The organism is Pseudochelatococcus lubricantis (genome assembly GCF_042432495.1).
Classification (GTDB): domain Bacteria; phylum Pseudomonadota; class Alphaproteobacteria; order Rhizobiales; family Beijerinckiaceae; genus Pseudochelatococcus; species Pseudochelatococcus lubricantis.
This window is the reverse complement of record NZ_JBHLXC010000002.1, coordinates 1,198,840-1,254,476: the sequence shown is the minus strand read 5'-3', so window position 1 is coordinate 1,254,476 and position 55,637 is coordinate 1,198,840. Positions and strand designations below refer to the sequence as shown.

The window sequence follows — 55,637 nt, the reverse complement described above, 5'->3', positions numbered from 1 at the left end:
TGCCGTCTGGCTCAGGGTCAAGGTCGCCGGCGACGGCGGCTGCTGCCACACCGGCCGCTGTTCCTGCTTCTATCGGCGCGTCCCGGTCGGCAAGGGCGTGTGCGAGCCGCTGGAGAAGGATGGCTCGGCGGTTACTTGAGCTTGCACTCGGCCTGTGCCGCTTCCGCCTTGGGACGGGCGGTGGCGTTGAAGACGCCCGCCCGGCGGAAGGCGTCGAACTCGTCCGCCGTCAGCGCCTGCGTGATCTTCCGCGCGAAGCACGCGCAGCGCTCGGCATAGCTGTCGGTGTTGTCCCTGGAAGTGCCCCACTCCCGAATCACGCAGCTATCGAGGATATGCGTGCGGACGGTCTCCGGGCTCGCGTCGCGCAGATCGACTGCACCGGCGACCGGCGCGGACTGCGGCGGCGTGGCGCCGGCGCGGGCGGGTTCAATGGCGAACGGACCAAGGCCCGCCACTCCTGCCAGAATAGCCCCCAACATCAGCACCCTGACAGGCCAGCCCCTGAACGCTTGCATCGCCATGCCCCTGCATCCATGTGCCGGAGCGTTCCGTCGTTTCACGGAAACGCTCCAGTTATTTGTTTTGGCGCATTTTCTTCACGCGAACCGGCACCCGCTTCGCTTGAAAACGCTATAACGATCCCGCGATATCCCATTTCATTGCTGAAGCGAAACGGTTTTCAGGAACGGACAAGAAAAAAGCGTGGCTGCGTCCTGCGCGCCACGCTTGCTTCGGAGGCCAGGGGCCGTACGGTCAGCCGACGATCTCGTTGCCCGCGAAGAACTGGGCGATCTCGACCTGTGCGGCCTCGGGCGAATCCGAGCCGTGGACGGAGTTTTCGCCGACCGACTTCGCGAACAGCTTGCGGATGGTGCCTTCCGCCGCGTTCTCGGGGTTGGTGGCGCCCATTACCTCACGGTACTTGGCGATAGCGTTCTCACCTTCGAGAACCTGCACGACGACGGGGGCGGAGATCATGAAGTCCACCAGTTCGCCGAAGAACGGGCGCGCGCTATGCACGGCGTAGAACGTCTCCGCCTGCGTGCGGGTGAGCTGGATGCGCTTCTGCGCGACGACGCGCAGGCCCGCAGCCTCGATAACAGCGTTGATGGAACCGGTAAGATTGCGTTCCGTCGCGTCGGGCTTGATGATGGAGAAGGTGCGCTCTAAAGCCATGATGTACCGTCTGAAACCTTATGTTAGCGATAGTGCCGTGGCTTATAGCGGCATGAAACGTCAGCCACAAGACAAGCCGTTGCCTTCGCGCCGGGAAATCCGCCTGTCCGACGCATTTTTCTCATGTTTTCGGCGCATCCGCCGTCACCGCGAGGCCGCGCTGCACGGCAGGCCGGGCGAGAACCGTCTCCAGCCAGCGCCGGAAATGGGGAAACTCGCCGATATCCTGCCCTTGCCGCTCCCACATCTTGCTCCAGCCGACGCAGGCGATATCGGCGATGGAATAGTCGCCGGCGAGGAATTCCCGGTCGGCGAGACGGCGGTCGAGCACACCGTAGAGGCGCGCCACCTCCTTCGTATAGCGCGCGATACCGTAGGGGATCTTTTCCGGCGCGAAGATGCGGAAATGGTGCGCCTGCCCGGCCATCGGCCCGAGCCCGCCCACCTGCCAGAACAGCCATTCCTCCACTTCCACCCGCGCGCGCTCGTCGGCGGGATAGAGCTTGCCTGTCTTGCGGCCAAGATACTGGAGGATCGCCCCCGATTCGAACACTGAGACCGGTATGCCGCCCGGCCCGTCCGGATCGACGATGGCGGGAATGCGGTTGTTGGGTGAAATCGCGAGGAACTCTGGCCGGAACTGCTCGCCCTTGCCGATGTTGACCGGCCGCACCCGGTAAGGCAGGCCCACCTCCTCCAGCATGATGGCGATTTTCCATCCGTTGGGCGTCGGCCAGTAGTAGAGGTCGATCGGTTCCTGTGCGCTGCCTGCCATCGGCCCCTCCGCTTGCTGTCACGGGCCGCACCGGCGCCCCCCGGCCCGGACGACGATGCCATCATACCATGCTGCCCGCGCCGCATCGTGCGTAACGTCACGCCGCGGATCGCGGCGCGTCACAGCGGCCGTTTCGTCCAGCGCGACAGCACGCCGATGATGCCCTCCCGGAACAGCAGCACACAGACGACGAACACGATGCCCTGCACGATCGGCACCCACGCACCCAGAGTCGCGAGATAGTTCTGCATCGACACCACGACGATCGCGCCGACCGCGGGGCCGAAGATCGTGCCCATGCCGCCGACGAGCGTCATCAACACTACCTCGCCCGACATGCTCCAGTGCACGTCTGTGAGCGATGCGAGCTGGAAGACCAGCGCCTTCGTCGCACCCGCAATGCCTGCGATGCCGGCAGAAATGACGAAGGTCGCGAGCTTGTATTGCACCGTGCGGTAGCCGAGCGAGATGGCGCGCGGCTCGTTGTCCCGGATCGCGCGCAGCACCTGCCCGAACGGCGAATGGATGATGCGGAAAATCAGCAGGAAGCCGGCGAGGAAGATCGTCGCCACGACATAGTAAAGCGTCCGGTCGTCGGTGAGTGGCAGCACGCCGAACAGGACCCCGCGCGGAACCGACTGGATGCCGTCCTCGCCGCCGGTGAACTCGGATTGCAGCGAGACAAAGTAGATGAGCTGCGCCAACGCCAGCGTGATCATGGCGAAATAGATACCCTGCCGCCGGATCGCCAGCGCCCCGAACACCGCGCCGAGCACAGTCGCCGCCGCTGTGCCCGACAGGATCGCGAGTTCCGGCGGCAGCCCCCACACCTTGGCGGCATGCGCGCTGATATAGCTCGCGAAGCCGAAGAACGCCGCGTGCCCGAAGGACAGCAGCCCGCCGTAGCCGAGCAGCAGGTTCAGCGCCGAGGCGAAAAGCGCGAAGCACAGCACCTTCATCAGGAAAACGGGATAGAGGAAATATGGCGCGACGAGAATCACGCCGACGAGCACGGCCAGAAGCACGCCGTAAGTACGCCCCGACGGCCGCGCTCCGTCGCCCTCCACAGCGGCGGGAACCGCAACATCATGCGCGCTCATCAGGCAGTCCTCCCGAACAGGCCGGCGGGTTTCACCAGCAGCACAAGGATCATGATCACGAAAATGACGGTCGAGGACGCCTCCGGGTAGAACACCTTCGTCAACCCCTCCACGATGCCGAGCGCGAAACCGGTGACGATCGAACCCAGGATCGAGCCCATGCCGCCGATCACCACCACCGCGAACACGACGATGATCATGTCAGCGCCCATGTTGGGGTTCACGGAATAGATGGGCGCCGCCAGTACGCCGGCGAAGGCGGCGAGCGCCACGCCGAAGCCGTAGGTGAGCGTCACCAGCAGCGGCACGTTGATGCCAAACGCCTGCACCAGCGTGGGGTTCTCCGTCGCCGCCCGCAGGTAGGCGCCAAGGCGCGTTCGCTCGATGACGAACCACGTCGCGAGGCACAGCGTAAGCGAGGCCAGCACCACCCACGCCCGGTAGTTGGGCAGGAACATGAAGCCGAGGTTACGCCCGCCCGCAAGTTCCGGCGGAATGCCGTAGGGCAGGCCCGAAACGCCGTATTCGTTGCGGAAAATGCCCTGGATGATCAGCGCGAGGCCGAAGGTGAGCAGCAGGCCGTAGAGGTGGTCGGCGTTCCGCAGCCGCGCCAGCAGCAGCCGCTCGATGACGACGCCCGTGATCCCGACGACGACCGGCGCGGCCAGCAGCGCCCACCAGTAGCCGACGCCCGCATACTGCAGGAGCATCCACGCCACGAAGGCACCCATCATGTACTGCGCCCCGTGGGCGAAGTTGATGATGTTGAGCAGGCCGAAGATAATGGCGAGGCCGAGGCTCAGCACCGCATAGAACGAGCCGTTGATCAGCCCCAGCAGAAGCTGGCCGAACAGCACCTGAGAGGGAACGCCCAGAAGTTCAGACATCGACAGGCCTTTCAGCGGCGGCCCCGGATGCAGCCGGTGCCTCACGGGTCGCGCCGCAGATGAATTTCATGATTACTTCCATTCCGGCAATACGTTATATTTGAATATTCAGATTTTGCGTTATGCCTCGCGCAGCCCGCCTGCGGACACGCTCCGGCAGTCTCTGCGACTGCCGGAGGGCTTTCCCGCGTCTCAGCTCTTCTTGACGAGTTCGCAGCCGCCGGCGTCGAGCGGCCGGAAAGCTTCCGCCGCCGAGATGACCGAGAGCTGGTTGTAATAGTCCCACGGCCCCTTGGACTCGGACGGCTTCTTCACCTCGAACAGGTACATGTCATGCACGTGACGTCCGTCGACGCGAATCTCGCCCTTGCCGAACAGCGGATCTTCGGAGGGGTTGGCGCGCATCCACTCCAGCACGGCCTTCGTGTCCTTGCTCTTCAGCGCCTCGACGGCCTTCAGGTAATGCAGCGTGCCCGCATAGACGCCCGCGTGCACCATGGTCGGCTTGCTGCCGCCGTGGCGGGCCGCGAAGCGCTCGGACCACGCGCGGGTGCCGTCATTCTGGTCCCAGTAGAAGGCTTCCGTCAGTACCAGCCCCTGCGCCGCCTCAAGGCCGAGCGCATGCACGTCGGAAAGGAAGACGAGCAGGCCCGCGAGCGTCTGGCCACCGGCGACGATGCCGAATTCCGATGCCTGCTTTATGGCGTTGATGGTGTCGCCGCCCGCGTTGGCAAGGCCGATGACCTTGGCCTTGGACGCCTGCGCCTGCAGCAGGAACGACGAGAAGTCACTGCCCGGGAACGGATGGCGCACCTGCCCCAGCACCTTGCCACCAGCCTTCTTCACCACTTCCGCCGTATCGCGCTCCAGCGCGTGACCGAAGGCGTAGTCTGCCGTGAGGAAGAACCACGTATCCCCGCCGCGCTTCACCAGCGCCGTGCCGGTGCCGTAGCCGAGCGCGTAGGTGTCGTAGGTCCAGTGAATGGTGTTCGGCGAGCACTGCTTGCCGGTGAGGTCCGTCGCGCCCGCGCCCGAGTTGATCAGGATCCTGTTCTTCTCGCGCGTGATCTGCGACACCGCCAGCGCCACGGAGGAGGTCGGAACGTCGAGGATGACGTCAACGCCGTCCCGGTCGTACCACTGGCGGGCGATGTTGGAGCCGATGTCCGGCTTGTTCTGGTGGTCGGCGGAGATGATCGAGACGTCGATCCCCTTCTCCTTGGCCTTGAAATCCTCGACGGCGAGTTGCGCCGCAACGACCGACCCCTCACCCGAAAGATCCGCGTAGACGCCGGAGCGGTCGTTCAGCACGCCGAGCTTTACGGCAACCTGCGCCTCCGCCGCGCCCATCGCGCCGATCGCGAAAGTGGTAGCCAGCAACCATGTCCTGATGCCCATCGTTTTCCCCTGAATTGCGCCTCAACTGGCTGTGAAACACATCTGTCGTTATTATTGTCCGGCCCGCGCACGGGCCGGAAAGGCCGCACACCCGCTCATACGCCGAGATAGCCGTGGAGCTTGTCGATGTTGGCGTCGAGTTCGTCGTTGCGGATCATGTCGACCACCCGCCCCTGCTCGACCACATAATGCCTGTCGGCGACGGTGGCGGCGAAGCGGAAGTTCTGCTCCACCAGCACGATCGTGAAGCCGTCCTGCTTCAGGCGCGCGATGGTGCGGCCGATCTGCTCGACGATGACCGGCGCCAGCCCCTCCGTCGGCTCGTCGAGCAGCAGCAGGTTGGCGCCGGTGCGCAGGATGCGGCCGATGGCCAGCATCTGCTGCTCGCCGCCGGAAAGCTTCGTCCCCTGGCTGGAGAGCCGCTCCCGAAGGTTCGGAAAGAGCGTGAATATCTGCTCCGTGGTCATGCCGCCAGGCTTCACCTGCGGCGGCAGCACGAGGTTCTCCGCCACGGACAGGCTGGAGAAGATGCCGCGCTCCTCCGGCACGTAGCCGATGCCGAGCTGCGCGATGTGCCGCGAGGCCATGCGGATCGTCTCCCGGCCGTCGAAAACGATCGAGCCCGTGCGCTTGCGCAGGATGCCGATGATGGAGCGCAGGGTCGTGGTCTTGCCCGCGCCGTTACGCCCGAGCAGCGTCACGACCTCGCCCGGCGCGACATCGAAATCGATGCCGTGCAGAACGTGGGATTCGCCGTACCACGCCTGCAGATTTCTGACGGCGAGCAGCGGCGCCGTCGCGGGCGCGCCGCCCGCAACACGAACGGCGGCCTCAGGCATGCATTCCCCCCATGTAGGCTTCCACCACCCGCTCGTCGCTGGAGACCGTGGCGTAACTTCCCTCCGCCAGCACCTTGCCGCGCGCCAGCACCGTGATGCGGTCCGACAGCGAGGCGACGACCGACAGATTGTGCTCGACCATCAGGATCGTGCGGTTGGTCGAGACGTGGCGGATGAGCGCCGCCATGCGGTCGACATCCTCGTGCCCCATGCCGGCCAGCGGCTCGTCCAGCAGCAGCATGGCGGGGTCCAGCGCGAGCGTCGTCGCCACCTCCAGCGCCCGCTTGCGGCCATAGGGCAGCTCGCCCGCCCGCACCGAGGCGTAATCCGCGAGGCCCACCGCCTCCAGCAGCTCCCTCGCCTCCCGGTCGTAGCGGGTCAGCACGCGCTCCGAGCGCCAGAAATCGAACGAATCGCCCCTCCTGCGCTGCAGGGCGACGCGCACGTTCTCCAGCGCCGTGAACTGGGCGAAAACCGCCGAGATCTGAAATGAGCGCACGATGCCCAGCCGGGCAATCTCGGCCGGCTTCAAAGCCGTGATATCGCGGCCCTTGTAGAGAATCGTCCCTTTCGTGGGCGTCAGGAACTTCGTCAACAGGTTGAAGCAGGTCGTCTTACCCGCTCCGTTGGGGCCGATCAGCGCGTGGATCGTGCCCTGTTCGATGTTCAGATTAACGCCGTCGACAGCCTTGAAACCCTTGAATTCTATCGTCAGATCGCGTGTTGCGAGAATAGCCTCGGCCCGCATCCGGCGTTCTCCCTGAATATTGTTTTTACATTGTTATTTTTGTGACAACGATGACCGAATGTTTCTACACGGCAACCTGAAGCTACCCTCGGAAAATTATTGCGCGCGCAACCAAGCCATTCGCAAATCATGCATTAGATATGCACTGAGAGCATTACGCGGAAAGCAGCCGCTGTCAATCTCCCGATAGCGGGCGGCATGAAACTGCGCTGCATAATGTGGAAGGCGGGCCGGCGCGGCTCAGCGCCGCAACTGATCCAGCACGATGCGCGCTGCCTTGGCGCTCGGCGATTCGGCGTCGATCGCCATCGCCGCTTCAAGGCGCGAGAACGCCTCGATCTGCCGCTGCCGCTCAGGCGTTTCATCCAGCAGGGGCGGGAGTGTCTGCGTCAGCTTCTCCGGCGTGCAGTCCCACTGCAGCCGCTCGGGCACCGCGTGCTCCCCCAGAATGAGATTCGCGTAGGTCACCGTGGTGATAGTGAGGAAATGCCGCACCTGCGCCTCCAGCGGCGACACCTTGTAGATGACCACCATCGGCACGCCCGAGAGCGCCAGCTCCAGCGTCACGGTGCCGGACGCCGCGAGCGCCGCATGCGCCTGCCGGAACGCCGCGAACTTGGCTGCCTCGCCCTCCACGATCTCCGGTTGCACCGGCCATTGGGCCACGGCCTCCCGGATCAGGGGAGCGACATGGCTCACCGCCGGCAGAACGAATCGCAGCGGCCGTGTCGATGCGGCCGCCACACGCGCGAGCGTTTCCCCCAGCACGGGCAGCAGGCGCGTCACCTCGGACCGGCGGCTGCCGGGCAACACCAGCACGTTGAGGCGCTCCGCCTGCGCCAGCGGCGGCCGCTCGCCGGGCGCCGGCCGCAACTCGTCCCGCCTTTCGATCAAGGGGTGCCCGACATAGCTGCAGGGCGGCCCGCCCAGCCGCGCGTGCGCCTCGGGCTCGAAGGGCAGCAGCGCCAGCAGATGATCGACATAGGCCCGCATCTTGCGTGCCCGGCCCGGCCGCCACGCCCACACGCTCGGGCTGACGTAGTCCACGATCGGCAGGTCCGGCATCCGCTTGCGAACCCGTTTCGCCACCGCGTGGGTAAAATCCGGGCTGTCGATCACCACCAGCACGTCAGGACGCGCCGCCACCACCGCATCGACGGTCGCATGCACGCGCGCGACGATGGTGCGCAGGCGCGCGATCACCGCCACGAAGCCCATCACCGCGATGTCGGACAGCGAGAACAGGCTTTGCAGCCCCTCGCCTTCCATGGCCGCGCCGCCCACGCCGGAAAAGCGCACGTCGCCCGTCTCGTCCCGCAACGCGCGCATCAGCCCCGCGCCGAGATGATCGCCAGAGACCTCGCCGGCGACGAGGAATACATGCGGCGGCTTCCTCCCGGCCCGCTGCAGGCCGTCCGCCGGGTTATTCGCCACTCTGTCCGTCATGCGCCGCTCCCGCTTCATCCGGAGGAATGCCGATGACGAACAATCCGCGCCGGTCGGCCTCACGCAACATGTCCGCCTCGTTGATGACAAGCGTGCGTCCGGCGCCGTAGGCCACGCCGTCGAGGCCCGCCTTCGCCGCCAGCACCATCGTGCGCGGCCCGATGGCCGGCAGATCGACGCGGAAGTCCTGCCCTTCCTTCGTGGTCTTCACCAGCACGCCCCGGTTCTCCGCCTTCCACCGCCGCGTAAAGCGCATGAAGCGCACCCGCCGCAGCATGGCGTCGGTGCCCTCCGGCCCTTCCAGCGCGATGACGCGCCGCCCGCCGATCACCGCTGCCTGCCCGGCGTCGAAGCGCGAGACCGTGCGCAACAGATCCAGGCCGATACCAATGGAACGAAGGTTCGCCGCATCGGGCTGCACCCGGCTGCGCAGGCCCGCTGTGCCCAGCAGCTCCGGCGCCACGCTGTCGACGCCTTCGACACGATGGCCGTGCTCCTCCAGCAGCCTGACGACGCCCCCGAGCAGGCCGTCGTCGCCCAGCGCCATCAGCGCCGCGAGTTCGCGCCGGTTGCGATAGGCTGCCAACGCACTCAGCACGGCCGAGGGCTGCGGGCGATTCACCGGTCCCGCCAGCACCACGCAGGCGGGATGCCACGCCGCAAGCGTGGCGAGTGTCCTTTTCACGTCGAGCAGGTCCGTGGCGGCATCGGCGCGGCGCCGAAGGCTGCCGTCGACGAAACCGCGAAAGGCGAGGATGCGGATATCCTCACCGCGTTTGCCGAGCGCATCCGCCAGCGCGCCGGGCAATGCGCCGCCGCCCGCCAGAATGGCGATGGGCCGCGCGCTGCCCGTCATCCGCCGCGCTCCTCCCTCGGCACGCAGATCGAGCGCTTGCCGGAGGCGCGGATGAACGACAGCACCTCGCTGACCAGCGGCGCGTCGGGAAAGGCCGCAGCAACGTCCTCGACGCGCTCCAGCAGCGTGCCCTCGTCTGCGAACAGCGCCCGATACGCGCGCCGCAGCGTATGGATTTCCTCGCGCGAGAAGCCGCGGCGCTGCAGGCCGACGATGTTGAGCCCGCCGAGATAGGCGCGGTTGCCAAGGGCCATGCCGTAGGGAATGAGATCGTTCTCCAGCCCCGAAAGCCCGCCGATGAAGGCGTGCGCGCCGACGCGCGCGAACTGGATCACCGCCGCGCCGCCGCCGATGATCACATGGTCGCCCACCGTCACATGGCCGGCCAGCATGACGTTATTCGATAGCACGACGTTGCTGCCGACACGGCAGTCGTGTCCGACATGGGAATTGGCGAGGAAGGCGCAGCGGTCGCCGATCACCGTCTCCATGCCACCGCCTTCGGTGCCGGGATTGATGGTCACGCCTTCGCGGATCAGGCAGTCGCTCCCGATCGACAGCGTCGACGGTTCGCCGTGATACTTGAGATCCTGCGGCTGGTGGCCGATGGAGGCGAATGGAAACAGCCTCGTGCGCGCACCGATCCGCGTGCGCCCGGCGACCACCACGTGGCTGACAAGTTCGCACGCCTCGCCGAGTTCCACCTCGCGGCCGACGACGCAGAAGGGGCCGATACGCACGCCCTCGCCGATGCGCGCCCCCTCTTCCACAACCGCGTTCGGATGGATGATGGCAGTCGCCGCGCTGGTCATGATGGCTGTCCCGTTCACTCGATCACGAGCATGGCGGCGAGTTCCGCCTCGCACACCAGGGCGCCGTTCACCCTGGCCTCGCCGCGATACCACCACATGTTGCGCCGGTTCGCGAGCTTCTTCATATGATAGTGTACCACGTCCCCCGGCTCCACCGGCTTGCGGAACTTCACCTTGTCGATGGTCATGAAATAGACCTCCTTGGGGCGCGCCTTTTCGGCAAGCTTCGAGGCGACGCAAATCGCGCCGGCCGTCTGCGCCATGCCCTCGATCATGAACACGCCCGGGAACAGCGGCCGCGACGGGAAGTGTCCCTGGAACTGGGGCTCGTTGTAGGTGACGTTCTTGATGCCGATGCAGCTTTCGTCACCGTTCATCTCGATGATCCGGTCAATCAGCAGGAACGGATAACGGTGCGGCAGATAGCTCAGGATCTGCAGGATATCGGCGGTGTTCAGGTTCGACGGCACGTCGGTCATGTAGGTTACGCTCCCTGGATCCGGCTCCGCCGCGTGTCGGGACCGGATCGTCGTTCCAATATCACTCTGGCGGATGCTTCAGACCGGAGCGCCGCCGTCATCCTTTCCGTCCTGCCGGCCCTCTTGCCGGCGGTTCGCGTGGCGGCCTGCCACCATGCGCTTCAGCCACGCGACCTCACGCAGCCAGTCCTTGATCGGCCTCGCGGGCGCTCCGCCCCATACCGCGCCGGGGGGAATGTCCGTCGTGATGCCGGTACCCGCCGCCACCTGGGCGCCGCTGCCGATGTGGACATGGCCGACGGAGCCCGACTGTCCGCCCATCACGACGAAATCGCCGAGCGTCGTGCTGCCCGAAATGCCCACGTGGGCAACGATCACGCAATGGCGGCCGATGACGACGTTGTGCCCGATCTGCACGAGGTTATCGATCTTCGTGCCCTCGCCGATGATGGTATCGCGGCTCGCCCCCCGGTCGATGGTGGTATTGGCGCCGATCTCGACATCGTCCTGGATGATCACCCGTCCGACCTGCGGCACCTTGAGATGGCCGCGGGCGCTCATGGCGAAGCCGAAACCGTCCTGCCCGATGCTCGCGCCCGGGTGCACGATCACCCGGTTGCCCACGAGCGTGTGGGACAGCACCGCGCCCGCGCCGATGGCGCAGTCACGGCCGATGCGCACGCCCGTGCCGATCACCGCATTGGCGCCGATCAGCGTGCCGCTGCCGATTTCCGCCCCCGCCCCGATGACGGCGCCCGGGTCGACCGCCACGCCGCTTTCGAGCCGCGCATCGGGATGCACCACCGCCCCCGGCGAGACGCCGGTCGCGGAGAACAGCGCCTGCGGCCGCACCGCTGCGGGATAGAGCCGCGCCAGCACCTGCGCGAAGACCCGATAAGGCTCGCGCGTGATCAGCGCAACGGTTCCCGCCGGCACCCTGTCCGCATAGCGCTGCGACACGAGGCACGCGCCGGCCGCCGTTGCCGCGAGCGCATCGCCGTAACGCGGGTTGTCCATATAGGCCAGGTCGCCCGGGCCCGCCGTTTCCAGCGGCGCCACCGTGGCGAACGTCCGACTGCCGTCAGCGCCTTCGGGCAACGATATCCCCGCCAACGCCGCGATATCGTCGAGAGATACGGAAGCGCCGCCGGGAAAGAAGACTGGATTACTCATGGCTGCCCGTGTCGCAAAAAAACAGGGACGGCGCAAGGCCGTCCCGACATTCCCTTTCGGCTCCGGCCGAAACGCGGTGGATCGCGCGCCGGAAACCGGGATCAGAAGCTCGTGCCGCCCGAGAAGCGGAACGCCTGCGTCTGGTCGCCACGCACCTTGGAGAGCACGAAGGCGTAATCGAAACGCAGCGGGCCGAGCGGCGAGGCCCACAGCAAGCTCACGCCCACCGACGAGCGGATTTTCTTGTCGTCCTGCACGTTCACGCAGGTCGGCTGACGGCTGGCCGAGTAGCCGGGGAAGCCGGCGCAGTTCGTCGGCACGCCGAGGCTCGCCGAGAAGTCTTTCTGGCCCTCGTAGCCGAACAGCGTGCCCGCATCGGCGAACACCGCGCCCTTCAGGCCCAGTTCGCGCGGCAGGCCGAAAATCGGGAACTGCACTTCGAGCGTGCCACCGAAATAGGTGGTGCCGCCGAGCGCGTTGTTCTGGAAGTCGCCCGACATGTCGCGCGGACCGATACCGGACGGCGCGAAGCCGCGCACCAGCGACGGTCCGAGGAAGTAGTTGTCGACGATACGCAGGTCCTTGCCACCGAAGGAACGGATATGGCCGCCCTGGACGCGGACGAAGCCGACGACCTCATCGAACAGTTCACGATAGTAGCGCGCGTCGACGGAGGCGCGGATGAAGCGCGAATCGCCGCCGAGACCCGCGATATCAGGCTTGAACTCGGCATAGAGGCCCGATGTCGGGTTGCGCGTGTTGTCGAGCGTGTTGTAGGTCAACGTCGCGCCCACGAGCGACGTCAGGTTCGTGCCGGCGGCTTCCTTGATCGCCAGCGACGCCTCGCCGTCCCACGTACAATTCGGGTAGGTGGCGCTGCCGTCCGGGTTGAGCGCGGTGTAGCCGGGCAGCGGCGCGGAACAGTCGCCATACGGATCGCGCCACGTATTCGGCACCTTGATGCGCGACTGATAAAGCGAGTAGCGCAGCGTCAGCGTCGTCGCCTCGTCGATCGGCAGGCCGAGACGGAGCTGGCCACCCGTCACGCGGTCCTCATAGCGGGAGTAGCGGCTGTTGTCCGAGTACTTCGAGAACACATCGAAGCCGAACGCCATGCGCTGGCCGAGGAAGTAGGGCTCGGTGAACGAGAAATCCACGCCCTGCGAATACTGACCCCAGGAGCCGGCAAGCCGCACGAACTGGCCGCGGCCGAGGAAGTTCGATTCGGAGACCGCCACTTCGCCGATGAAGCCGTCCGACGTCGAGTAGCCGCCTGAAACCGAGAACTGGCCAGTGGACTGATCCTCGACATCCACGTTGACGACCACGCGGTCGGGCGTCGATCCCGGCTCACTGGTGATGCGCACGGCCTTGAAGTGGCCGAGGTTGTTGAGCCGCCGCTCCGCGCGGTCGATCAGGACCTTGTTATAGGCATCGCCTTCGCCGATATCGAACTCGCGGCGCACCACGTAATCGCGCGTGCGGCTGTTGCCGCGCACGTTGATCCGCTCGATGTAGAGGTGCGGACCGTCATCGACCACGTATTGCAGGGAGACGGTGCCCGCCTCCGGGTTGCGCAGCCCGGTGGGACGGACCTGCACGAAGGGATTGCCCTCGCCGCTGATCTCGTTGGTGATTCGCTCAAGCGATTTTTCCACGGCCTCGACGTCATAGACGTCGCCGGCGCGGGTGCGCACCAGCGGCTGGAGCTGTTCGGACGACACGTTCGCCACGCGCGAATCGACGTTCACGTCGCTGATGCGGTAGCGCTGCCCTTCCGACACCGTCATGGTGACGACATAGCCCCCCCGCTGCTCGTCGAACACGACGTCCGTCGAGAGAATCTGGAAATCGGCATAGCCGTTGCGCAGGTAGTAGCGGCGGATGGTATCCTCATCCGAGGCGATACGCACCGGATCGTAGACGTCCGACGACTTCAGCCACGACAGGAAGTTGGACTCCGTCGTCGACATGAGGTTGCGCAGCCGATAGGACGAAAAGGCATTGTTGCCGACGAAGTTGATTTCCTTCACGCCGGTCTTGTCGCCCTCGTTGACCGTGAAGACCACGTCGACGGTGCCGTTGGGCAGCGGCACCGCTCGCGCCGTGACCGACGCGAGGGAGCGGCCGGAGCGCCGGTACGCATCCCGGATGCGCTCGACATCGGCGTTGACCGTCGCCTGATTGTAGGGGTTATTGGCCTGGACGGTGACGACGCCGCCGAGCTGGTCCTTGTTGAGCTTCTTGTTGCCCTCGAAAACCACGCGGTTGATCCGCTCGCCCTGCGCCGCGCGGGAATGAGCCGCGCCCGCCGGCGATGCACCGGCCTGCGCATTCGCCTGATTCATCGGTCCGACGGTCATCGCCAGCGCCAGGAGGCAGGTCGATACCCCCGTCAGTGCCGCATACCGGCTGTTGGTCGTTCTCCGCGTCATCAGGTGCCGCCCTTCACTCACGCTCTATGGGCCAGGCTAAACGCCGGCCTATGGAAGTCCTATGACTACACGCTTCTACAGATAAAGCACGCTCGTGCAAACGCCCGTCTGTCCCGCCGGGTCATTTCCCGAAAGGCCGTTGCCTTCCGGTCACGCCCTCATCCGCCGGCCTTGAACAGACCACCCAAGTGGGAGAGGTCGTTCCACGTTACGAACAGCATCAATATCATGACAAGCGCCAGACCGATGCGAAAGCCGATCTCCTGGGCTTCCTCGCTCAGGGGCCTGCCACGCACCGCCTCAATAGCATAGAACAACAGATGCCCGCCATCCAGCATCGGAATGGGAACGAGGTTAATCAATCCGATCGACACCGACAGCAGCGCCGCGAGATTCAGCAGCCCCACCAGCCCGCCGACGCGCGCGACCTTGCCGGATACTTCGGCAATACGAATCGGACCCGACAGTTGCTCCGTCGATTCCTTTCCGGTGATGACACGGCCAAGATAGTGGTAAGTCTGCGTCACCACCTGCCACGTGTCGAGCACGCCCATCCGCAGCGATCCCGCGAGGCCGTAACTTTCCGTGCGCCAGTTCGCGGCGTCGTTGGCGGCCTGTATGCCGAGCACGCCGATGCGCTGCGTTCCAAGCGGCGAGGTGACCTCGCGCAGGTCGGGAACGGCCGTGAGCGGCGTCTGCACGCCGCCGCGGTCCACCACGAAGGCCAGGCTCTCGCCGGCGTTCATGCCGACGATTCGCTGCATGTCGGCGAAGCCGTCGATGGTGACGTTATCGATGGAGAGCACGAGATCTCCGGGCAGAAACCCGGCCCGCTCGGCCGCGCTGCCTGCCTGTACCGTCTCGATACGCGGCATCAGTATCTGCTTGCCGTTGAAATAGGTCATGGCGGCGAAGATCGCTATCGCCAGCAGAAAGTTGGCGAAGGGGCCGGCCGCGACGATGGCGGCCCGCTGGCCCACCGTCTTGTGGAAGATGCTGCCCTCGCGCTCCTCGGCGGACATCGTCCGCGCGGCGTCAAAATCGGGAACGCTGGCCGCGTTGGCATCGCCCGCGAACTTGACGTAGCCGCCAAGCGGAATCGCCGACAAGCGCCAGCGCGTTCCCGTCCGGTCGTTCCAGCCGAACAGTTCCGCGCCGAAGCCGATAGAGAAGGTGCGCACCTTCACCCCGCACCAGCGCGCGACGATGAAATGGCCGAACTCGTGAATGAACACGACGAGCGTGAGCACAAACAGAAACGCCAGAATCGTGCCGGCCAGCGAGACCGCCGTGTTGCCGATGCCTCCGACAACTCCCGCGAGAAGTTCCATTCTGTTCCTTTCCCCGCGTGGCGGAAGCCTGCCTCCGCCGCGCCTGCGTTCCATCGCGCTTCCGGAGAAAGCGGCTTCTGCTTTCCGAATCCGAGGGCGCGTTGATCCGTAACCTAGAGCATCATTACGAGAATGGGTACCGCTTTCGGATAATTTAATTTATAAACAAAGGGATAGAGCGATAGCGCTCCGCATTTCCATCCGCTGTGCCGGCCTTGCGGCAAAAGGCGGAAACACTCCTCGAATGCTCTATGCGACTGCCGAACAGCGGGCCAGCCGCGCGCGCACCCAGCCGCGCGCCTCGTCGTCCAGCGCCAGCGCCTCCGGAATACTCGCCGGCGCCTCCCCCCCCCTGTCCGACAGTGCCTCGCAGGCCTCGCTCACCAGGCCCGCGATGCGGCCGAACCCGATCCGGCGCGCCAGAAACGCTTCCACTGCGATCTCGTTGGCCGCGTTGAGAATCGTCGGCATGCCGCCCCCCGCCTCCAGCGCCTCGAAGGCGAGCGCCAGCGCGGGGAACCGGGCGGTATCAGCATGGATGAAGTCAAGCCTGCCGAATGCGGCAAGGTCAAGGCGCGGCAGGGTCGTGTGCAGGCGGCCGGGCAAGCCCAGGCAATGGGCGGCGGGAATGCGCATATCGGGCGCCGCGAGGCCGGCCACGACCGAACCGTCCCGAAAACCGACAAGGCCATGCACCGCCTGCTGCGGATGCACGAGCACCCGCAGGCGCGCGCGGTCGATGCCGAAGAGATGATGCGCCTCGATCACCTCAAGCCCCTTGTTCATCATCGACGCGGAATCGATGGTGATCTTGGCGCCCATCGAATAGTTCGGATGTTTCAGCGCCTGTTCCGGCGTCGCGGCGGCGATGGCCTCCGCCGTCCAGCTCAGGAACGGGCCGCCGGAGGCGGTGAGGACGAGTTCCTCGACATCCTCGGGCCGCGCGGCGCCCATCGCCTGCCAGAGGGCGTTGTGCTCCGAATCGAGCGGCAGGATATCGACGCCGGCCTCGCGCGCGCCGCGCATGAACGCCTCACCGGCGCAGACCAGTGTTTCCTTGTTGGCGAGCGCGATCCGGCGGCCCGGCCGGATGGCGCGATGCGTGGCCCGCAGGCCCGCCGTTCCGGCGATCGCCGCCACCACCAGATCGCTGTCGTGGTCCACCGCCGCATTCACGGCCGACTCGCCAGCGCCGCTCTCGATATTCAATCCGGCATCGGCGAGCGCGCTCTTCAACGCCGCGCCCCTGGCAGGGTCGGCGACCGCCGCGAATCGCGCGCCAGTCCGCTGCGCCACGGCCGCAAGCGCCCGCACATCGCTGCCGCCCGAAACGATCGCCTCGACCCGAAAATGCTCGGGATGGCGCACGATCACGTCCACGACAGCACTGCCCACGGAGCCCGTGGCGCCCAGCAGAACGATGCGTGTACTCATGCTCACTCCCCGATCTTCGTGCGGCGGGCGCCCATCGTCGACCAGCAGCACACGGCCAATAACAGCCGCCCGTGGATAGGGCATGACGAACCGCAATGGAACGCCGTTCGCCCTTTCCGGCGCCTAATTCGTTGCGAACGCGCCCGCGGCGAGCGCGATGGCGACCAGCAGGCAAACGGCCGCGAACCCGTCCAGCCGGTCCATGAAGCCGCCGTGGCCGGGAATGAGTCCGCTGGAATCCTTGACGCCCGCCCGGCGCTTGAACGCCGATTCGGCGAGATCACCCGCCTGCCCGGCAAGCGACGCAAACGCCGACGCGCCGGCGACTGCAAGGGCGCTCCACGGCACCGCCACACCGGCGCCTTGCGCGAGAGAGGCCACCAGCCAGCCCATGAACGTGCCTGCCAGCGTGCCGCCGATGCATCCCGCCCACGTCTTGTTGGGGCTGACACGCGGCCACAGCCGGGGGCCGCCAATGGCGCGCCCGGAGAAATAGGCGGCGATGTCCGTCGTCCAGGTCACGGCGAACATCCACGCTATGGCGGCCGCCCCGACGCCCGACACGGCGCGCACGAGAACCGGCGTCAGGCCGATCAGCGCGCCGCATGCAACGCCGGCCAGCGCCGGGATGACGCGCTCCACCCCGCGCGCGCCGCGTCCAGCGGCCAGCCCCCACACAGCTGCCGTAACGAGCGCCGCCGCTGCGCCGGCGATGACGGCCCGATGGAACCCGAGTGCGGCGAATAGCGGAAGCAGGCCGGTCAGCATCGCCGCGAGCAGGCGCAAGACCAAGGGCAGCGCGCCGGCGGCCGGCAGGGAGCCTTCTGTGTCGGCGACGCGCGATCCGACGAGCCCGAGCCATTCGAAAACGACGACCCCGGCGGCCAGCGCCCACAGCGCCGCGAACGGCAGCCCGCCCCACCATGTCGCTGCGATCGCGATCGCAGCCAGCACGAGCGCGGAGGCGACGCGAGCGGACAACTCCGAACGCGCTTTTCCCGCCGGACCGGCACCGGAGGGATCGGACGAAGGCGCGCCGGGCATGCGGGGATTGCTCATCGACCGCCCACTACACGTCACCCCGCGCCCCGGTGTCATCCGCGCCGGCACGGTCCACATCCGGGTCGTCGACGCCGAGGCTGCCGAACCGGCGCTCGCGGCGGCGGAATTCGGCAATGGCCGCCTCAAGCGCGGCGCGGTCGAAGTCCGGCCAGTAGATCGGCATGAAGACGAGTTCGGCATATGCCGCCTGCCACAGCAGGAAATTCGACAGGCGCTGCTCGCCCGACGTACGGATCACCAGATCGGGGTCGGGGATGCCGGCGGTATCGAGATGCTCGTCGAGCATCTCCTCGGTGATGTCGCCGGGTGCGATCTCGCCGCGCACGACCTTCTCCGCCAGCACGCGCACCGCGCGCACCACCTCCTGCCGCCCGCCGTAGTTGAAGGCGACCGTCAGCGTCAGCCCGGTGTTGTCGGCTGTGCGGTCCTGCGCCTCGTCCAGAAGTGCGACGATATCGGCCGACAGCCCGGCGCGATCGCCGATGATGCGCACGCGCACGTCGTTGCGCACGAGATCGGCCAGATCGCGGCGGATGAACAGCTTCAGCAGCCCCATCAGCTCCGCGACTTCGGCCGCGGGCCGCCGCCAGTTTTCCGACGAGAAGCTGTAGATGGTCAGATAGCGGATACCCAGTTCGGTCGCGGCGCGGACCGTGCGCCGCACCGCCTCGACGCCGCTGTGGTGGCCCTTGAACCGGGGCAGCCCGCGCGCGCGCGCCCAGCGGCCGTTGCCATCCATGATGATCGCGACATGCGCGGGAGGCGCCGTGACGGCCGCCTGGCGAGCGCCTTCAGCCGCCACCTTATCTCCCCCGGACGCAAGCCCCATGCCCCCTCCGGCTTTCCCCTCCAAGCGGGGTATCGTGGTCAATCGATCTGTCTCCGTCTGCAACCCGCATCCTGCGCGGAAGCTGCGCCACGCGGCCGGCGGCGCCGGCCCTGTCCGGCCTCTATAGCGGATTGAGCCGGATCGCGCCCGGAACTTCAGCGTCAACCCGGCCAGCCGGCCGCCACCGGCAGCGGCCGGACGCGACAGCCCATCCTCACACCTGGAGGATTTCCTTTTCCTTGGCGGCGACCGTCTGGTCGATCTCGGCGATGGTCTGGTCGGTCGCCTTCTGCACCTGGTCGGCGTGACGGGCCGATTCGTCCTCGCTGAGGCCGTCCTTCTCAAGCTTCTTGAGAGTGTCGAGACCGTCGCGGCGTACGTGGCGGGCGGCGACGCGCGCCTCCTCGGCATACTTGTTCGCGACCTTCACCATTTCCTTGCGGCGCTGCTCGTTCATCTCGGGAATGCGCAGCCGGATGACCTGCCCTTCGGTCTGCGGGTTGAGGCCGAGATCCGATTCGCGGATTGCCTTTTCCACTGCGCCGACCACGCCGCGGTCCCAGACCTGCACGCTGAGGAGCCGGGGCTCCGGCACGCTCACCGTCGCGAGCTGGCTGATCGGCGTCGGCGTGCCATAGGCATCGACCTGGATGGGATCGAGGATGCTCGGCGACGCGCGTCCCGTGCGCAGACTGCTGAGATCGTGCCGCAAGGCCGCAATCGCCCCCTGCATGCGCCGCTTGATATCGTCGAGATCAAAACTACCAGCCATCAAATACGCCCTTTTCTTGCCGTTGCCGCATCGCGGGACGCGGCCGGATCATCGTTGGGAACCGGTTCCCCGCCCGATGGGCCTTCTCTCCACCCGTATGGCGAGGCGGCTCTGGAGCCGCTGTGCGAAGGGCGCGAATCCGTTCAGGGAGTCACCAGTGTATATCGCCCCGTGCCGGACAGAACGGCGCCGATTGCGCCAGCATCCAAAACGGAAAACACCACCACCGTCAATCCCGCTTCGCGCGCAAGCGCAAAAGCGGTAGTGTCCATCACCTTCAAATTCCGGCCGATGGCCTCGTCGTGGGTGAGGCGATCGTAGCGCGTCGCATCCGGATGTGTCTTGGGATCGGCGGTGTAGACGCCGTCCACGTTGGTGCCCTTCAGCAGCGCGTGGCAGGCCAGTTCCGCCGCCCGCAACGCGGCGCCGGTGTCGGTAGTGAAGTAGGGATTGCTCGTTCCGCCGCCAATCACCACCACCTTGCCGTGCGCCATATGATCGAGCGCGCGCTTGCGGGCGTAGCTTTCGCACAGAGACGGCATGGGCACCGCCGACATCGCGCGCGCCGGCACGCCGGCGGTGTCGATCGCATGCTCCAGCGCCAGCGCGTTCATGACCGTGCCCAGCATGCCGATCGAATCGGCGGTGGGCCGGTCGAGCCCCTTGTTGAGCCCCTGCACGCCGCGGAAGAAATTGCCGCCGCCAACCACGACGGCGATCTCGTGCCCGTCGTGGGCCGCCGCCGCAATGTCCGACGCGATGGTCGTCAGAGTTTCGCCATGCAGCCCCGCCCCGCCCGGGCCCGCGAGAGCTTCCCCGGACAGTTTGACCAGCACTCGCTTCAACCGCATTCCGCTTCTCCTGTGACCAGCATCCGCACTGCCCGGCGCAGGCGCATCGGACCGCGCCGGGAAAAATCGATAGGCGGGAGCACCCCCGCCTCATAAAAAAGGCGGCGCCAGGCGCCGCCTTTCGGAACGATCAGGCCGCGCCCGCCGCGGCCGCTACTTCACTAGCGAAATCCGTTTCTTCCTTCTCGACGCCATCGCCGAGACCGTAGCGGATGTAACCCACGAGCTTGACGGGAGCGCCCACCCGGCCCTCGGCTTCCTTGACGACCTGCGCCACAGACTTCGAGGTATCGTGGATGAAGGGCTGTTCGACCAGCGTCACTTCCTTGAAGTAGCTCTTCAGGCCGCTTTCGGCGATCTTCTCAAGCACATTCGCGGGCTTGCCGGCGTTCTTCTCCAGCAGGATCGCCTTCTCGCGCGCAATCGTATCCTCCGGCACGCCGGCGGCGTCGAGCGCGACCGGATTGGTGGCGGCGACGTGCATGGCGATCTGGCGCGCGAGCGTCGTCAGCTCATCCTTGTTGCCGGTCGACTCGAGGCCCACCAGCACGCCGATGCGGCCAAGGCCCTCGCCGGTCGCGTTGTGCAGGTAGGAGGCGACGACGCCGTCCGACACCGACAGCGTATCGACACGGCGCAGCGTGATGTTCTCACCGATGGTGGCGATGGCGCTGGTGATGGCCTCGGCGACCGTGCCACCCTGCGGGAACGGCGCGCCGCTCACGGCGGCAGCATCGCCGCCAACCTTCAGCGCCACCTCGGCGATGGTGCGGGCGAGCGACTGGAACTGGTCGTTGCGGGCGACGAAGTCCGTCTCCGCATTAACCTCGACGACAACGCCCTTCGCGCCGTCGACCGCGACGGCGACGAGCCCTTCCGCCGCCACGCGGCCGGACTTCTTGGCGGCGCGGGCGAGGCCCTTGGTGCGCAGCCAGTCGATCGCCGCCTCGATGTCTCCATCGGTTTCGGTCAATGCGTTCTTGCAGTCCAGCATGCCCGCACCGGATTTTTCGCGGAGCTCTTTCACCAGAGCAGCGGTGATGTTCGCCATGAGTCGTCCTCTTGTCACTGACAGGGCCGGCCCGGCACCCCCCAAGAAGGGGCACCGGGCCAATCAATCAACGTCTTCAATGCCGGCTCGGATCAGCCGGGGCGGTTATCAGATCGCAACGGCCTCCAGCCGGGCGCGGGCCTGATCGATCCAGCCGTCGCGCTCGATACGGCCGCCGAGCTTCAGTTCGGCGTCAAGCGCCGCTGCATCGGCAGGCGTCAGCGCGGCGAGCTGCCAGAAGTGGAAAATGCCGGCCTCGTTGAGCTTCTTCTCGAGTTCGGGACCGACGCCCGCCAGCGCGGACAATTCGTCCGGTGCGCCGCGCGGTGCGCCGAGGCGTTCGAACGTGCTCTCGCCCGCGCCCGCATCAGACAGATCCTCCGCGAAAGGCTCGTCGGAAGCGCCAACGTCCACGCCGAGGTCGCCCTGGCCGCGGGAGATGCCATCGATCGCCGCGCGCGCGACGAGATCGCAGTAGAGGTTGATGGCGCGGCCCGCGTCGTCGTTCGCCGGAACCGGATAGTTGATGCCGTCAGGATCGCTGTTGGTGTCGACGATCGCCACGACCGGGATGCCCAAACGCTGGGCTTCCTTGATCGCGAGCTGCTCCTTGTTCGTGTCGATGACGAACAGCAGGTCGGGCGTGCCGCCCATGTCCTTGATGCCGCCCAGCGCGCGCTCCAGCTTCTCGCGCTCGCGCGCCAGCATCAGGCGCTCCTTCTTCGTCAGGCCGACAGCGCCGCCGGCGATGATCTCGTCCACCTTGCGCAGGCGCTGGATAGAGCCGGAAATCGTCTTCCAGTTCGTCAGCATGCCGCCGAGCCAGCGGGAGTTGACATAATACTGCGCGGAACGGCGCGCGGCGCTCGCCACTGATTCGGCCGCCTGACGCTTCGTGCCGACGAACAGCACACGGCCGCCGGCCGCAACAGTGTCGGAAACAACCTGCAGCGCGCGATAGAGCGCGGGAACCGTCTGGGCAAGGTCGATGATGTGGATATTGCTGCGCGTACCGAAGATGTAGGGCTCCATCTTCGGGTTCCAGCGGTGGGACTGGTGGCCGAAATGGGCGCCGGCTTCAAGCAGCTCGCGCATCGTGAATTCAGGAAGTGACATATAACTCTCTCCGGTTCAAGCCTCCGCGGGGCTCCGGCCGGACAACCCGGCCACCGGAAGCCAAACAGCCCGCCCCGCGTGTGGAATGGCGCGGCTTATAGTATTTGCGCCTGATAATTGCAAGCGCCCCGTCCTTCTTTCAACACCTTCCGCTTCGTCAGGCGACCGATTCCCGGCCAGGCCCGCGCAGGCGTCACCGCAGTTCCACCTCCATAACCCCGGCAAGGCCGCGCAGTGCGCCAGCGATCTGGGGCGTGGTGCGGAAGCGGCCGGGCAGCTCCAGTTCCACCTCCTGCCGGCCATCGACGTCCACGACGACGGACACCGTTCCCTCGCCATGCATGGTCAATTGCCGCGCGATCGCATCTAGCGGTGCCGTGCCGTTGACGACGATGCGCATGCCCTTCTGATGGCGCGCAACGGCCTGATCGAGCGGCTCGACCCGCTGGATGCGCGCCCGCACGTCGTCTCCCTCGCTCGACGCCTGCACCAGCAGCATCACGGCCTGCCCCGGCTCCAGCAGATCGCGGTATTGCGCCAGCCCTTCCGAGAACAGGATCGCCTCGAAATGGCCGCTCTGGTCGGAGAACGTGATGATGCCCATCTTCGTCCCGTTGCGCGTTCGCCGCTCGGTGCGGTCGAGAACGGTGGCGGCAAGCTGCCCCATGCTCTCGCCGCGCTTGACGCCGCGCACGAAATCCAACCAGCGGCGCACACGCAGGCGCTCCAGCAGCGGCCCGTATTCGTCGAGCGGATGACCGGAGAGGAAGAAGCCGACAGCGTCATACTCGCGCTGCAGGCGCTCCAATGTCAGCCACGGCTGGTATTCGGGAATGCGCAGCGGCTCCGGCGCCGCGGACTGGCCGAAGATATCCGCGAAAATGTCGCCCTGCCCGGCCTCCGCCGTCTGTGCCGTCTGGTTGGCGAGCGCCATGACCGCTTCGATCGCCGCGAAGGCGCGGGCGCGATCCGGTTCGATTCCGTCGAGTGCCCCCGCCCCCACCAGCGCCTCCAGCGTGCGCCGGTTGACAAGGCGCGGGTTGAGACGGCGCGCGAAATCGGCGAGGTCCCTGAACGGCCCTTCCGCACGCGCCGCGACGACGGATTCCACGGCCTGCGCCCCCACACCCTTGATGGCAGCCAGTGCGTAGCGGATGATGCCGTCGCCGTTCCCGTCGAACTCCACATCGAAGCGCACGCCCGAACGCTGGATCGACGGCGGCTCGACCCGGATGCCGAGCCTTTGCGCCTCGCGCCGGAATTCGGACAGCTTGTCGGTGTTGTCCATATCGAGCGTCATCGACGCCGCCAGGAATTCGACCGGGAAATTCGCCTTGAGATAGGCTGTCTGATAGGCGATCAGGGCATAGGCGGCCGCGTGGCTCTTGTTGAAGCCGTAGTCGGCGAACTTCGCCAGCAGGTCGAAAATCTCGTCGGCGAGTTGCCGGGTGAGGCCGTGTTCCGTCGCGCCGTCGACGAAGCGCGCCCGCTGGGCATCCATCTCGGCCTTGATCTTCTTGCCCATGGCGCGGCGCAGCAGGTCTGCCTCGCCGAGCGAGTAGCCCGACAGGGTCTGCGCCACCTGCATCACCTGCTCCTGATAGATGATGATGCCGAAGGTCTCGCGCAGGATCGGCGCCAGCGCCTCATGCAGATACCACTCGGTCTCGGGCTCGCCGCGCCCGTTCTTGCGGTCGCAATAGACGGGAATGTTGGCCATCGGTCCCGGTCGGTAGAGCGCCACGAGTGCGATCAGGTCCTCCAGCCGGTCCGGGCGCATGTCGACGAGCGCCTTGCGCATGCCGGCGCTTTCAACCTGGAACACGCCCACCGTCTCGCCCTTCCCAAGCTGCTCGAAGGTCAGCGGGTCGTCGAGGGGAATGCGGTCGAGCGCGAAATCGGGATACCGTGTGCGGATGTGATCGATCGCCGTCTTCAGCACGGTGAGCGTCTTGAGGCCGAGGAAGTCGAACTTCACCAGCCCCGCCTGCTCGACCCACTTCATATTGAACTGGGTGACACGCATCTGCGAGCGCGGATCGCGATAGAGCGGCACGAGCTGTTCGAGCGGCCTGTCGCCGATCACCACGCCGGCGGCGTGGGTCGAGGCATGGCGGTGCAGCCCTTCGAGCTTCTGCGCTATCGCCAGCATGCCCGCGACCACCGGCTCCTCCTCGGCCGCGGCCTGCAGGCGCGGCTCGTCCGCGATGGCGCGCGCCAGCGTGACCGGATTGGCCGGGTTCTGCGGCACGAGCTTCGTAAGCTTGTCGACCTGCCCGTAGGGCATCTCCAGCACGCGCCCCACGTCGCGCATCACGCCACGCGCCTGCAGGGTGCCAAAGGTGATGATCTGCGCGACGCGCTCCTCACCGTAGCGGTGCTGCACGTAGCCGATAACCTCTTCGCGCCTGTCCTGGCAGAAGTCGATATCGAAGTCGGGCATCGACACGCGGTCGGGGTTCAGAAAGCGCTCGAACAGCAGGCCGAAGCGCAGCGGATCGAGGTCGGTGATGGTCAGCGAATAGGCGACGAGCGAGCCCGCGCCCGAACCGCGCCCCGGCCCTACGGGGATGTGGTGAGCCTTGGCCCATTTGATGAAGTCGGACACGATGAGGAAGTAGCCCGGAAACTTCATGCGCTCGATCACCGACAGCTCGTAGGTGAGCCTGTCCTGGTAATCCTGCCCGGAAAGCCCGCCCGCCGGGCCGTGGGCGGCAAGCCGGGCGGCTAGCCCCTCCTTCGCCTGGCGGCGCAGCTCTACAGTCTCGTCGTCCGCTTCCGCCTCGTGCTGCGCACCGTCTTGCCCGTGGCCTGCGTGTGCCCCGCCGCTGGTGAAATGCGGCAGGATCGGCTTGCGCGTGCGCACCCGGAACGCGCAACGCTGCGCGATCTCGACCGTCGCGTGCAGAGCCTCGGGAAGATCGGCGAACAGCGTCGCCATTTCCGCCCGCGACTTGAAATAGCGCGACGGCGTAAGGCGCCGGCGCTGGTCGTCCGAGACGAGGCGCCCTTCCGCGATCGCCAGCAGCGCATCGTGCGCCTCATAATCGTCGGGCCTGGCGAAATAGGGCTCATTGGTCGCCGCGAGCGGCACGCCGTGTTCGTAGGCGAGCGCCAGCAGCCGCGGCTCCGTCAGCGCTTCATCGGCTGCGCCGTGGCGCTGCAGCTCCACATAGAGGCGATCGCCGAAGATGGCGAGCAGATGCCGGAACCGCTCCTCCGCCAGTTCGGGCCGCCCCGCGACGAGCGCGCTGTCGAGCGGGCCGCCGGCGCCGCCCGTGAGCGCGATCACGCCGCCGGCGTGAGCGGCGAGCATTTCGCACGTTACGTGCGCGCCATGCGCCCCCTGCCCCGGCTCGTTGCCGAGGAAGGCGGCGCTGGAGAGCGCCATCAGGTTGCCATAGCCCTGCGCGTCCGCCGCCAGCAACACCACCTGCGGAAACACCCGTTGCAGCGGCCGCGCGTTCGGCTCCGCCGCCTCGAAGGTGACGGCGAGTTGCAGGCCGGCGATGGGCTGGATGCCCGCCTGGGCGAGTTTCTCCGAGAACTCCAGCGCGCCGAAAAGGTTGTTGGTATCGGTGAGCGCCATCGCCGGCATGCCGTCAGCCGCCGCCAGCTTCGACAGGGCCGAGACAGTCAGCGCCCCTTCGAGCAACGAATAGGACGAATGGACATGAAGATGGATAAATCCGACTTCCGCAGCAAGACTGGCCATAAGCATCCCCCGGACCGGAAACCCGTCGAATCGACCGCACGGCACCATATTATCGCCGCGCCGCACTTTCGTCGCCCGGAAGCGGACCCGCCCGGCGCATGATCCCCAGAAGCCGATGCGACTTCCGGAAAGGACGATGCCCGCCACGATCCCGGGAATCGCGAAGCACGGCAGGCTCCGCGCCCCGGGGGCCCCAGATTACGCCGGGGAGCCGGCAATCGCCACCACCCCTATCATCGCCACGAAAAGCACCAGCGAGGTAAGTTCGACAAGATCTGTTACAAGAGCTTTGTACATCGTCTGATCTTCCCTGCGTTCGACTGATGTCCTTATATGTTCATTTAATGTTCTTGTCCAGAATGAATGGTGCATTTTGCTTAACAATTTATTTACAATGTGGGAGGATCGTTAACATCAGGGTGAATTGCCCACAGGAGGTTGACGTTGCGGCGTATTTTCCCGCCAGACGCCTTCCGGGGCAGGCGTGGCAATACAGAATCCGGAAGGGTCACTCAGAGCATGGACAAATCGTCGTCACTTACACGCAATGCGAAGTTCGCGGTCGGTCAGGTCGTCAAGCACCGGCTCTACCCGTTCCGCGGCGTGGTTTTCGACGTGGACGCCTGCTTCAGCAACTCGGAGGAATGGTACCAGTCGATTCCGGAGGACCGCCGGCCGGACCGGGACCAGCCGTTCTATCACCTGTTCGCCGAGAACACGGAAACCGAATACATCGCCTATGTTTCGGAGCAGAATCTCGTGCCCGACACCTCCGGCGAACCGGTGCGCCATCCGCGCGTGCTCGAAGCTTTCGAGCCTGCGGAAACCGGCCGCTACCGCGCACGCATCCACGTAACACACTGACACGACGCGCCCCGCGGCACCGCAACTACCCGCGCATCAGCGCCCTCACCCCCTGTTGAAGGATTCTTATCCACCTTATGTTTCGTGAACGGCGTTGACGTTGATGCGCTAATCTGCAAATAAGGCACCGCATGGAGACGTGGCCGAGAGGCTGAAGGCGGCGGTTTGCTAAACCGTTATAGGACCTTAAAGTCCTATCGAGGGTTCGAATCCCTCCGTCTCCGCCAACCCGCTTCCCAATTATTTATTCCATCTGCCGTTCCGGAGCGCCAGAGGTGCTCCGCTGATGATTTCCCTGTCGCTTGCGACGGTGTGCGTTACGAATCGTCATGGCTTCGGAGTAAAAAATGAAATAGCTGCGGCCGTGACCTGCGGGCTTTCGTTTCAAGATTGCGCGGCGCCCCTCCGGCGGAATGGAGTGAAGCACGATGGTATTCCCGGCGTTGACTGCGTTCTACGGTGCGCTGCTCGGCGTCGTCTTCGTGGCGCTGTCCTTGTGGGTAACGGTCGGGCGCGCGAAATACAGGGTTCATCACGGCGACGGCGGGCAAACGCTGCTCCGGCGGCAGATCAGGATTCATGCGAATTTCGCCGAGTACGTTCCTCTGGCCCTGCTCCTCATCGGCCTGAACGAAGCTGGTGGCGCCGATGGCGGGGTCGTCCGCACCCTGCTGGTCGCGCTTCTTGCCGCCCGCGTGGCGCATCCCTTCGGCATGCTTGCTCCTGAAGGATCGCTCCGGCAATATAGCCTGCGGGCCCCGGCGATGCTCGTCACCTGGACTGTGATCCTGATCACGGCAATAATGTTGCTCGCGCGATAATAGATGCCGTACTCCCGATTGTGAATCTACAGCGGTCCCGCACCGGTCTATTCTGTCCTCGCCCGAACCGGATCGGAGGAGAAACCATGTCCCGGCTCACCGCAAAAGACTTTCCCCAGGAACTGCTCGATCTCTACGACTATTACGCACACGGCAAGATTTCCAAGCGCGAGTTTCTCGACCGCGCCGCCAGATTCGCAGTGGGTGGCGTCACCGCAAGCGCCCTGCTGGCATCGCTGAGCCCGGACTACGCGCTCGCGCAGCAGGTGGCCCCCACGGACACCGACATTGTTGCCGACTATATCACCTATCCGTCGCCAAAAGGCCATGGCGAGGTGCGCGGCTATTTCGTCCGCCCGGCCTCCGCGTCGGAGCGGCTGCCCGGCGTGGTCGTGGTTCACGAGAACCGCGGACTCAACCCCTATATCGAGGACGTGGCGCGCCGCGTCGCGAAGGCCGGCTTCATCGCGCTCGCGCCTGACGGCCTGACCTCCGTCGGCGGCTATCCCGGCAACGACGACAAGGGCCGCGAATTGCAGGCGCAGGTCAACCCCGAAAAACTGATGAACGACTTCTTCGCCGCGGTCGAGTTCCTCGCGGGTCATGCGGCGACGACGGGCAAGATTGGTATCGTCGGCTTCTGCTACGGCGGGGGCGTCGCCAACGCCACCGCGGTCGCCTATCCGGAACTGGCCGCCGCCGTGCCTTTCTACGGGCGCCAGCCCCGGCCGGAGGACGTAACGCGCATCCAGGCGCCGCTGCTTCTCCATTATGCGGAACTCGACACCGGCATCAACGCGGGCTGGCCGGCCTATGAAGCGGCGCTGAAGGAACACGGCAAGACTTACGAAGCCTACATCTATCCGGGCGTCAATCACGGTTTCCACAACGACACGACGCCGCGCTACGACGAGGCGGCGGCCAGGCTCGCGTGGGACCGCACGATCGCATGGTTCCGCCGCTATCTGGCATAATACCTCCGAACCGCTCGCTGACCCGACGCCGCCGGCCTGTTCCGCATGCCGGCAGCGGACGGTCATGCTCGCCTGTCCATGCGCGAGAACGCGGTTGCCCCCGCCGAAACACCATAAATGCCGCCTGGTAACACGGAAGTCATCCGCCAGTTATAGCATTTCGACATTTCATTGAAACGCCGAAATGCTATAAGTTTTTGATATTACGCGCTTTCTTCACGCAAACCGATATCCGCTTTGCTTGAAAACGCTTTAATGGACAGGGGCGCAATCGTCCGGACGGCCATCAGCAACGTAACCTTGGACGGCGCGGCTTCGGACCCGACGCAAACGACAGTTCGGGGCGCGCTTATCGCCTTCAAGGCGGTGGCGATGGCGACGAAAAAGGCACGGAGGGCCAGGACAAGTGCCTCCGCACGATCTCCCATAGAAATTGAGTAAACTTGCCCAAATAATCATCATGCCGGCTACTTAAAATCTTTGAAATATTTTTATTTCGCGAGAAACTTTAGCAATTCTGGCGCGAACAAAGATTGTAAGGCAAGATTGCCTTGCTCATCCTAGGAGGCGTCAATGCGAATCTATACTAAAGTATCATTTATTGCAGCAATGTTTGTTACATCTGTTACTACCCTTGTGCATGCGCAGCAGGTGGCGACGGATGCGAAAGCGGGCGTGTATGCCCCCGCAAACTACACTGTTCTCGCTCAAACGTCTGATCAAAAGGCCGCTCCGAGGGCCAATCAAAGAGTCGATCCAAAAGCCGATCAGAGGCAGGTGCCGGGCAAGGGGCAGGTCGTGGGGCCGGTACGGCCGGTGCAGCCGGATGCTCCGTTCGATCCCTCCCTCGAATATCTATGCAGGCAGAAGGGAAAGGCATGGGTATGGAGAAACGGACAATGCGTCCCGAACAGAGCGGTCATCGGAACGGAACATAACGTTCCGACCCCGCAGCAGCCACTTCAGCAACGATAAACCGATCGCTCTTCCCATCACTATCGAACGCCCGCGCATGCGAAAGAAAGCACGTGCGGGCTTCTCATGTCTGCGGCATGGCGATGCGACGATGGTTCGCCGGATCGACAGGCTCGGGCGAAACGATCGGGCGCGCTTACTGCCTTCATGCCGGCGAAGGCGCGGCGAGCAGTCCGTCTGCGCCCTGCCCGAATGCCTGCCCCGTACGCTCCAAGTTCTATATTTTACCGCAGTTTGCATTCAAGTCGATGGATCGACTTGAATGCAAACTGCTCCAATAGGCGAGAACGACGGTCTGCCGACAATTCGCCTCGACAGGATCGATCGTGCGCGGGAGAAAGGCGGACATCCTGCGCGCCCGGGCGAATGGTCTTGTCCACGAAGCTGCCGTCGCCAAGCGGGATGCGCAGGCGCAAACCGGCCGTCGCGGCTTTTACGCCATCGGGATACGCTTGATGCAATTGGTGGAGGATGGGCGTTTCATCGGATGGGCTAAAGCGTTTTCAAGCAAAGCGGATACCGGTTTGCGTGAAGAAAGCGCGTAATATCAAAAACTTATAGCATCTCGGCGTTTCAATGAAATGTCGAAATGCTATAGGCGAAATAGCATGTTGTCCACCGCTGTTGACCAGTACGGCGAGACGCAAGCCCTTGATATCAACTAAGATATTGAAAGTCTATCGCTTTGGGGGAATGGTGGTGCCCAGAGCCGGAATCGAACCAGCGACACTGCGATTTTCAGTCGCATGCTCTACCAACTGAGCTATCTGGGCCCGCGTGGAAGTTCGGAAATGTCCGCCCCCGCGATCTGGTTCTTATAGAGGCATCGTGTTTCGATGTCCAGCGCGGCGGCAAGGGGTTGTGCGATTTTGTCCACAGGCAAGAGAGGGGGATTTTCGCCCGCGCCCCTCGGCCTCGCCACGCCTGCTCAGATATCGGGCGTGTCGTCGGGGTGGTTGCCGTCAACTTCTTCCGCCTCGTCGGATGCGGGGATGACGTAGCTGCCCGAGAGCCACCGGTGCAGGTCGATGTCGGCGCATCGCTTCGAGCAAAACGGACGCCAGCGCGCCTGCGCTTCCTTGCCGCAAATTGGGCAGGCCCCGCCGGCGGGTGGCGTTACGGCATTGTCGTTGTTGTCGTCGGCATCCGCCATGGCAGCACTCCCTCTATAACGTCGCGCGACCCGGCCGTCAGAGATTGAGCCAGTGCCCGTGAACGGGGAAGCCTTCTCCCATCAGCAGCGACACCGTTTCGTAGAGCGGCAGCCCGACCACAGCGGAATAGGAGCCGACCAGCTTGACGACGAAGGAACCCGCCAGCCCCTGGATGGCATAGCCGCCCGCCTTGCCGCGCCACTCGCCGCTGGCGAGATAGCCGTCCATCTCGTCGCGCGCGAGGTTCTTGAAACGCAGGCGCGTCTCAACCACGCGGTCGCGCAGGCGTCCGTGCGGCGACACGACGGCGAGTGCCGTGTAGACGCGGTGCGCCCGGCCGGACAGCAGGCGCAGGCACTGCTCGGCCTCCTCCGCGATCTCCGCCTTCGGCAGGATGCGCCGGCCCACGGCCACCACCGTATCCGCCGCAACGATATAGGCATTGCCGACCGCCTCGCCCTTGCCCTCCGACGCCTTGAGCAGCGTGCGCGCCGTCTCTGCCTTGTCGATCGCCACACGCCGGGCGTAGTCGCGCGGTTTCTCGCCGCGCCGCGGGGTCTCGTCGATTTCCGCCGGCAGCAGGATATCGGGCGTCAGCCCGATCTGCTCAAGAAGCGCCAGCCGCCGGGGAGAGGCCGACGCCAGGACGAGCTGCGGCCTCCACGACGGACGCACGGCGTTCTCCGCCGGCCCGCCGTCCTGTGCCTGCGACGAAACGATTTCGCTCAAGAACCTCTCCCGAAAACCTGATTCATGCCTCACCGCCGTGGGGGATATGAACATCGAGACATCGACATGACGCCATTAGCATGGAACAATCGGCCGCGAAAAGGATTGCTTCGCGCGATGGTTGCCGCGTCCATGTCGCGATGCGGACATGATCGGCGGGTAACCACGACCTAAGGTATAACTCCTCCCACGACAGGACATTCCATGCTGAGCAAACGTTTCAAGCCTCCCGTCACGCAGCCGCAGCTTGTCAAGGCGACCCAGACGGCGCAGGCTGCCGCGACGACCATCGCCTTCCGGTTGCCGCAGTTTCTCTACGATACGCTGGACCCCACCCATCCGATGAGCGCCGAGACGCAGCGCGCCTTTTCCGAAAAGGCCGCGGCCGCCATGGAAGGCAGCCTCATCGCCGCGCAGGCGTGGCAGCGCCTGTGGATTGACATGGCCTTCGGCCGCGTGGGGCCGGGCGATCTGCCGCACAAGCTGATGAAGATCGCAGACGAAAGCGCCAATCCCGCGCGCCGCCGCGTCCGCGCCAACGCCAAGCGCCTCACGGCCAAGCACCTGCAAGGGAAGTAGGCACAGGCCGGGCGTCAACCCTCCCCGTCCCGTATCGCCTCCTCCGGCGCGGCGACTGCCGTCTTTTCCGCCTCTTCCCGCGCGCGCGCCCGGTGGCGCGTCACGCCAAGCGGCAGCGAGACGAGATAGGCGACGGTCGCCAGCGCCAGCACGTGGAAGGGGAAGCTCACCAGCAGGGCCGTGAACAGCACGAACAGCACGAACAGCGGCAGCACCATGTCGCGCGCGATGCGCTGGCCCAGCGCCTTGCCCGAGAAGGTCGGCATGCGGCTGACCATCAGCAGGCCGATGAAGACCGTATAGACCGCGACCACCGGCGCCGCGAGTTCGCCGACCGGCCAGACGATGAAATGCAGGTAGACGGGCAACAGCACCGTGAGTGCGCCGGCGGGCGCCGCCATGCCGACGAAATAATTCTTCTGCCATTCCGGCCGCGAGGGATCGTCCAGCATCACGTTGAAGCGGGCAAGGCGCAACGCCGCCGCGATGGCGTAGACGATGGCCGCGATCCAGCCGAGCGACTTCAGCTCGTCCAGAATGAACGTATAGAGCAGCAGCGCCGGCGCGACGCCGAAGTTCACGAAGTCCGACAGCGAATCGAGTTCCGCGCCGAAGCGCGATGTGCCCTTCAGGTAGCGCGCAACCCTGCCGTCCGCGCCGTCGAGCACCGCCGCGACGGCGATCGAGAAAACGGCCAGGTCGAGACGCCCCTCGATCGCCATGCGAATGGCCGTCAGGCCAAGGCAGAGCGCGAGCAGCGTGATGAGATTGGGGGCGAGGAGGCGTAGCGGGATCGGCCGGAACCGCCTGCGGCGCGGCTCCTCGGGATCGGGCACGAAGGGCGGAAACAGGTCACTCATGCGCGTTATTCATACACCAGACCCCTCGCCAATCAAACGGGATCGGTGAGGCGGCGGCGATTCATTTTGCAACGCCGGACGAAAACGTCACGCGGCGCGGAAGCTGTGCGGCGGCTCGCCGGAGGCGAGGAAATCCGCCAGTACTGTCTCTCCGGCGACGGTGCGTTGGCCAAGGCCGACGAGCGGCCGCACCTCGACGGGCAGATAGACGTCGACGCGCGAGCCGAAGCGGATCAGGCCGAAGCGCTCGCCCACCTGCAGGGTGTCGTTCTCGCGCACGAACGAGACGATGCGCCGCGCCACAAGGCCGGCGATCTGCACCACGCCTATGCGCGTCTCTCCCGAGACGATGACGAGGCCGTTGCGCTCGTTGTCCTCGCTCGCCTTGTCGAGATCGGCGTTGATGAACACGCCGGGCGTGTACACGACGCGCTCCACCGTGCCGTCCACCGGGCTGCGGTTCACGTGGCAGTCGAAAACGTTCATGAAGATGGAGATGCGCAGCAGCGGCGTCTCTCCCAGCTCCAGCTCGGGAGGCGGCAGCACTTCGGCAATGGCGCTGATGCGCCCGTCGGCGGGCGCCACCACAAGCCCCTCGCGAACCGGCGTATGGCGCTCCGGATCACGGAAGAAGTAGCAGATCCAGAGGGTGATGACGAGGCCGATCCAGCCCAGCGGCGACCATAGCTGTCCGAGCACCAGCGAGGCGATGGCCGCGACGGCGATGAACGGAAAACCTTCCTTGTGGATCGGCGTGATAGTCTGCCTGATGGAATCGTAGATGGACATTTTCCTGTTCCCGATTGCCCGTCGCATCCGCGCGCTCCGCACCATGTTGCATGACAGCATGACGTCGGCACGTCAACCGGCATGGCAGTGCGCCAGATTCGCGCGGATTCTCGCCTTCTGGCCGCGTCAGGCCACTTCCCGCATGGCGTCGCTGACGCGCTGGCGCAGCAATTCTGGCTGCTTCAGCACCAGCGCGCCGCGCGTGCGCTCCACGATACTATCACGTGACAGAGAGGTGAATTCCCGCGTCACCTGTTCGCGACGGCAACCGATTCTGGCGGCGAGCACGTGATGGAACGGCGGCGGCGTGATGACGCGCTCGCCCGGATGGCCGGAGCGCGGAGTCGACAGGCGCAGGAGTTCCGCATAAAGCCGGTGGCGCAGGTCGAGGATGGCATGTTCCGTCAGCCGGGCATTGAGTTCGCGCACGCGCTGCGCAAGCAGGCGCAGCAGGCGGTCCGCGACGGCAGGCGACGAGAACACGATGTCGCGGAAGACGCTCGCCGGCATGACGCAGACCTCGCCCTGCGTCAGCGCGGCCACATTGGCGGAACGCCCCACGCCATCGATGGCCGCCAGCTCGCCGAAAAACTCACCGGCGCGCATATCGTCAAGGATGATCTCCCGCCCGGCCTGGGTACGGACCAGAACCCGCACCTCGCCCGCGACGAGGAAATAAACGTCCGTCGACTGCTCCTCGTAGTCGATCAGCACTTCATCGGTGGCGAAGCGGCGCCAGTGAAGCCGGGAATCGAAACGTGCGAGATCGATGCCGGCCCCCTGGAAAAACGGCACCCGATCCAGCGTCCCCATCCTGCCCCCCGATCGCGAATCTGTGTAGTCCGCGTCACGATACACCAGAACAGGAAAAGTTGACCCGCCTAATCGGTCGGCCGGGCTCACGCCTTGACGACGTTCTCCCCCGCGATACCGGCACGGGCGAGCGCGTTGCGGGTGTCGACGACGAGCGGCAGCCGCCGCGCCACCAGCGCATAGTCGACGCCGTCGTGATCGGTCGCGATCAGCGCCGCGTCGCAGGCGGAGAGCGTTGCCTCATCCAACGCCACGGACCGCCGTCCTTCGAGCCGGGGATGCGCGCGGGTGCGCGGCAGCGCGGGGATGAACGGATCGTGGTAGTCGCAATGGCCGCCGCGCGCCTCGATGAGGTCGATCAGCTTCAGCGCCGGGCTCTCGCGCGTGTCGTCGACATTCTTCTTGTAGGCAACGCCGAGCACGAGAATGCGCGCCCCGTTCAGCCCGCGCCCGCGGACGCGGTCGAGCGCGGCGGCCAGCGCGTCGACCACCCGGTGCGGCATGGCCGTGTTGATCTCGCCGGCCAGTTCGATGAAGCGGGTGACGATATCGAACTCCCGCGCCTTCCACGTCAGGTAGAACGGGTCGATCGGGATGCAGTGGCCGCCGAGCCCGGGCCCCGGATAGAAGGGCATGAAGCCGAACGGCTTCGTCTTCGCGGCGTCGATCACCTCCCACACGTCGATGCCCATGGCGGCGTAGACGGTCTTCAGTTCGTTGACGAGCGCAATGTTGACGGCGCGGAAAATGTTCTCGGTCAGCTTCACCGCCTCCGCCGCCTCGGGCGAGGAAACGGTCACCGTCTTCACCACCAACGCGCCGTAGAACGCTTGCGCCAGCGTCAGCGCCGCCTCGCCGTCGCCGCCGATGACACGCGGAATGGCTCGCGTCGAGAACGTGTCGTTGCCGGGATCCTCCCGCTCCGGGGAATAGGCGAGGAAGAAATCGCGCCCGCTCGCGAAGCCGGACGATTCGAGCACGGGCCTCACCACCTCGCGCGTCGTACCGGGCCAGGTGGTCGATTCGAGCACCACCAGCTGGCCCGGCCGCAGCGTCCGCCCGATGGAGCGCGCCGTCGCCTCGACGAAGGACAGGTCGGGTTCGCGCTGGCGCGTCAACGGCGTCGGCACGCAGATGATGACGATGTCCGCCTCGCCCATCCGGCTGAAATCCGCCGTCGCCTCAAAGCGCCCGGAGGCGACAGCCTCCCGCATGCGCGTGTCGGGAATATGCGCGATCAGGCTTTCTCCGCCGTTGAGCCGGTCCACCCGCGTGGCATTGATGTCGAAGCCCAGCACCGGAAAGCCGCATTCCACGGAGGCGAGCGCCAGCGGTATGCCGACGTAGCCGAGCCCGATGACGCCGACACGGGCGCTGCGATTCTCGATCGCCGCGAGCAACGCCTGCGCGCTGCGGCCGGCGTCGGCGGACGGGGACTGGGAGACGGAGGACGGCAAGGTCAGGGTATCCCGTTTCGATGGCGTTGGGCGCGCCTGCTCCCGCGTGGGGTATCGCGGATGAACGGCACGGCCATCTCTGCGGACAAGCCCGCGTCCCTGTCAAGAGACGGCCGCCTCTCCCTATCGGGACGCGGCCGGCACAACGACCGCCGGAAGGCTCGCGATATGCGGATGGGAGCCATGGTCTGCCCGCAGCGAAGAGCCGCCTTGCACGGAAACAGGGTGACGCAGGCTCGCGGCCACTGTATTGGCCGTCATCGCGATTCCGAGAATCAGCGCCGCCGCGACGATGGCGAACGCCCCTCGCGAGAACTGGCTGGACGAGGTTCCCGTAGCAATTCTCACGGCTGCGGCTCTCTTGTCCGCGGCTCTGTGCGCTTCAGTTCTCTTCGTGCGGGTTTCCATGGCGTAGCTCGAATCACTCTTATCCACAGAACATCAACAAGACCGTCATATGCTGTCCACAGACGACGGCAGCGCTAAAACGTGGCGTTTTCATGGTTCTTGCATTGTGACGCTCGACTTTCTAAAACCGTTCACAATTATCCACATATGCACCGGCTGACTCGAACCTACGCAATTTTCTGACTTTGACAAGCTCAAAACAGCGCCCTTGTCCGCTTTATGTTCATTCCTCGTTCACTCTATGATCGGCGGCTTGCGCTATGTCATGCAAACGGCTGTCCGGCATCGGATTCTCGTTCAGACCCTTGCCGGCCCTTGCGGCAGCGCCCGTTTGACGCGACAAGAACCTTTCTCCCGCACGGGCGCGAGGCCCGCCGCCGGGCGGGCGAATCACACCGGATTGCCAATCGGACCATGTTGCAGATTACCGACCTCACCTACCGGCTGGGCAACCGGCTCATCCTCGATCACGCCAGCGCGGTGATTCCCACCGGCGCGCGGGTGGGGCTCGTGGGGCGCAACGGCGCCGGCAAAACCACGCTGTTCAAGCTGCTGCTCGGCGAACTCGTCTCCGAAAGCGGCTCCGTCTCCCTGCCGCGCGGGCACCGCATCGGCGCGGTGGCGCAGGAGGCGCCGGGCGGGCCGGAGGCCCTCATCGACGTCGTTCTCGCGGCGGATACGGAGCGCACCGCCCTCATGGCCGAGGCCGAGACGACGGCCGACCCGCTGCGCCGCGCGGAGATCGAGACGCGGCTCGTGGATATCGGCGCGCACGCCGCGCCCGCGCGCGCAGCCAGCATCCTGCACGGCCTGGGTTTCGACGCCGAGGCGCAGGCGCGCCCTTGCTCGTCGTTCTCCGGCGGCTGGCGCATGCGCGTGGCTCTTGCTGCCGTGCTGTTCAACGAGCCGGACCTGCTGCTGCTCGACGAGCCGACCAACTACCTCGACCTCGAAGGCACGCTTTGGCTCTATGACTATCTGGGCCGCTACCCCTACACGGCGCTCGTCATCAGCCATGACCGCGAGCTGCTCGATACCGCCGTCGACCACATTCTGCATCTCGACCGGGGCAAGCTCGCGCTCTATCGCGGCGGGTTCACGTCATTCGACCGGCAGCGGCGGGAGAAGATGGCGCTCGTTGCCAAGGCGCGCGTGAAGCAGGAGGCGGAACGCAAGCACCTGCAGAGCTTCGTCGACCGCTTCCGTGCCAAGGCCACCAAGGCCAAGCAGGCGCAGTCGCGCATCAAGCGCCTGGAGAAGATGGAGCCGATCGCCGCCATCACGGAGGAGGAATCCATCCCCTTCGACCTGCCGGGGCCCGAGCGTCCGCTGTCGCCGCCCATCGTCGCCATGGAGGGCGCGGTCGCCGGCTATGACGGGCGCGTGGTGCTCGACCGCCTCAACCTCACCCTGCTGCCGGACGACCGCATCGCGCTGCTCGGCGCCAACGGCAACGGCAAGTCCACCTTCGCCAAGCTGCTCTCGGGCCGGCTCGCCCCCATGACGGGCACGGTCACGCGCGCCGCCCGGCTCAGCGTGGCCTATTTCGCGCAGCACCAGCTCGACGAACTCAACCCCGCCGCCACCGCCCTGCAGCACATCGCCGTGCTGATGCCGCAGGCGACGGAGGCGCAGCAGCGCTCGCGCACGGCAAGGCTCGGCTTTCCCGCCGCCAAGGCGGACACGCCGGTAGCGCAGCTCTCGGGCGGCGAGAAGGCGCGGCTGCTGATGGGCCTCGCGGCATTCGGCGCGCCGCACCTGCTCATTCTCGACGAGCCGACCAACCATCTCGATATCGATAGCCGGCAGATGCTCGTCGAGGCCATCAACGACTATCCCGGTGCGGTGGTGCTCATCAGCCACGACCGCTTCCTGATCGAGGCCTGCGTCGACCGGCTGTGGCTGGTGAACAACGGCTCCGTCAAGCCCTACGACGGCGACATGGACGACTACCGCCGGCTCGTGCTGGCGGGCGATGCGCCGGCGACGCGCGCGGCCGCCTCGGGCAGCGGCGGCGAGAAGGCCGACCGGCGCCGCAACGCCGCCCGCACGCGCGTCGCCCTCGCCCCCCTGCGAAAACGCATCGAAACGCTGGAAGCGCGTATGGACAAGCTCGCCGACGGCATCGCGAAAATCGATGCGGCCCTCGCCGCGCCGGACACGTTCAGCAAGAACCCCGAGAAGGCGGCCGAACTCGCGAAGATGCGCGCCGATGCCGCCACGGCCCTTGCCCAGGCGGAAGAGGAATGGCTTGCCGCCTCTGCCGAGATCGAGGCAGCCTCCTGACACGGAAAACCCCGGAACGCGGCGCGTTCCGGGGCTAGAGCGCTTTCCGATCAGAATTCGCTCAATGAAAGAATCGCAGAGCATTTGGCGATCACGAGTGATCGAAAAATGCTCTGGGCGATCAGCAGCGCCCGGCTTGTGCCGGGACACGGGGGGAATCAGATGGCCTTGCTGTAAAGCTCGGCGGCGTATTCCCAGTTGACCAGATGGTCGACGAACGCCTTCAGGTAGTCGGGGCGGCGGTTGCGGTAGTCGATGTAATAGGAGTGCTCCCACACGTCGACGCCGAGAATCGGGGTCGCGCCGTGCACGAGCGGATTCTCGCCGTTCTGCGTCTTGAGCACGACGATCTTGCCGTCCTTCACCGCGAGCCACGCCCAGCCGGAGCCGAACTGGCTGACGCCGGCCTGGATGAAGTCTTCCTTGGCCTTTTCGACCGAGCCGAGGTCCTCGATGATCTTCTTTTCGAGTTCGCCGGGGATGGCACCGCCGCCGTTGGGCTTCAGCCAGTGCCAGAAGTGCAGGTGGTTGTAGTGCTGGCCGGCGTTGTTGAAGAGCGCCTGGTTGGTGCCGAACGAAGCCTTGACGATCTCCTCCAGGGATTTCCCGGCGAGATCCGTGCCTTCGAGCAGCTTGTTGCCGTTGTCGACATAGGCCTTGTGATGCTTGTCGTGGTGATACTCAAGCGTTTCACGCGACAGGTAGGGCTGAAGGGCGTCGTGAGCGTAGGGAAGATCGGGAAGCGTAAACGACATGGCTTGCTCCTGGGGGTTTGATGCTCGGTTTGCGGCGCGGGGGTCGCTTGCGGCCCTCGTAGCGTCGACGGTGGCGACACTACCAACCGCAGCAGCGGCTGACAATGAAAGCAGGAATTGGCGGCGTTTCATACGGCAGTCTCCACCTTGGAAAGGCGATGCTACGCGATTCTCGTCTTTAACTCGATAGACTTCATTATGTTCCATGGAAAGCGCCGCCGCGTTTCCACGCATCGGCCATGGTACGCCATGTTTTCGGCAGATTTCCGTCGATAGTTTACCAAACGACAAGTCAGTTCAGTGAAAGCTTCACGTGCTAGAAGCTGGTGGCGAACGGCTTGTCTCCAACACCGCGGGCCATCGTTCCCGTTGCGGGAGGCACTTCGGGAAGCTGCTGTTGTTTTAAGAACGCTTTACCGTCGCATAAGACGTGAATGTTTTTGTGACTGTTGTATCGTCGATTGCAGGCGCGCCCCGTTCGGTCCGGCGGCCGCCGGTTCGCCGGCCCTGTATCCAATGCAAGAGTGCCTGTCGTATGATTTTCATAAGCACTGTTCTCGCGTGCCTTCTCATCGGCGGTGGCCTTGGTGCCGTCGTCATCGGCTCCGGCATGATCGTCCTCGAACGAGGCTGGTCTATGGTCATTTCGGGCAGCGTCGTCGCCACGGGCGGCGTGCTGCTGCTCGGCATCGCGATGATTCTGAAGGAGTTGCGCCGCCTTCCGGACCGTCTCGCCGACGTGCTGCCGGAGGCTCCCGCACCCCGTTCGTACTATCACGACGCCGACTTCGACGGTGCACAGGCCGCGCCCGATCACGCCGCTTCCGTCCGGCCGCGCTTCGAGCCGCTGGTGGCACATGCGCCGGAGGCGGCGGAAGAGCATGAGCCCGAGCCGCCGGCCCCCGCGCCAGCGACCCGGGTAACGGCGGCTCAAGCGGCGCCAACGCAAGCGGCTACTCCTCTTGGGGCACCGAGTCTTGGCGCGCCGAGTCTTGGCGCGCCAAGACTCGGAGCCGCTCCGGACTTTCTGACGCTGCGCGACGTTCCCTTGCATGACGAGGACGCATGGCGGCGCGATGCCGCCGCCGCGCCGGCCGCGGCCGGGGAATCGCGGCAGGATCGGTCCGCGCTGAAGATCCAGGTTTCGCTGCACGGCGAGGATACCGAAGCTCCCGAATCCGAGCGCCAGCGGCGCGGCTTCTGGTCGCGATTCGGCAAGGGCAGCAGCACGGCCGCGCAGAGCCGCAACGCCCCGCCGGAACCGCCGCCCGGTCCCACGGCGGCGGAGCTGGCGCGTGAGCGGCTCGCTCTGGCCGATGTGCCCGACCGGTCGCGTCCCGATTCGCGGCGCCCGGCGGCTCCGTCCGCACCGCAGGACGAGGCCCACGAGCCCGCCGTGGCGCCCTCCCGATCCACGCCAGACCTGCCGAAGGCCGATCAGCCCGCGGGCGGCGACGGAGATCCGGCTGGCCCGACGCCTCCCGGCAAGCCGGCGAAAGAAGCGGCTGGCGACGACCGGCAGCCTCGCCAACCGGAAACGCCCGATGGACGCAAACCCGACGCCGCTGCGAAGGCAGCCGAGCAGCCAGCGGAACGCGCTGAGACGCGAGACGAGGAGAGCGGGACCGAAGAGGAAGCCGGCTCGCCCACGGCCGACGCCCCCGATGCACCGCCCGCCACGAACGAAACCGCCGACCGGCCGGAAGGGAATACCGGCGCCATCGTCGGTTCCTACCGGGCGGGCGACAATGTCTACGTGATGTTCGACAACGGCATGATCGAGGCGGAGACGCCGCAGGGCGTCTTCCGGTTCGATTCGCTCGACAATCTGAAAAGCTACATCGCCTCGGGCGAGGATCCGGCGCTCGCCGGCAAGAAGATCGATCGCCAGCCGGATGGCGGCAAACCGGACTGACGCATCGAACCGGAAGCGCGTTTTCCGGTTTCGCAAGTCGTTAAGGATACAGGCGGTTCGCCGCTTCTGCGAAAGGTCATCCCGCCACCGGGCTTCGGCTTTTCACGGAAGTGGCGAACCGCCTTGTTTTTGTCCGGGCATGAACGACCCTCGCGCACAGCCGCCGCGCGGCCCCCCACTTATCCGCAGTTAATCGCATGGAGACGGCGACCTCCTCCGGAAAAGCGTTGCGTCCATTTTATAGGATGATAATCCTATTTCTGCGTTCATTAGTGCAGATTTTCGGATTAGTTTCCTATGTATCTGACGACGGAGGTTTTGATGTCCTGGACCGGATTCGATCATGGCGGCGCCGGCCGCCTGCTGCGGGAAGCCGCGATCTGCCGTCAATGCGAAGCCGCCGTGTCGTCCGCGTTCGCGGTTTCGCTGGCGGCGGTGCGCGCCGGCCACCGGCGCCGGGCGAGGGATGCCTTCGCCCGCGCGGGCGCGATCTACCTCGCGCGCACCGGCTTCAACCTGGCGGAATCCGCGGCAGGCCGGGCCTTCGGCCGCCACCGCGCCACCATCGGCCATGCATGCCGGCGCGTCGCGCGGCGGTGCGGCGACGACCCGCACTTCAGGCACGTCCTGTCCTGCCTCGAACACGCCCTCACCCGCCGCGTCGCGCGCTGCCTGCACGACGCGGCAGAGGCCACCGCCGCGTCGGAGGCCGGGCAATGAGCCGCCGCACCAATGCCGGAAAGGCAACCGAAAAACCACGGCAGGGGGATGCGGATACGCTCCGGCTGCTGGGCCATCTGTCGGAACAGGGCAACATCGCGGTGATCGGCAGCGGGATGCCGGATCGCGTCATTCTGTCGAGTTCGCGCGGCGGCGTGTCGCTCGGGCGCGGCAGCCTTCCCGCCGGCACCGTCCATGCCTTGCTGAAGCGCCGTCTCGTGCGCCTCACGCCGGAAAACACCTTCGCCATCACCGAGGCCGGACGCGCCGCGCTGATGCACCTGCAACACGGGCCGGCGCCGGATTCCCCCACACCGGGCCCCGACCGGCGGCTTCGCGAAAAGACGCCGGCCGGCGGAGACGGACACACCCCGGCCCTGCAGGTAAACGAGGCTGAAAGCCCGCTCGCCTGGCTCCACAAACGGCGCGACCGCAACGGCGTGCCCTTCCTCGATGCCGCCTGCTTCGAGGCGGGCGAGCGGCTGCGCCGCGACCTGACGCTGGCGCAGATCATGCCCCGTGTCACCAGCAACTGGTCGCCGGCGCGCGGCGGCAGCGGCAACGGCGGCCCTGCACCCGCCACGGAAGCGATGGTTTCCGCGCGCCAACGCCTTCACCGGGCGCTTGACGCCGTCGACAGCGAATACGCCGGTATCCTGATCGACGTCTGCGGCTTCCTGAAACGCATCGAGGAGGTGGAGCGCGAGCGCCGCTGGCCACCCCGTTCCGGCAAGGTCGTGCTGAAGCTCGCACTGCGCCGTCTCGCCGATCACTACGGCCTCGGCGCGCAGGCCAACGGCCCGACGCGCGGCAGCGGCATCAGGGTCTGGATGGACCGCTGACATACCGCCGGAGCGGAACGGCGCATCCTTGAAAAGGCACGAAAAAAGAAATCCGGCCTCGCGGCCGGATTTCAGCGTTCACGGGTCCGCGACGCGCCTCAGCGCGTCGGAACGGGCTTTTCGCCACGATAGTCGTAGAAGCCACGGCGGGTCTTGCGGCCGAGCCAACCCGCCTCGACATACTTCACCAGCAGCGGGCAGGGACGATACTTGGAATCCGCCAGCCCCTCGTAGAGCACCTGCATGATCGACAGGCAGGTGTCGAGGCCGATGAAGTCCGCGAGCTGCAGCGGGCCCATCGGATGGTTCGCGCCGAGACGCATGGCGGTGTCGATGGATTCCACCGAACCCACACCTTCATAAAGCGTATAGATCGCCTCGTTGATCATCGGCAGCAGGATGCGGTTGACGATGAAGCCGGGGAAGTCCTCCGCCACCGTCAGGCTCTTGCCGATTTTCTCCACGAGAGCGCGGGTCGCCTCGAAGGTTTCCTCGGAAGTGGCGATGCCGCGAATGACCTCGACCAGCTGCATCACCGGCACCGGGTTCATGAAGTGGATGCCGATGAACTGCTCCGGCCGGTCGGTGGTGGAAGCAAGGCGCGTGACCGAGATGGACGACGTATTGGTGCCGATCAGCGCGGTGGGCTTCAATGCCGGGCACAGGGCCTGGAAGATTTTGCGCTTGATGTCCTCGTTCTCGACCGCCGCCTCGATCACCAGATCGGCGTCGTTGAAATGTTCATAGGTCGGCGCGGACGTGATGCGCGCCAGGATCAACGTCTTCTCTTCTTCCGTGAGGTGCCCCTTCGACACCTGCCGCGCGAGGTTGCCGTTGATGGTGGCGAGACCCGCGTTGATGCGCTCCTCGCTGATGTCGTTGAGCGCAACCTCGTAACCCGAGGCTGCGGCAACCTGCGCGATGCCGCCGCCCATCTGCCCGGCCCCGATGACGCCCACCTTGCGAATCTCGATCGACATGTTACCCGTCCGTTGCGTTGTTGCTGACTGGTGTGGTGAATCCGTTGGCTGACTGGGCGGCAGCGGGCACAGTGTCGCTTCCGATCCCAGGATCGCCGGACACCTTACAGATACATTTTGACGTATTTTCTTCAGACGGGCCAGTCAATCCATCTGAAGACGTCCCGCATCGCGAGGATGCGGGACGGAAGGCTCAGCCGAGCGCCTTTTCCAGCTCCGGCACCACCTTGAACAGATCGCCGACGATACCGTAATCGGCCACCTGGAAGATCGGCGCGTCCTCGTCCTTGTTGACGGCGACGATGACCTTCGAGTCCTTCATGCCGGCAAGGTGCTGGATAGCCCCCGAAATGCCGAGCGCGATGTAGAGGTCGGGCGCCACGACCTTGCCGGTCTGGCCGACCTGCAGGTCGTTGGGCGCGTAGCCCGCGTCCACGGCTGCGCGGCTCGCGCCGATGGCGGCGCCCAGCTTGTCCGCGAGCGGCGCGACGACTTCCTGGAACTTCTCGGCCGAACCGAGCGCGCGGCCGCCGGAAACGATGATCTTCGCCGCCGTCAGTTCCGGCCGCTCCGACTTCGCCACTTCCTCGCCCTTGAACTGCGACACCGCCGGGTCAGCGGCAGCCTCGACGTTCTCGACGGCGGCGGAACCGCCCTCGCCCGTCGCCTTGAAGGCCGCGGTGCGCACGGTCAACACCTGCTTGGCGTCCGTGGTCTGCACGGTCTCGATGGCGTTGCCCGCGTAGATCGGGTGCTCGAACGTATCGGGCGAAACCACCTTCGTGACGTCCGACACCTGCGCGGCGTCGAGCAGCGCCGATACGCGCGGCAGAACGTTCTTGCCGTTCGAGGACGCGGGCGCCACGATCGACCGGTAGTTGCCGGCGAGGCCGGCGATCAGCGCCGCGAGCGGCTCGGCAAGCCCGTGCGCATAGACAGCGCCCTCGGCGAGCAGCACCTTCTCCACACCTTCGAGCTTCGCGGCGGCGTCGGCAGCGGCGCGCGCGCCCTCACCCGCCACGAGAACGTGAACCGGCTCGCCGAGTTCCCGCGCCGCGGTGAGCGTCTTGGCGGTGCCGTCCTTGAGCGCCTGATTGTTGTGATCGGCAATGAGCAAGGTCGTCATGATCAGAGCACTCCCGCTTCCTTGAGCTTCGACACCAGTTCGGCCGCATCCGCCACCTTGATGCCGGCCTGACGCTTGGACGGCTCGGCGGTGTTCAGCACCTTGAGGCGCGGCGACACGTCGACGCCGAGCGCCTCGGGCGTGGTCTCCGCGATGGGCTTCTTCTTCGCCTTCATGATGTTGGGCAGCGACGCATAGCGCGGCTCGTTGAGGCGCAGGTCGGTGGTGACGATCGCCGGCAGCTTGAGCGACACGGTCTGCAGGCCGCCGTCGACCTCGCGCGTCACGTCCACGGAGCCGTCGCCCACGACCACCTTCGACGCGAAGGTGCCCTGCGCCCAGCCGAGGAGCGCGCCGAGAATCTGGCCCGTCTGGTTGGAATCGTCGTCGATGGCCTGCTTGCCGAGAATGACGAGGTCGGGCTTCTCCTGCTCGACGATTTTCGCCAGCACCTTGGCCACGGCCAGCGGCTCCACCCGCCCTTCGGCCTTGACGAGGATGCCGCGATCGGCGCCCATGGCAAGGCCGGTGCGGAGGGTTTCCGTCGCCTGCGCCGGGCCGATCGAGACCACGACGACCTCCGTCGCCTTGCCCGCCTCCTTGAGGCGCAACGCCTCCTCGACAGCAATTTCGTCGAACGGGTTCATCGACTGTTTGACATTGGCAAGGTCAACCCCCGTACCATCGGGCTTGACGCGAATCTTGACGTTGTAGTCGACCACCCGCTTGACGGGCACCAGCAACTTCATTGACGACCTCCGTTGGACTTTATTGGAACTTATCTCAAGTAAAGCCTTGCCTTCACTTTTTATACTGAACGTCTCCTGCAAGGGAAAGCAACTGAATAAATTTCCGGCTGGTATTCTGTTTGCTCACGCATTCCCATCCGCCCCGGCCGCCGCTTCCCAAACAGCCGTTTGAGACGGCTGCGCGAACGTAACGACGCCGGTTCGCGCTTGTCAATCTCCATTCACGGATCGTCCGCCACCGCCGGTTTTCCCATGCCTTTGCCGATGCCCGCGCCGAAAAGCGGCTGGTCGCGCCGCCGCAGCACGAGAACCAGCGCGCCGCCGGCCGCGAATCCGCCCAGATGCGCCAGCCAGCCCACGTCGTCGCTGCCAAACCACGCCTGGACAATCTGGAATGCGATCCAGAAGCCTATGGCCCACAGCGCCGGCACCTGCAGCGGAATGCGGTTGAGGAACAGGCCCCACACCCGGGCGCGCGGATAGAGCAGCAGATAGGCGGCGGCGAGCCCGGACACCGCGCCCGAGCCGCCGACCAGCGGGCGCAGAGACTCCGGGTGGCCCGCCGCATAGGCCAGCGCCCCCGCCGCGCCGCAGGCGAGATAGAACAACGCGAAGCGCGCATGGCCCATCGCGTCCTCCACGTTGTCGCCGAACACGGCGAGGAACAGCATGTTGCCGGCGAGGTGCAGGAAGCCGAGATGTACGAACTGCCCGCTGACCAGCGTCGCCGGCTCCGGCACCAGCGGCAGCCCATCCGGCAGGGCGGCGCTGCCGAGCAGCACCGCCGGGATGACGCCGAAAGCCGCCGAGAGCCACGTCTCGTCCGCGAGCCTGCCGGGCAGGAGGCGCAACGCATAGGCGGCGTAGAACAGGCACGACAGCGCCAGCACGCTCCATGTCGCCCAGGCGACGCGGATCGTACGATAGGCAAGGCCGTCATAGATCGGAATGAACATGGCGACTCACTGCGGCGTCCGGCTCCGTCGTCATAAGGGTTCCGTCAACGGTTTGCGCCCGGCCGCCACAGCACGTCCAGCGCGCCGTTGTCGTTCGCCGCCCGGGCAAGCACGAACAGCAGGTCCGACAGCCTGTTGAGATAGCGCAGCGCCACCGGCGACACCTGCCCCGGCTCCCGCGCCGCCAGCGCCACCGCAACCCGTTCCGCCCGCCGGCAAACGGTGCGCGCCACATGCAGCGCCGCCGCGGCGGGCGAGCCGCCGGGCAGCACGAAGGAACGCAGCGGCGCCAGCGCCGCATTGAAGGCGTCGATCTCCCGCTCCAGCCGTTCCACCTGCGCCTCGACGACGCGCAGCGCCTCGAAAGGCTGTGGTTCCGCGCCGCCCGGCGTCGACAGGTCGGCGCCAAGATCGAACAGGTCGTTCTGCACGCGCGCCAGCGCCGCGTCGATGTCGCCGGCGGCATGGAGCCGGGCGAGACCGAGGGCCGCGTTGGCCTCGTCGACCGCGCCGACTGCCTCGATGCGCAGATCGTCCTTGCGGCGGCGCTCGCCGCCGGTCAGGCCGGTGGTGCCGTCGTCGCCGGTGCGGGTGTAGATGCGGTTGAGGCGAACCATGATGAAATTGTCACCGTCCGGATCGATATCGCGTTTCAATGGCTGCCGGCGCCGATCCACAGCACCAGCAGCACGACGACGACAGCGGCGAACTGGAACAGCACGCGAAGCTGCATCAGCTTCTGCGACCGTTCCGGGCTGCCGCCGCGCATCATGTTGACGAGGCCGAGCACCAGCACGACCGCGACGGCCGCCAGCATGACCGGCACCAGGACATAACCGAGTGCACCCATGGCTTCCTCCCGCCTCCGTTCAGTCGCGGCGCAACAGGCGCTCCAGATAGTCGCGCTCCTCCGCGGGGCGCGTGGGGTCGCCCAGCCGCCGGCGCAGCTCCTCCAGAATGCGGCGCGCACGCACGATGGCCGATTCGTCTGCGCCGGGCACGCGCGTCTCGCCGTCGGACCAGCGGCGCTGGCCTGTCGAGCGGCCGAGCGGATCCTGTTCGCCCGGTCCCGGCTCGCCGGTTCCCGGCTGCGAACCCGGCTCCCCGTTCTCGCCCTGCTGCGCCTGCCGCATCTGCCGGGCGAGCCCCTGCGCGCCGTCCAGCAACGCCTCCAGCGCCCGGCCCTGGGCATCGACCGCCCCGTCTCCGTCGCCGTCAGCGAGCCTTTCCTCGGCATCGCGCATCGCGCGCTCGGCCGCGCCGAGGCCCGGCTCGCCCTCCAGCCCCTGCTCGGAAAGGCCGCGCTGCAGGCGCTCCAGCTGGTTGCGCAGGGCCTGCTGGCGGCCGGAGAGATCGCCGTTGCGCTCCCCGCCGCCGGCGTTCCCCTCGCCACCCTCGGAGGCCTCGCCGTTCTGCCGGTAGGTGTCGTCGCGCAGGCGCTGCTGGTTGCGGATCATCTCGTCGAGCGAGCGCATCGCCCGGCCGGCCTCCCCGGCCTGCGACCCCTGCTGCGGCGCGCCCTGCGCCATCTGCAGATTGTTGAGGATATTGTTGAGCTGCTGCAGCAGCCTGTCCGCCCCGGCGAGATCGCCCTCGCGCGCCATCTGTTCCATGCGGTCGATCATCGCCGCGAGTTCCTCGGGCGTGACGGTCTGCGTGGGGGTGCCGCCCTGTCGCTGCGCCGCCGGATCGCGGTTGCGCGCCTGATTGCGGGCCATTTCCGACAGATGACGGTTCATCGCCTCGCGCAGCGCCTGGGCGAGACGCGCGATCTCGTCCGCCGGCGCATTGCGGTCGATGGCCTCCTGCAGCGCCTGCTGGGCGGCGCGCAGGGCGCGTTCCGTATCGCCGGCGTCGCCGTCCTCGATCCTGAGCGCCATGCCCCACAGGAAATCGGCGACGGCGACAAGGCCCTCCCCGCTGGAGGCGGAGGAGAGCATCCGCTCCGCCGTCACCAGCCCCAGATAGACAGCGCTGTCGGGCGTGAAGATGTCCGGCGCGATCATCAGCGCGCGCAGCGCGAGCCGTACATCGCGCCAGTCGTGCGGATGGAAGACGAGGTTGCGGCGCTGTTCGACCAGCGCCTTCGCCAGCGGGTTGGTGAACGGGCGCTGCGGCAGCGTCACGGTCAGCGTTTCGCTGCGCCCCTCCTGTCCGGCACCGTCCCGCGCCACGAGCGTGAACTGCACGGTGGCACCTGCCCACGGATGCGCTGCGAGGTCGGCGGTGGTACGCAGCTCCTGCTCCGCCTCCCCGACGCGGGGCAGCGGCAGGGCGACAACGGGCGGCGGCACGAGCGCCTGCGCCGTATCCTCGCCGGGCAGGGAAACGACGCCCTGCGCGGCCGTGACGCCGTAATCGTCACCGGCGCGGAAGACGACGGTGAGCCCACCGCGCCGCGTGGCTTCCGGCGGCCCGACGAAGGCGATGACGGGCGGCCTGTCCGGAACGACGGCGATGCCAAGGGTCGCCCGGCCGTCGCCCGTGTCGCGCGCGACGGTTCCCGAGCCCTCGATGGTATAGCGGTTCTCATGGATGCCGTCGGCGGCGGGCTGCTCCGCAGGCCGGGCTACGAAGCCGCCGGATATCGCCACGTCCTCCGCCGCGCCGCCGGCGGAACGCAGCACCAGCACGCTGCCGGCGGGCACCGAGACGTCCCGCGTTCCGGCGCGGGTGAGATCGAGCATGACCGGCGGCAGGCGCGTGTAGGCGGGCGGGTCGATCCAGCCGTCGACGCGCGCCGCCACAGGATCGCCGGAGGCCTCGAAGCGCCAGTCGAAGGCAAGCGCCAGCCGCCTGCCCCGCTCCGTCCCCGCGATGAAAGCCGCCGCGACGAGCGCCACGATCAGCGCCCCGCGCAGGCCGTAACGGTCGTACTGTGCCGTCAGCGGACGCGGGAAGCGCGGCGGCAGCTTCGAGATCGCCTCCGCCGCCCGGCGCTGATGCAGCGTCCACAGCGCGCGGCTGGCGGCATCGTGCTGCCCCATCGCCTGCGTATCCGCGAGCGCGCTCGCGGGATCGGCCAGACCGGCGCCGTCCGCCCCGCCGTCGAGCGCCCGCAGCGCCTCGCGCCGCGAGGGATAGCGCACGGCGACGGCGGGCACGATCGCGGCGACGAAGGCCAGCGCGAAGACGATAACGCCCGCCATGCGCCCGCCAGCCGGCAACAGCGCCCACAACCCGAGCCAGGAGACGGCGAGGAAGATGCCCGCGACGCCGAGCGGCCACCACAGGCGCGGCCAGACGCGCTCGCCGTACAGCGCGATCCGCGTGCGCCGCACGGCGCGCTCAAGCTGCTGGCCCGCCTGTTGTGCCTTCACCTGTTGCCCTTCGGGGCCGCTCACCGACGTGGTCCTCGACATGTTCCTGAAAAAATCCCGTATGCGACGGTAGCACGCCCGGCTGCCCGGCGCACGCGCGCTGATCGATTTAACCGTTCACAAGAGGCGTCATCCGGGATGGCAACCGGGGCGCTGCCGGAAAGCCGCCCGTCTGCCGCAGCGCCTCGCCCAGCAGCATCGCCGCCGTCGCCGCCACGTTGATGGAACGCATCCCCGGCCGGATCGGCACGACGATCCGCGCGTCGGCCGCCGCATGCACCTCCTCGGGCGCGCCCGCCGATTCCCGCCCCACCATGATGACGTCGTCCGGCCCGAAGGCGAAATCCGTATAGAGGGCGGCGGCCCGCGTCGTCGCCAGCACCAGCCGCAAGCCCGCCGCCGCACGCCATTCCTCGAACCTGCGCCAGGAATCGTGGCGGTTGATGACGACGTCTTCCAGATAGTCCATGCCTGCCCGGCGGAAGGCGCGGTCGGACACCGGGAAGCCCGCCGGCTCGATGATCTCGGCCGCCACGCCGAGGCAAGCGCACAACCGCAGCATCGTGCCGGCGTTCTGCGGAATGTCCGGCTGGTAGAGCGCGAGCCTCAGCATGAAACGCCCCCGCTCATTCGCCCACCAGCGACAGCGGCGGCTCGTCGACGCCCAGAAAGCCGCCCGACTGGCGCCGCCAGAGGCCAGCGTAGATGCCGCCCCTGCGCACCAGTTCGTCGTGGGTGCCCTGCTCCACGATCGCGCCCTGCTCCATGACCACGAGCCTGTCCATGCGGGCGATGGTCGACAGCCGGTGCGCGATGGCGATCACCGTCTTGCCGGCCATGATCGTGTCGAGTTCGTCCTGAATGGCGGCCTCGACCTCCGAATCGAGCGCCGAGGTCGCCTCGTCCAGCACCAGGATGGGCGCGTTCTTCAGCAGCACGCGCGCGATGGCGATGCGCTGACGCTGGCCGCCGGAGAGCTTGACGCCGCGCTCGCCCACATGGGCATCGAGCCCGCGCCGCCCGGCGGGATCGACGAGCGAGGGAATGAAGCCGTCGGCATGCACCTGCCGCGCCACCGCCCGGATGGCCTCCTCGCTGGCGTCGGGCCGGCCGTAGCGGATGTTGTCGCGCACGGAGCGGTGCAGCAGCGAAGTGTCCTGCGTCACCATGCCGATGGCGCCGCGCAGGCTTTCCTGCGTGACAGAGGCGATATCCTGCCCGTCGATCAGGATGCGCCCGCCCTGCAGGTCGTGAAAGCGCAGCAGCAGGTTGACCAGTGTCGACTTGCCCGCGCCCGAGCGTCCGACAAGCCCGATGCGCTCGCCCGCGCCGATGCGCAGCGTCAGGTCCCCGATCACGCCGGACTTGCGGCCATAGTGAAAGCGCACGTGCTCGAACGCCACTTCTCCGCGCGTTACCTGCAGCGGCTTCGCGCCGGGCCTGTCCACGACGGCATGCTGGCGCGAGAGCGTCTCCATGCCCTCCTGCACCACGCCGACGTTCTCGAAGATGCCCGTCACCACCCACATGATCCAGCCCGACATATTGTAGATGCGGATCGCGAGCCCGGACGAGAAGGCAATCGCCCCCGTCGTCACGCTGCCCTGCGTCCACAGCCACACGGCAAGGCCGGTCGTCGAGCCGATCAGCAGGCAGTTCAGCACCGAGACCGTCGCCGACATGGCGGTGACGAGCCGTGTCTGCTTCTGCGTCGCCTCCACGTTCTCGCCGATGCTCTCGCGGATGTACGCATCCTCCCGCTCGGCGTGGGCGAACAGCTTCACCGTCATGACGTTGGTGTAGCCGTCGACCACGCGGCCCGTCAGCGTGGAGCGCGCGTGCGACACCGCCCTGGCGCTCTCGCGGATGCGCGGCACGAACCACGCCAACGCCGCGCCGTAGAGCGCCACCCAGACCACCAGCGGCATGGCGAGCCGCCAGTCGGCCTCCGCGAACAGCAGGATTGCCCCGCCCGCGTAGATGACGACGAACCAGAGCGAGCCGAACACCTCGACCACGGACTCGCGCAGCGCCATGCCCGTCTGGATGACGCGCGTCGCCAGCCGGCCGGCAAAGTCGTTCTGGAAGAATTCGAGGCTCTGGCGGATGACGTAGCGGTGGGCCTGCCAGCGGACCAGCGCCGGAAAGGCGGGCAGGATCGTCTGGCGCACGATCATGTCGTTCAGCACGTTGCACAGCGGGCGCACCAGCAGCACCAGCAGCGCCATGAACAGGAACCGGCCGCCGTAGTCCGCGAACAGGCGTTCCGGCGTCGTCTTGCCGAGCAGGTCGATGATCTCGCCGATATAGCGGAACATCAGCACCTCCAGCGCGGCGGCAGCGCCGCCCGAGATGACGAGCGCGACGAACACCGGCCACACCTGCCGCACGTAATGCCGGTAGAACGCCAGCAGCGTCTCCGGCGGGCGCTCGATCGGCACCTCCCGGAACGGATCGATCCGGGTTTCGAACCAGCGGAACATCGTCATCTCCTGTCGCGGCGGAGGCCGCCGCACTGCCTGTTTCCGGCCCGGCGGAAACAGGCCGAACACACACGGCCCCCGCGATCGCATGCCGTATAGAGCAAAATGCACCGAATCTGAATCGCCATTTTGCCCTATCTTCTTGTTTATTCATCAAATTCGTCCGGAAAACGGCGCCCGTTTTCCGGTTTTATGCCATAGCCGGCTATCATCGTTCCGCGCGCCCCAAAATGCCCGATCATGCGCGCCGGACCTATGCGCGGGGGGCGCGATGGCGTATCAGGCGTGCGGTGCCGCACGTTCGGCTTTCGACAAGGGACACACTCGCACCATGGCTTTGCCCGCCAATCTGGACGACCTCAAGGCACGCGCCAGCGCGTGGTTCTCGACCCTGCGCGACCGCATCTGCGCCGACTTCGAGGCGCTGGAGGACGAGGCGGCCGGCCCCTTCTTTCCCGGCCACGGCGAGCCCGGCCGCTTCGCGCGCGAGGTGTGGGAGCGGAAGGGCAGCGATGGCACGGCGGGCGGCGGCGGCGTGATGTCGCTGATGCACGGGCGCGTGCTGGAGAAGGTGGGCGTCCATGTCTCTACCGTGTTCGGCGAGTTCTCGCCCGAGTTCCGGGCCCAGATACCCGGCGCCGCCGAGGACCCGCGCTTCTGGGCCTCCGGCATCTCCCTCATCGCCCATCCGTGGAACCCGAACGTGCCGACCGTGCACATGAACACGCGCCTGGTCGTCACCACGAAAGCCTGGTTCGGCGGCGGCGCGGACCTTACCCCCGTGCTCGACAGGCGGCGCGCGCAGGACGACCCGGACGCCATCCGCTTCCACGCCGCCATGCGCGCGGTGTGCGACGCGCACGCGGCAGTCGCTCCCTACGGGAAATACAGGGAGTGGTGCGACAGTTACTTCTATCTGCCGCACCGCGACGAACCGCGCGGCATCGGCGGCATCTTCTACGACCATCACTGGTCCGGCGACGCGGAGGCCGACCTCGCCTTCACCCAGGCGGTTGGCGAAGCGTTCCGCGCCGTCTATCCCGCCATCGTGCGCGCCAACCTGCCGACACCGTGGACCGCAGCCGACGTCTTCGAGCAGGAGGTGCGGCGCGGACGTTACGCCGAGTTCAACCTGCTCCACGACCGCGGCACCATCTTCGGCCTGAAGACCGGCGGCAACGTCAAGTCCATCCTGTCGTCGCTGCCGCCGAGGGTGCGCTGGCCGTAACGGGGCTTACTTCCCCCTCAGCCAGTCCGGCACGCGGTCGAGGCCGATCAGGTCGTCGTAGGTCGGGCGCGGGCGCACCACCGCCGCCCGCGCGCCGTTCACCAGCACCTCCGGGACCAGCAGGCGGCTGTTGTAGGTGCTCGACTGCGTCGCCCCGTAGGCGCCGGCCGTCATCACCGCCAGCAGATCGCCGGGCGCGACCGCCGGCAGGGCGCGCTGCAGCGCCAGATAGTCGCCGCTTTCGCAGACCGGCCCCACGACATCGGCCACGATGCGCGGCGCGCCGGGCGCCGGCTCCCGCACGGGCTTCACCGTGTGATAGGCCTCGTAGAGCGTCGGGCGGATGAGGTCGTTCATGCCCGCGTCGACGATGACGAAGGTGCGTCCCTCGCCCTGCTTCACGTAGATGACCTTCGTCACCAGGATGCCGGCGTTGCCGACGATCATGCGGCCGACCTCGAACACCAGCTTCAGGCCGAGACCGCGCGTGTGGCGCTTGACGATATCGGCGTAGGCGGAGGGCAGCGGCGGCGGCTCCGCATCCTCATGGTAGGGAATGCCGAGGCCGCCGCCGAGGTCGACGTGGTCCAGCCTGTGGCCCTGCGCCAGCAGGTCGCGCGCCAGTTCCACGATCAGCGCCGTGGCGTTGTCGAAGGGCGCGAGATCCGTGATCTGGCTGCCGATGTGCATGTCGACGCCGGTCACCGTGATGCCCGGCAGCGCGGCCGCGCGGGCATAGACGGCGCGCGCGTGCGACAGCGGAACGCCGAATTTGTTCTCCGACTTGCCGGTGGAAATCTTGGCGTGCGTCAGCGCGTCCACATCCGGGTTGACGCGCACCGAAACGGGCGCCTTCACGCCCAGCGAGACGGCGACTTCCGACAGCGCCTCAAGCTCGGGCTCCGATTCGACGTTGAAGCACAGGATGCCCGCCTTCAGCCCCGCCGCCATCTCCTCGCGCGTCTTGGCGACGCCGGAGAACACGATGCGCTCTCCCGGCACACCCGCCGCGAGCGCCCGGCGCAGTTCGCCCTGCGACACGATGTCTACCCCGGCGCCCTGCCGGGCGAGCGTGGCAATCACCGCCTGGTTGGAATTGGCCTTCACGGCGAAGCACACCAGTGCCGGCACATCCGCGAAGGCTTCCGCGAACACGCGGTAGTGGCGTTCGACGGTGGCGGTGGAATAGCAGTAGAACGGCGTGCCGACCTCGCCGGCAAGCGCCGTCAGATCGACATCCTCGGCCTGCATGAGGCCGTCGACATAGGAAAAATGGTGCATGGCGTCGCCCGGAATGAAAACGTCTGCGTCAGGAAATGGCGGCGGTCAGAGCAGCGGATCGAGGATGAATTTCTTGTCCGGCGTCACATAGCCGCGGATCACCTTCTGCCCCTCGCGCCCCGACGAGTGGACGCGCTGACCCGAATCGCGGATTTGCGGATCGTTCGGGTCCACGGGATATTCCAGCCCGCCCCGCCTTCCGCAGCCCGCGACCGCCGCGCACACGGCCACGGCAAGGCAGAGGCGGAACGCCGCATTGCGGGAAGATTTCAGGCGAAAACGGAG

Annotated in this window: 53 protein-coding genes and 2 tRNA genes (2 of these 55 only partly in view); 12 read left to right on the top strand and 43 right to left on the bottom strand. The window is 66.5% G+C overall.

The window, feature by feature from the left end; genetic code table 11:
* A protein-coding gene (gene hisI, locus ACFFJ7_RS08495) for a phosphoribosyl-AMP cyclohydrolase (RefSeq protein WP_377591756.1) crosses the window boundary here: on the top strand, positions 1 to 139 show its final stretch. The gene continues 293 nt to the left of window position 1, outside the view; only the last 139 of its 432 coding nucleotides appear in the window; the start codon falls outside the window, past its left edge; its stop codon occupies positions 137 to 139.
* Here hisI and ACFFJ7_RS08490 read toward each other — a convergent pair.
* From ACFFJ7_RS08490 to dnaE, 23 genes are all read right to left on the bottom strand, one after another.
* Entirely contained in the window at positions 132 to 524 is a 393-nt protein-coding gene (locus ACFFJ7_RS08490; protein ID WP_377591755.1) for a hypothetical protein, read from the bottom strand. The two genes, hisI and ACFFJ7_RS08490, sit on opposite strands and share 8 nt — an antisense overlap.
* 232 nt (positions 525 to 756) lie before the next feature.
* Entirely contained in the window at positions 757 to 1,179 is a 423-nt protein-coding gene (ndk, locus tag ACFFJ7_RS08485; protein ID WP_166952695.1) for a nucleoside-diphosphate kinase, read from the bottom strand.
* A gap of 121 nt (positions 1,180 to 1,300) precedes the next feature.
* Positions 1,301 to 1,954, bottom strand: a complete 654-nt coding sequence (locus ACFFJ7_RS08480) for a glutathione S-transferase N-terminal domain-containing protein (RefSeq protein WP_377591754.1) — start codon at positions 1,952 to 1,954, stop codon at positions 1,301 to 1,303.
* Between the two features lie 119 nt (positions 1,955 to 2,073).
* Positions 2,074 to 3,054: a branched-chain amino acid ABC transporter permease gene (locus ACFFJ7_RS08475; RefSeq protein WP_377591753.1), complete on the bottom strand. Its 981-nt coding sequence runs from the start codon at positions 3,052 to 3,054 to the stop codon at positions 2,074 to 2,076.
* Positions 3,054 to 3,941 (bottom strand): branched-chain amino acid ABC transporter permease, encoded by an 888-nt coding sequence (locus ACFFJ7_RS08470; protein WP_377591752.1) that lies wholly within the window; start codon positions 3,939 to 3,941, stop codon positions 3,054 to 3,056. The genes ACFFJ7_RS08475 and ACFFJ7_RS08470 overlap by 1 nt, the downstream gene beginning before the upstream one ends.
* Positions 3,942 to 4,133: 192 nt before the next feature.
* Positions 4,134 to 5,339, bottom strand: coding sequence for an ABC transporter substrate-binding protein (locus tag ACFFJ7_RS08465; RefSeq protein ID WP_377591751.1), 1,206 nt, complete (start codon positions 5,337 to 5,339; stop codon positions 4,134 to 4,136).
* A 95-nt stretch (positions 5,340 to 5,434) separates the two neighbouring features.
* Positions 5,435 to 6,178 (bottom strand): ABC transporter ATP-binding protein, encoded by a 744-nt coding sequence (locus ACFFJ7_RS08460; RefSeq protein ID WP_166952680.1) that lies wholly within the window; start codon positions 6,176 to 6,178, stop codon positions 5,435 to 5,437.
* Positions 6,171 to 6,926, bottom strand: a complete 756-nt coding sequence (locus ACFFJ7_RS08455) for an ABC transporter ATP-binding protein (RefSeq protein WP_377591750.1) — start codon at positions 6,924 to 6,926, stop codon at positions 6,171 to 6,173. Before ACFFJ7_RS08455 ends, ACFFJ7_RS08460 begins: the two co-directional genes overlap by 8 nt.
* A gap of 240 nt (positions 6,927 to 7,166) precedes the next feature.
* Entirely contained in the window at positions 7,167 to 8,372 is a 1,206-nt protein-coding gene (gene lpxB / locus ACFFJ7_RS08450) for a lipid-A-disaccharide synthase (protein WP_377591749.1), read from the bottom strand.
* Entirely contained in the window at positions 8,350 to 9,228 is an 879-nt protein-coding gene (locus tag ACFFJ7_RS08445) for an LpxI family protein (protein ID WP_377591748.1), read from the bottom strand. The genes lpxB and ACFFJ7_RS08445 overlap by 23 nt, the downstream gene beginning before the upstream one ends.
* Positions 9,225 to 10,040, bottom strand: coding sequence for an acyl-ACP--UDP-N-acetylglucosamine O-acyltransferase (gene lpxA / locus ACFFJ7_RS08440; protein WP_166952667.1), 816 nt, complete (start codon positions 10,038 to 10,040; stop codon positions 9,225 to 9,227). The genes ACFFJ7_RS08445 and lpxA overlap by 4 nt, the downstream gene beginning before the upstream one ends.
* Positions 10,041 to 10,054: 14 nt before the next feature.
* Entirely contained in the window at positions 10,055 to 10,519 is a 465-nt protein-coding gene (gene fabZ, locus ACFFJ7_RS08435) for a 3-hydroxyacyl-ACP dehydratase FabZ (protein WP_166952665.1), read from the bottom strand.
* Between the two features lie 78 nt (positions 10,520 to 10,597).
* Positions 10,598 to 11,692 carry a UDP-3-O-(3-hydroxymyristoyl)glucosamine N-acyltransferase gene (gene lpxD, locus ACFFJ7_RS08430; protein ID WP_377591747.1) on the bottom strand — a complete coding sequence of 365 codons (1,095 nt, stop codon included), beginning with the start codon at positions 11,690 to 11,692 and terminating at the stop codon, positions 10,598 to 10,600.
* Between the two features lie 101 nt (positions 11,693 to 11,793).
* On the bottom strand, positions 11,794 to 14,127 hold the full coding sequence (gene bamA, locus ACFFJ7_RS08425; RefSeq protein ID WP_166952659.1) for an outer membrane protein assembly factor BamA: 2,334 nt from the start codon (positions 14,125 to 14,127) through the stop codon (positions 11,794 to 11,796).
* 158 nt (positions 14,128 to 14,285) lie between these two features.
* Positions 14,286 to 15,458 (bottom strand): RIP metalloprotease RseP, encoded by a 1,173-nt coding sequence (gene rseP, locus ACFFJ7_RS08420; RefSeq protein ID WP_166952656.1) that lies wholly within the window; start codon positions 15,456 to 15,458, stop codon positions 14,286 to 14,288.
* A gap of 249 nt (positions 15,459 to 15,707) precedes the next feature.
* Entirely contained in the window at positions 15,708 to 16,892 is a 1,185-nt protein-coding gene (gene dxr, locus ACFFJ7_RS08415; RefSeq protein ID WP_377591746.1) for a 1-deoxy-D-xylulose-5-phosphate reductoisomerase, read from the bottom strand.
* 123 nt (positions 16,893 to 17,015) lie between these two features.
* Positions 17,016 to 17,951 (bottom strand): phosphatidate cytidylyltransferase, encoded by a 936-nt coding sequence (locus tag ACFFJ7_RS08410; RefSeq protein ID WP_377591745.1) that lies wholly within the window; start codon positions 17,949 to 17,951, stop codon positions 17,016 to 17,018.
* Positions 17,952 to 17,961: 10 nt separating this feature from the next.
* The gene (locus ACFFJ7_RS08405; RefSeq protein ID WP_377592115.1) at positions 17,962 to 18,693 is read right to left on the bottom strand and encodes an isoprenyl transferase; all 732 of its coding nucleotides are present in this window, start codon (positions 18,691 to 18,693) and stop codon (positions 17,962 to 17,964) included.
* A 304-nt stretch (positions 18,694 to 18,997) separates the two neighbouring features.
* A complete protein-coding gene (gene frr / locus ACFFJ7_RS08400) occupies positions 18,998 to 19,555 on the bottom strand; it encodes a ribosome recycling factor (RefSeq protein ID WP_166952647.1) in 558 nt (185 codons plus the stop codon).
* Positions 19,556 to 19,698: 143 nt separating this feature from the next.
* Complete coding sequence (pyrH, locus tag ACFFJ7_RS08395; RefSeq protein ID WP_166952644.1) at positions 19,699 to 20,406, bottom strand: UMP kinase; 708 nt, start codon at positions 20,404 to 20,406, stop codon at positions 19,699 to 19,701.
* Between the two features lie 130 nt (positions 20,407 to 20,536).
* A complete protein-coding gene (gene tsf / locus ACFFJ7_RS08390) occupies positions 20,537 to 21,457 on the bottom strand; it encodes a translation elongation factor Ts (RefSeq protein WP_166952641.1) in 921 nt (306 codons plus the stop codon).
* A gap of 108 nt (positions 21,458 to 21,565) precedes the next feature.
* A complete protein-coding gene (locus ACFFJ7_RS08385) occupies positions 21,566 to 22,573 on the bottom strand; it encodes a 30S ribosomal protein S2 (RefSeq protein WP_166952638.1) in 1,008 nt (335 codons plus the stop codon).
* A gap of 193 nt (positions 22,574 to 22,766) precedes the next feature.
* Positions 22,767 to 26,288: a DNA polymerase III subunit alpha gene (gene dnaE / locus ACFFJ7_RS08380; RefSeq protein WP_377591744.1), complete on the bottom strand. Its 3,522-nt coding sequence runs from the start codon at positions 26,286 to 26,288 to the stop codon at positions 22,767 to 22,769.
* A 519-nt stretch (positions 26,289 to 26,807) separates the two neighbouring features.
* Here dnaE and hspQ point away from each other — a divergent pair.
* The 5 genes from hspQ to ACFFJ7_RS08355 all read left to right on the top strand — a co-directional run bounded on the left by hspQ (position 26,808) and on the right by ACFFJ7_RS08355 (position 30,467).
* Positions 26,808 to 27,152 carry a heat shock protein HspQ gene (gene hspQ, locus ACFFJ7_RS08375; protein ID WP_166952632.1) on the top strand — a complete coding sequence of 115 codons (345 nt, stop codon included), beginning with the start codon at positions 26,808 to 26,810 and terminating at the stop codon, positions 27,150 to 27,152.
* A gap of 133 nt (positions 27,153 to 27,285) precedes the next feature.
* Positions 27,286 to 27,379: transfer RNA gene (locus tag ACFFJ7_RS08370), tRNA-Ser, on the top strand.
* Between the two features lie 201 nt (positions 27,380 to 27,580).
* Entirely contained in the window at positions 27,581 to 27,973 is a 393-nt protein-coding gene (locus ACFFJ7_RS08365) for an MAPEG family protein (protein ID WP_377591743.1), read from the top strand.
* An 86-nt stretch (positions 27,974 to 28,059) separates the two neighbouring features.
* Positions 28,060 to 28,947 (top strand): YghX family hydrolase, encoded by an 888-nt coding sequence (yghX, locus tag ACFFJ7_RS08360; protein WP_377591741.1) that lies wholly within the window; start codon positions 28,060 to 28,062, stop codon positions 28,945 to 28,947.
* Positions 28,948 to 30,248: 1,301 nt separating this feature from the next.
* On the top strand, positions 30,249 to 30,467 hold the full coding sequence (locus ACFFJ7_RS08355) for a hypothetical protein (protein ID WP_166948814.1): 219 nt from the start codon (positions 30,249 to 30,251) through the stop codon (positions 30,465 to 30,467).
* A 152-nt stretch (positions 30,468 to 30,619) separates the two neighbouring features.
* On the opposite strand, the gene ACFFJ7_RS08350 is transcribed toward ACFFJ7_RS08355, so the two are convergent.
* From ACFFJ7_RS08350 to ACFFJ7_RS08340, 3 genes are all read right to left on the bottom strand, one after another.
* Positions 30,620 to 30,695 (bottom strand) — tRNA-Phe (locus tag ACFFJ7_RS08350).
* A 155-nt stretch (positions 30,696 to 30,850) separates the two neighbouring features.
* Positions 30,851 to 31,075, bottom strand: coding sequence for a DNA gyrase inhibitor YacG (gene yacG / locus ACFFJ7_RS08345; protein WP_377591739.1), 225 nt, complete (start codon positions 31,073 to 31,075; stop codon positions 30,851 to 30,853).
* A 37-nt stretch (positions 31,076 to 31,112) separates the two neighbouring features.
* A complete protein-coding gene (locus tag ACFFJ7_RS08340) occupies positions 31,113 to 31,805 on the bottom strand; it encodes a Maf-like protein (RefSeq protein WP_377591737.1) in 693 nt (230 codons plus the stop codon).
* A gap of 204 nt (positions 31,806 to 32,009) precedes the next feature.
* On the opposite strand from ACFFJ7_RS08340, the gene ACFFJ7_RS08335 reads away from it, so the two are divergent.
* Positions 32,010 to 32,384 (top strand): hypothetical protein, encoded by a 375-nt coding sequence (locus ACFFJ7_RS08335; protein ID WP_166948808.1) that lies wholly within the window; start codon positions 32,010 to 32,012, stop codon positions 32,382 to 32,384.
* A 14-nt stretch (positions 32,385 to 32,398) separates the two neighbouring features.
* On the opposite strand, the gene pssA is transcribed toward ACFFJ7_RS08335, so the two are convergent.
* From pssA to ACFFJ7_RS08310, 5 genes are all read right to left on the bottom strand, one after another.
* Entirely contained in the window at positions 32,399 to 33,244 is an 846-nt protein-coding gene (gene pssA / locus ACFFJ7_RS08330; protein ID WP_377591735.1) for a CDP-diacylglycerol--serine O-phosphatidyltransferase, read from the bottom strand.
* 87 nt (positions 33,245 to 33,331) lie between these two features.
* Complete coding sequence (locus ACFFJ7_RS08325; RefSeq protein WP_166948805.1) at positions 33,332 to 34,060, bottom strand: phosphatidylserine decarboxylase; 729 nt, start codon at positions 34,058 to 34,060, stop codon at positions 33,332 to 33,334.
* Between the two features lie 99 nt (positions 34,061 to 34,159).
* On the bottom strand, positions 34,160 to 34,846 hold the full coding sequence (locus ACFFJ7_RS08320) for a Crp/Fnr family transcriptional regulator (protein WP_166948803.1): 687 nt from the start codon (positions 34,844 to 34,846) through the stop codon (positions 34,160 to 34,162).
* A gap of 86 nt (positions 34,847 to 34,932) precedes the next feature.
* Entirely contained in the window at positions 34,933 to 36,303 is a 1,371-nt protein-coding gene (locus ACFFJ7_RS08315; protein WP_377591733.1) for a nucleotide sugar dehydrogenase, read from the bottom strand.
* A gap of 123 nt (positions 36,304 to 36,426) precedes the next feature.
* A complete protein-coding gene (locus tag ACFFJ7_RS08310; protein ID WP_166948801.1) occupies positions 36,427 to 36,651 on the bottom strand; it encodes a hypothetical protein in 225 nt (74 codons plus the stop codon).
* 474 nt (positions 36,652 to 37,125) lie between these two features.
* Here ACFFJ7_RS08310 and ACFFJ7_RS08305 point away from each other — a divergent pair, with 474 nt between their 5' ends.
* Complete coding sequence (locus ACFFJ7_RS08305) at positions 37,126 to 38,997, top strand: ABC-F family ATP-binding cassette domain-containing protein (RefSeq protein WP_377591731.1); 1,872 nt, start codon at positions 37,126 to 37,128, stop codon at positions 38,995 to 38,997.
* A gap of 158 nt (positions 38,998 to 39,155) precedes the next feature.
* Here ACFFJ7_RS08305 and ACFFJ7_RS08300 read toward each other — a convergent pair whose 3' ends face one another.
* Complete coding sequence (locus tag ACFFJ7_RS08300) at positions 39,156 to 39,752, bottom strand: superoxide dismutase (RefSeq protein ID WP_166948797.1); 597 nt, start codon at positions 39,750 to 39,752, stop codon at positions 39,156 to 39,158.
* Positions 39,753 to 40,287: 535 nt separating this feature from the next.
* Between ACFFJ7_RS08300 and ACFFJ7_RS08295 the strand changes: the two genes are divergently transcribed.
* The 3 genes from ACFFJ7_RS08295 (at position 40,288) to ACFFJ7_RS08285 (ending at position 43,229) form a co-directional block, all read left to right on the top strand.
* A complete protein-coding gene (locus ACFFJ7_RS08295; RefSeq protein WP_377591729.1) occupies positions 40,288 to 41,667 on the top strand; it encodes a hypothetical protein in 1,380 nt (459 codons plus the stop codon).
* Positions 41,668 to 41,988: 321 nt separating this feature from the next.
* A complete protein-coding gene (locus ACFFJ7_RS08290) occupies positions 41,989 to 42,387 on the top strand; it encodes a helix-turn-helix domain-containing protein (RefSeq protein WP_377591727.1) in 399 nt (132 codons plus the stop codon).
* Complete coding sequence (locus ACFFJ7_RS08285) at positions 42,384 to 43,229, top strand: DUF6456 domain-containing protein (protein ID WP_377591725.1); 846 nt, start codon at positions 42,384 to 42,386, stop codon at positions 43,227 to 43,229. The genes ACFFJ7_RS08290 and ACFFJ7_RS08285 overlap by 4 nt, the downstream gene beginning before the upstream one ends.
* A gap of 98 nt (positions 43,230 to 43,327) precedes the next feature.
* Here the strand turns inward: ACFFJ7_RS08285 and ACFFJ7_RS08280 are convergent, their stop codons facing one another.
* From ACFFJ7_RS08280 to ACFFJ7_RS08240, 9 genes are all read right to left on the bottom strand, one after another.
* The gene (locus ACFFJ7_RS08280) at positions 43,328 to 44,209 is read right to left on the bottom strand and encodes a 3-hydroxybutyryl-CoA dehydrogenase (protein ID WP_166948789.1); all 882 of its coding nucleotides are present in this window, start codon (positions 44,207 to 44,209) and stop codon (positions 43,328 to 43,330) included.
* A gap of 193 nt (positions 44,210 to 44,402) precedes the next feature.
* On the bottom strand, positions 44,403 to 45,335 hold the full coding sequence (locus ACFFJ7_RS08275; RefSeq protein ID WP_166948787.1) for an electron transfer flavoprotein subunit alpha/FixB family protein: 933 nt from the start codon (positions 45,333 to 45,335) through the stop codon (positions 44,403 to 44,405).
* Positions 45,336 to 45,337: 2 nt separating this feature from the next.
* Positions 45,338 to 46,084 (bottom strand): electron transfer flavoprotein subunit beta/FixA family protein, encoded by a 747-nt coding sequence (locus ACFFJ7_RS08270; RefSeq protein ID WP_166948785.1) that lies wholly within the window; start codon positions 46,082 to 46,084, stop codon positions 45,338 to 45,340.
* Positions 46,085 to 46,305: 221 nt separating this feature from the next.
* A complete protein-coding gene (locus tag ACFFJ7_RS08265) occupies positions 46,306 to 47,040 on the bottom strand; it encodes a rhomboid family intramembrane serine protease (RefSeq protein WP_377591722.1) in 735 nt (244 codons plus the stop codon).
* Between the two features lie 44 nt (positions 47,041 to 47,084).
* Positions 47,085 to 47,657, bottom strand: a complete 573-nt coding sequence (locus ACFFJ7_RS08260; RefSeq protein ID WP_377592113.1) for a cob(I)yrinic acid a,c-diamide adenosyltransferase — start codon at positions 47,655 to 47,657, stop codon at positions 47,085 to 47,087.
* 35 nt (positions 47,658 to 47,692) lie between these two features.
* Entirely contained in the window at positions 47,693 to 47,890 is a 198-nt protein-coding gene (locus tag ACFFJ7_RS08255; RefSeq protein ID WP_166948779.1) for a twin transmembrane helix small protein, read from the bottom strand.
* A gap of 19 nt (positions 47,891 to 47,909) precedes the next feature.
* Positions 47,910 to 50,402, bottom strand: coding sequence for a TIGR02302 family protein (locus tag ACFFJ7_RS08250; protein WP_377591719.1), 2,493 nt, complete (start codon positions 50,400 to 50,402; stop codon positions 47,910 to 47,912).
* 67 nt (positions 50,403 to 50,469) lie between these two features.
* Positions 50,470 to 50,973, bottom strand: coding sequence for a tRNA (cytidine(34)-2'-O)-methyltransferase (locus ACFFJ7_RS08245; RefSeq protein ID WP_377591717.1), 504 nt, complete (start codon positions 50,971 to 50,973; stop codon positions 50,470 to 50,472).
* A gap of 13 nt (positions 50,974 to 50,986) precedes the next feature.
* Entirely contained in the window at positions 50,987 to 52,843 is a 1,857-nt protein-coding gene (locus ACFFJ7_RS08240; protein WP_377591716.1) for an ABC transporter ATP-binding protein, read from the bottom strand.
* A 331-nt stretch (positions 52,844 to 53,174) separates the two neighbouring features.
* On the opposite strand from ACFFJ7_RS08240, the gene hemF reads away from it, so the two are divergent.
* Positions 53,175 to 54,071 (top strand): oxygen-dependent coproporphyrinogen oxidase, encoded by an 897-nt coding sequence (gene hemF / locus ACFFJ7_RS08235; protein WP_166948770.1) that lies wholly within the window; start codon positions 53,175 to 53,177, stop codon positions 54,069 to 54,071.
* A gap of 6 nt (positions 54,072 to 54,077) precedes the next feature.
* On the opposite strand, the gene lysA is transcribed toward hemF, so the two are convergent.
* Together lysA and ACFFJ7_RS08225 are read right to left on the bottom strand one after the other, a co-directional pair.
* On the bottom strand, positions 54,078 to 55,352 hold the full coding sequence (gene lysA / locus ACFFJ7_RS08230; RefSeq protein WP_377591715.1) for a diaminopimelate decarboxylase: 1,275 nt from the start codon (positions 55,350 to 55,352) through the stop codon (positions 54,078 to 54,080).
* 45 nt (positions 55,353 to 55,397) lie between these two features.
* Positions 55,398 to 55,637, bottom strand: partial view of a lipoprotein gene (locus ACFFJ7_RS08225; RefSeq protein WP_166948763.1) — the 3' portion only. Its footprint extends 18 nt past the window's final position; 240 of the gene's 258 nt are visible here — the last part of the coding sequence; its start codon lies off the right edge, out of view; it ends in the stop codon at positions 55,398 to 55,400.

Excerpts from the sequence above, each read along its gene's own strand:
- ACFFJ7_RS08490 (WP_377591755.1), bottom strand. The coding sequence starts at position 524 with ATGGCGATGCAAGCGTTCAGGGGCTGGCCTGTCAGGGTGCTGATGTTG.
- ndk (WP_166952695.1), bottom strand. The coding sequence starts at position 1,179 with ATGGCTTTAGAGCGCACCTTCTCCATCATCAAGCCCGACGCGACGGAA.
- ACFFJ7_RS08480 (WP_377591754.1), bottom strand. The coding sequence starts at position 1,954 with ATGGCAGGCAGCGCACAGGAACCGATCGACCTCTACTACTGGCCGACG.
- ACFFJ7_RS08475 (WP_377591753.1), bottom strand. The coding sequence starts at position 3,054 with ATGAGCGCGCATGATGTTGCGGTTCCCGCCGCTGTGGAGGGCGACGGA.
- ACFFJ7_RS08470 (WP_377591752.1), bottom strand. The coding sequence starts at position 3,941 with ATGTCTGAACTTCTGGGCGTTCCCTCTCAGGTGCTGTTCGGCCAGCTT.
- ACFFJ7_RS08465 (WP_377591751.1), bottom strand. The coding sequence starts at position 5,339 with ATGGGCATCAGGACATGGTTGCTGGCTACCACTTTCGCGATCGGCGCG.
- ACFFJ7_RS08460 (WP_166952680.1), bottom strand. The coding sequence starts at position 6,178 with ATGCCTGAGGCCGCCGTTCGTGTTGCGGGCGGCGCGCCCGCGACGGCG.
- ACFFJ7_RS08455 (WP_377591750.1), bottom strand. The coding sequence starts at position 6,926 with ATGCGGGCCGAGGCTATTCTCGCAACACGCGATCTGACGATAGAATTC.
- lpxB (WP_377591749.1), bottom strand. The coding sequence starts at position 8,372 with ATGACGGACAGAGTGGCGAATAACCCGGCGGACGGCCTGCAGCGGGCC.
- ACFFJ7_RS08445 (WP_377591748.1), bottom strand. The coding sequence starts at position 9,228 with ATGACGGGCAGCGCGCGGCCCATCGCCATTCTGGCGGGCGGCGGCGCA.
- lpxA (WP_166952667.1), bottom strand. The coding sequence starts at position 10,040 with ATGACCAGCGCGGCGACTGCCATCATCCATCCGAACGCGGTTGTGGAA.
- fabZ (WP_166952665.1), bottom strand. The coding sequence starts at position 10,519 with ATGACCGACGTGCCGTCGAACCTGAACACCGCCGATATCCTGCAGATC.
- lpxD (WP_377591747.1), bottom strand. The coding sequence starts at position 11,692 with ATGAGTAATCCAGTCTTCTTTCCCGGCGGCGCTTCCGTATCTCTCGAC.
- bamA (WP_166952659.1), bottom strand. The coding sequence starts at position 14,127 with ATGACGCGGAGAACGACCAACAGCCGGTATGCGGCACTGACGGGGGTA.
- rseP (WP_166952656.1), bottom strand. The coding sequence starts at position 15,458 with ATGGAACTTCTCGCGGGAGTTGTCGGAGGCATCGGCAACACGGCGGTC.
- dxr (WP_377591746.1), bottom strand. The coding sequence starts at position 16,892 with ATGAGTACACGCATCGTTCTGCTGGGCGCCACGGGCTCCGTGGGCAGT.
- ACFFJ7_RS08410 (WP_377591745.1), bottom strand. The coding sequence starts at position 17,951 with ATGAGCAATCCCCGCATGCCCGGCGCGCCTTCGTCCGATCCCTCCGGT.
- ACFFJ7_RS08405 (WP_377592115.1), bottom strand. The coding sequence starts at position 18,693 with ATGGATGGCAACGGCCGCTGGGCGCGCGCGCGCGGGCTGCCCCGGTTC.
- frr (WP_166952647.1), bottom strand. The coding sequence starts at position 19,555 with ATGGCTGGTAGTTTTGATCTCGACGATATCAAGCGGCGCATGCAGGGG.
- pyrH (WP_166952644.1), bottom strand. The coding sequence starts at position 20,406 with ATGCGGTTGAAGCGAGTGCTGGTCAAACTGTCCGGGGAAGCTCTCGCG.
- tsf (WP_166952641.1), bottom strand. The coding sequence starts at position 21,457 with ATGGCGAACATCACCGCTGCTCTGGTGAAAGAGCTCCGCGAAAAATCC.
- ACFFJ7_RS08385 (WP_166952638.1), bottom strand. The coding sequence starts at position 22,573 with ATGTCACTTCCTGAATTCACGATGCGCGAGCTGCTTGAAGCCGGCGCC.
- dnaE (WP_377591744.1), bottom strand. The coding sequence starts at position 26,288 with ATGGCCAGTCTTGCTGCGGAAGTCGGATTTATCCATCTTCATGTCCAT.
- hspQ (WP_166952632.1), top strand. The coding sequence starts at position 26,808 with ATGGACAAATCGTCGTCACTTACACGCAATGCGAAGTTCGCGGTCGGT.
- ACFFJ7_RS08365 (WP_377591743.1), top strand. The coding sequence starts at position 27,581 with ATGGTATTCCCGGCGTTGACTGCGTTCTACGGTGCGCTGCTCGGCGTC.
- yghX (WP_377591741.1), top strand. The coding sequence starts at position 28,060 with ATGTCCCGGCTCACCGCAAAAGACTTTCCCCAGGAACTGCTCGATCTC.
- yacG (WP_377591739.1), bottom strand. The coding sequence starts at position 31,075 with ATGGCGGATGCCGACGACAACAACGACAATGCCGTAACGCCACCCGCC.
- ACFFJ7_RS08335 (WP_166948808.1), top strand. The coding sequence starts at position 32,010 with ATGCTGAGCAAACGTTTCAAGCCTCCCGTCACGCAGCCGCAGCTTGTC.
- pssA (WP_377591735.1), bottom strand. The coding sequence starts at position 33,244 with ATGAGTGACCTGTTTCCGCCCTTCGTGCCCGATCCCGAGGAGCCGCGC.
- ACFFJ7_RS08325 (WP_166948805.1), bottom strand. The coding sequence starts at position 34,060 with ATGCGACGGGCAATCGGGAACAGGAAAATGTCCATCTACGATTCCATC.
- ACFFJ7_RS08320 (WP_166948803.1), bottom strand. The coding sequence starts at position 34,846 with ATGGGGACGCTGGATCGGGTGCCGTTTTTCCAGGGGGCCGGCATCGAT.
- ACFFJ7_RS08305 (WP_377591731.1), top strand. The coding sequence starts at position 37,126 with ATGTTGCAGATTACCGACCTCACCTACCGGCTGGGCAACCGGCTCATC.
- ACFFJ7_RS08300 (WP_166948797.1), bottom strand. The coding sequence starts at position 39,752 with ATGTCGTTTACGCTTCCCGATCTTCCCTACGCTCACGACGCCCTTCAG.
- ACFFJ7_RS08295 (WP_377591729.1), top strand. The coding sequence starts at position 40,288 with ATGATTTTCATAAGCACTGTTCTCGCGTGCCTTCTCATCGGCGGTGGC.
- ACFFJ7_RS08290 (WP_377591727.1), top strand. The coding sequence starts at position 41,989 with ATGTCCTGGACCGGATTCGATCATGGCGGCGCCGGCCGCCTGCTGCGG.
- ACFFJ7_RS08285 (WP_377591725.1), top strand. The coding sequence starts at position 42,384 with ATGAGCCGCCGCACCAATGCCGGAAAGGCAACCGAAAAACCACGGCAG.
- ACFFJ7_RS08280 (WP_166948789.1), bottom strand. The coding sequence starts at position 44,209 with ATGTCGATCGAGATTCGCAAGGTGGGCGTCATCGGGGCCGGGCAGATG.
- ACFFJ7_RS08275 (WP_166948787.1), bottom strand. The coding sequence starts at position 45,335 with ATGACGACCTTGCTCATTGCCGATCACAACAATCAGGCGCTCAAGGAC.
- ACFFJ7_RS08270 (WP_166948785.1), bottom strand. The coding sequence starts at position 46,084 with ATGAAGTTGCTGGTGCCCGTCAAGCGGGTGGTCGACTACAACGTCAAG.
- ACFFJ7_RS08265 (WP_377591722.1), bottom strand. The coding sequence starts at position 47,040 with ATGTTCATTCCGATCTATGACGGCCTTGCCTATCGTACGATCCGCGTC.
- ACFFJ7_RS08260 (WP_377592113.1), bottom strand. The coding sequence starts at position 47,657 with ATGGTTCGCCTCAACCGCATCTACACCCGCACCGGCGACGACGGCACC.
- ACFFJ7_RS08255 (WP_166948779.1), bottom strand. The coding sequence starts at position 47,890 with ATGGGTGCACTCGGTTATGTCCTGGTGCCGGTCATGCTGGCGGCCGTC.
- ACFFJ7_RS08250 (WP_377591719.1), bottom strand. The coding sequence starts at position 50,402 with ATGTCGAGGACCACGTCGGTGAGCGGCCCCGAAGGGCAACAGGTGAAG.
- ACFFJ7_RS08245 (WP_377591717.1), bottom strand. The coding sequence starts at position 50,973 with ATGCTGAGGCTCGCGCTCTACCAGCCGGACATTCCGCAGAACGCCGGC.
- ACFFJ7_RS08240 (WP_377591716.1), bottom strand. The coding sequence starts at position 52,843 with ATGTTCCGCTGGTTCGAAACCCGGATCGATCCGTTCCGGGAGGTGCCG.
- hemF (WP_166948770.1), top strand. The coding sequence starts at position 53,175 with ATGGCTTTGCCCGCCAATCTGGACGACCTCAAGGCACGCGCCAGCGCG.
- lysA (WP_377591715.1), bottom strand. The coding sequence starts at position 55,352 with ATGCACCATTTTTCCTATGTCGACGGCCTCATGCAGGCCGAGGATGTC.